The organism is Pantoea sp. SJZ147, from assembly GCF_007828605.1.
In the GTDB taxonomy this organism is placed as follows: Bacteria; Pseudomonadota; Gammaproteobacteria; order Enterobacterales; family Enterobacteriaceae; genus Pantoea; species Pantoea allii.
Genome location: NZ_VIVB01000018.1, coordinates 57,672 through 115,342, shown reverse-complemented (window position 1 = coordinate 115,342; position 57,671 = coordinate 57,672). Strand labels below are relative to the sequence as shown.

Genomic DNA, 57,671 nt, shown 5'->3' with positions numbered 1-57,671 from the left:
TTACTGGTCGAAATCGGTGTCGGAGATAATTGGGAACAAGCGCACTGATACGGCCATAACAGGTGGCGTTAACGCGCCACCTGTTATGCGATGTCCCGTGGGCAGGCAGGGAACAGGCGTCGGCCCTCGCTGAAGCCGCAAAACGGTGCAGTAACTTATTATGGCCTAAGCACTTTTTTTGTAATTTAACTACATCCCACTCTCGTTTTTGTGACGAGTGCGGTAAAAAAAGTGATTAAAAATGAAAGGGAGCAACAAAAAACCCTTTGTCGCTCACAAAAAATCAGGTAAAGTTCGAGGCGTAGGGTACAGAGGTAAGATGTTCTATCTTTCAGACCTTTTACTTCACGTAATCGGATTTGGCTGAATTTAGCCGCCCCAGTCATTCTGTGACTGGGGCGTTTTTTATTGGAAAAACGCTAAAAATACGTAGCACATCGCTTCGCTTATGCCTCAGTGTCCTGATCTTCTACAGCAGGCTCAAGCTCACTAAACCAGCTATCCAGCTTTTGACGCACTTTATCAACGCCAATTTTTTTCAGCGATGAGAAAATCTCTACCTGCACATCACCCATAAACGCCATTGAGGCTTCTTTCACCACATTGAGCTGGGCTTTACGTGCGCCGGAAGCAAGCTTGTCAGCTTTAGTCAGCAGCAGTAAAACAGGGATGCCGCTCTCTACCGCCCATTGAATCATTTGCTGATCCAGATCTTTAAGCGGATGGCGAATATCCATCAGTATCACCAGGCCTTTGAGCGCCTGCCGTTTTTGCAGGTATTCACCTAACGCCCGCTGCCATTTAAGTTTCATCTCTTCTGGCACTTCGGCATAGCCATAACCCGGTAAGTCGACGAGGCGTTTACCTTCTGTGACTTCAAACAGGTTAATCAACTGCGTACGACCGGGCGTTTTACTGGTTCGCGCCAGGCCTTTTTGATTGGTCAACGTATTTAAGGCGCTGGATTTACCCGCGTTTGAACGGCCAGCAAACGCCACTTCGATGCCGGTATCAGAAGGCAAATGGCGGATGTCCGGTGCACTAAGAATGAAGCGGGTGACATGGTAATTCAGTTCAGACAAGGTGATACTCCAGGAACGCATTAGGGCAATGGCGCTGATTATACGCGTTATGGCGTGAAAGTGCTCAATACCATTGGTCAGGTAAGGTTGTGAGACATTTGCCATAAATCTTGCCAGTTATGTCTCTTTTTAATTAAATAATTAAAAAAATAAATGATTAAAATTCAGGGCATTATACTTAAGTATAGGTTTTTACGCTCAAATACCCCGCAAGTGTTACTTGAGGGTTTTACCAGATGGTCTACATTATTCAGCAGTGCAGGACGCACTCATCAGGATGATGCGCTCAGGAACGTCGGGATGACGAAGAGCGGCTGGAGTGGAAATGGTCAGGGATGTCGGACCGGAAAAGGAAAAGGACAGGCTCAAGAGTTGAGCAGGCGCAGGATTAACCGGGATGTTGTGAGCCGAAACGGATTTGAAACATGATTCCTTCTGCCGAAGGTATGAAATAAGGCGACAGCTTGAGCTGTCGCCTTTTTTCTTTGTCTGGTTTCTGCTAGATTTCGCCGCAATTCTATACTGAATAAAAAACACCGGGACCCAATATTATGAAGCAACCTGCAAGCGCTGCGAAAGGTAAGCCTGTCGCCAAAGCTAAACGCAAATCGCGTGACGATATCAATCATGAAGCGCGCGATCGTAAACGCGACAAAAAGCATCGCGGTCATGCGTCTGGCAGCCGTGCTAACCCGCAAACTCAGAGCAACACCAGCAAACAAAGTGACGCCGCGAAAGATCCACGCATTGGCAGCAAAAAGCCGGTGGCATTGATTGCTGGCGAAAACGCCACACCGGCGAAAGTGAAAAAAGTTGCGGCGAAACCGGCCGCAGAGAAAAAAGCCGCGCTTACGCCTGAAGAAGAGCTGGCGCAGCTGGAGAACAGTGAGCGCCTTGATGCGCTGCTGGATCGTCTTGAAAAAGGTGAGACGCTGTCATCTGATGATCAGGGCTGGCTCGACGTCACCCTGGATCGCATTGACGAACTGATGGAACAGCTTGGCATTGAGATGGACGAAGAAGAGGACAAGGAGGCGGAAGAAGATATGTACCGCCTGCTTAAAGGTAATTAAGCATTTTTGATCGGCATGCGTTAATCCGCATGCCCCGCTTAACAGGTAAACGACAATGTTTTGGCCTGGATCAATTTTATGGTTGTTGATGACATGTTATCTGCTGTGGTTAATGTTTAAACTACAACGACTGTCGCGTCTGAAGCAGCGTTTACGTCGGGTTTCCGCCCGCTCTCCTCTCTTTCCTTCTGTATCGCGACCTTTACAACGGCGACGTAAACGGAAGGAGTAAGCATGTCAGCAATGCAGCTTGAGTGGGACCCGGCGTTAATTGAAAAGTATAACTATGCCGGGCCGCGCTACACGTCTTATCCCACCGCATTAGCGTTCAGCGATAACTTTACCGCCGATGACTTCAGACGTGCGACTGAGCGCTATCCACAACGTTCGTTATCGCTGTATATCCACATCCCGTTCTGTCATCGCCTGTGCTATTTCTGTGGCTGCAATAAGATTGTCACGCGTCAGCTGCACAAAGCCGACCGTTATCTGGATGCGCTTGAGCAGGAGATCGTTGCTCGCGCACCGCTGTTTCGTGGTCGTCAGGTCAGCCAGTTGCACTGGGGCGGCGGGACGCCCACGTTTCTCAATAAACAGCAGATCAGCAGGCTGGTGGCGCTGCTGAAACAGCACTTTACCTTTGTCGATGACGCGGAGATGTCGATTGAGGTCGATCCGCGTGAAATTGAACTGGATGTGATCGATCATCTGCGTGCGTGCGGTTTCAATCGCCTGAGCATGGGCGTACAGGATTTTAATAAAGCGGTGCAGGAGCGGGTTAATCGGGTTCAGGATGAAGCGGTTATTTTTGCATTAATGGCGCGGGCACGCGAGCAGGGATTTCGTTCAACCAGCATTGATCTGATTTACGGGCTGCCGCTGCAAACGCCCGAAAGTTTTGCTTATACCTTGCAGCGCGTTATCGCACTCAATCCCGATCGTCTCAGCGTCTTCAATTACGCCCATCTGCCCGCACTGTTCGCCGCACAGCGTAAAATTAAAGACGATGAGCTGCCGTCGCCACAGCAGAAGCTGGACATCCTGCAGCAAACTATCGCAACGCTGACTCAGCATGGCTACCAGTTCATCGGCATGGATCACTTTGCGAAACCCCAGGACGAGCTGGCAGTGGCACAGCGCGAGGGGAAACTGCACCGTAACTTTCAGGGTTATACCACCCAGGGCGACAGCGACTTACTGGGTCTCGGCGTATCTGCCATTAGCATGATTGGCGACAGCTATGCACAAAACCAGAAAGGCCTTAACGACTGGTACAGCCAGGTCGAAAAACAGGGTCATGGGTTGTGGCGGGGTTTAACGCTACGTGATGATGACTGCTTACGTCGTGATGTGATCAAAGCGCTGATCTGCAACTTCTCGCTCGATTTCAGCGCGGTGGAAGCCCAGTGGAACCTTCACTTTGAAACGTATTTTGCGCAAGACCTGGCGCTGTTAAAACCGCTGGTGGCTGACGGGCTGGTGGAGCAGGACGCAACCGGCCTGAGAGTGACGGGGATCGGACGGTTACTGATTCGTAATATTTGTATGTGCTTCGATGCCTGTTTACGACAAAAAGCGCGGCAACAGCCGTTTTCACGCGTGATATAAAAGCCGGAACAGCACAGGCTGTCCCGGCGGGTTAGTTTCTTATTCCATGCCCAGTTCTTTAAGCTTACGCGTCAGGGTATTTCTTCCCCAGCCGAGCAAACGTGCTGCTTCCTGCTTGTGCCCTTGGGTATGACGTAGCGCAGTGGTGAGTAATGTGCGCTCCATCTCCGGCTGAGCTTCAGACAGCAGATTTTGATGACCGGAACGCAGCGCGCGATCCGCCCACTGCGCCAGCAGTGTCGCCCAGTTGTCAGGCAACGACTGCGTCGGGCTTTCTGGCGTGCTGGATTCAAACAGTTCAGGCGGTAAATCCTGGATCAGCACTTCCTGCCCCGCCGCCATAACGGTTAACCAACGGCAGGTGTTCTCCAACTGACGCACGTTACCCGACCAGTGCAGACGCGTTAGCGCCGTTTCGGTTTCCGCGTGCAGAATCTTGGCTTCAACGCCAAGCTCCCGTGCAGCCACCTGGAGGAAATAACGGGCCAGACGGGGAATATCTTCACGGCGCTCACGCAAAGGCGGGAGATGCACGCGAATAACGTTCAGGCGGTGGAACAAATCCTCACGGAACTTGCCTTCCTGCACCCGCAGCTCAAGGTTCTGGTGCGTTGCGGCAATGATACGTACGTCAACTTTGACCGGCGCATAGCCGCCAACACGATAAAATTGTCCATCAGCCAGGACGCGCAGCAGGCGAGTCTGAACATCCAGCGGCATATCGCCGATTTCATCTAAAAACAGCGTGCCGCCATCTGCCTGTTCAAAACGGCCCTGGCGGATTTGATTGGCACCGGTAAACGCCCCTTTTTCATGGCCAAACAGTTCAGATTCAATCAAATCCTTTGGAATCGCAGCCATGTTTAAGGCAATAAAAGGAGCCTTACTACGAGGGCTGTGGCGATGCAGCGCATGTGCAACCAGTTCTTTACCCGTCCCGGATTCACCGTTGATCAGAACGCTGATCGACGAGCGGGAAAGACGGCCAATGATACGAAACACGTCCTGCATGGCGGGTGCTTCACCGATAATATCGGTCGTTGGGCCGCTGACGGGTTGATTGCGTGGCTGCTGCTGTTCCTGATAGTGACTGATGGCGCGCTCAACCAGCGCGACAGCTTCGTCGATATCGAACGGCTTCGGCAGATAATCAAATGCCCCTTGCTGATAGGCACTGACCGCGGCATCCAGATCGGAGTGCGCCGTCATAATGATGACCGGAAGCATAGGATGACGCTGTTTAATCTGTTTTAGCAGCGTCAGACCATCCATACCTGGCATACGAATGTCTGATAATAAAACGTCCGGGGTTTTCGTCGCTAATGCGTTCAGCACGTCATTCGCGCTGTCAAAGGTCGCACAGCTCAAACCGGCTCCAGTGAGCGCGCGTTCAAGCACCCAGCGGATGGAGCTATCGTCATCGACGATCCAGACTATCCCTCGTTGCATAGAAACCTCACTGGCGAATAGGCAGGTAAACCGAAAATTCGGTATGACCCGGCCAACTGTTAAACTCAATTTTTCCTGAATGCTGATCAATCAGGCTACGGGCAATAGAAAGACCTAAACCGGTTCCGCCTTCACGTCCGCTCACCATGGGATAAAACAGCGTATCCTGGAGCAGGGCCGGAATGCCGGGGCCGTCATCTTCAATATCAATACGGGCGACCAGACGATACCGCGTGCCATGCAGCGTTAGCTGAAAGGCCGTACGGGTGCGAATCACGATCGTGCCGCCGTCCTCGCCTAACGCCTGCAGCGCATTACGCACGACATTCAGCAGAACCTGTTCAATCTGGTCGGGATCGTGCGGTAACTCCGGCAGACTGGGATCGTAATCGCGGACCAGAGACACGTTTTCGGGCAGCTCCATCGAGACCAGGTTAACCACCCGTTCAGCGACCTGATGAATGCTCTGGGTAATGTGCATACCCGGTTGTTGAGGCCCTAATAAGCGATCGACCAGATTCCGCAGGCGGTCGGCCTGTTCAATAATAACTTTGGTATATTCGTTCAGCGCGGGATCGGGCAGGGCGCGGGACAGCAGCTGAGCGGCGCCACGCAATCCCCCTAACGGATTTTTAATCTCATGGGCCAGTCCACGCACCAGATCGCGAGCCGCAACCTGCTGAGCATGCTGTAATTGTTCCTGGCTCAAACGACGCTGATTATCCATGGGCGCCATTTCCAGCAAAATTAAGCCATCAGGCAACCGTTGTGCCGTGAGTGACATAATGTGTGCCCGGCCATCGACCACCAGAGTGACTTCACTGTCAGTAAAGCCCTGGCCCGCCTCAAGACTCTCGCGCATTACCTCGACATTCAGCGAAAAATAGCCGGTCAATTCAGGTAACGGCGTACCGAATAATTTACGTGAACTTTGCGCCAGTAATTGCTGTGCCGCAGGATTGGCATAATGAATAACCAAATCGTTATCCACCAACAAAATACTGTTGATTAAGGTATTGAGAATCTGCCCTGCATCGGGCAGTGAGGCAGTTGCCATACAGCGTTCCTCTGCACTAATTTAGTGCATTGTAATCTTTAAGCCGGAATTAAAGCGAATGAACGATGAATTCGCGGAGAAAAAAGCCCATCCGAAGATGGGCTAAAGTTTCCACGGCAACAAAAAAACGTTTCAGACTCTCGGTGCCGCCTTTGCAATGTTTATCTGCGGCACCCATTTGCTTACTCTGAAATTAAACGCTGTAGTACAGTTCGAACTCAACCGGGTGCGGCGTCATGCGAACACGATCGTTTTCTGATTTACGCAGTTCGATGTAGGCATCGATAGCATCATCAGTGAACACGCCGCCACGGGTCAGGAACTCGCGGTCTTCGTTCAGGGCAATCAGCGCTTCTTCCAGTGAACCTGCAACTTTTGGAATCTCAGCTTCTTCTTCCGGTGGCAGGTCATACAGGTTTTTGTCCATCGCGTCACCAGGATGGATTTTGTTGATGATGCCATCAAGGCCAGCCATCAGCAGGGCGGTGAACGCCAGGTATGGGTTAGCAGCCGGGTCCGGGAAGCGGGCTTCAATACGACGCGCTTTCGGGCTGGCAACCACCGGGATACGGATTGAGGCTGAACGGTTACGTGCTGAGTAGGCCAGCATGACCGGGGCTTCATAACCGGGCACCAGACGTTTGTACGAGTTGGTGGTTGGGTTTGCCAGGGCGTTAATGGCTTTAGCGTGTTTGATGATACCGCCGATGTAGAACAGTGCCATTTCAGACAGGCCGCCGTACTTATCGCCAGAGAACAGGTTCTGACCGCCTTTAGACAGCGACATGTGGCAGTGCATACCGGAACCGTTGTCACCAAACATAGGTTTTGGCATAAAGGTCGCGGTTTTGCCGTAGGCATGAGCGACGTTGTGCACGACATATTTGTAGATCTGAATTTCGTCAGCTTTTTTGGTCATGGTATTGAAGCGCGTTGCCACTTCGTTCTGACCTGCTGTTGCGACTTCATGGTGATGGGCTTCAACCACCAGGCCCATTTGCTCCATGGTCAGACACATGGCAGAACGGATGTCCTGTGATGAGTCAACCGGTGGCACCGGGAAGTAACCGCCTTTCAGACCTGGACGGTGACCTTTGTTACCGCCTTCGTATTCTTTACTGGTGTTCCATGCCGCTTCGATATCGTCGATGGCAACATGTGAGCCAGACGTTGAAGAACCAAAACGGATATCGTCGAACAGGAAGAATTCTGGCTCTGGGCCAAACAGAACGGTGTCCGCAATGCCTGAAGCGCGCAGGTAGTCTTCAGCACGCTTAGCGATAGAGCGTGGGTCACGGTCATAGCCCTGCATGGTGCCTGGCTCAAGGATGTCGCAACGAATAATCAGCGTAGAATCTTCAAAGAAAGGGTCCATCACCGCCGTGGTTGCATCAGGCATCAGTACCATGTCTGATTCATTAATCCCTTTCCAGCCGCCGATGGAAGAGCCATCGAACATTTTGCCTTCTTCGAAGAAGTCAGCGTTAACCTGGTGAGCCGGAATAGTAACGTGCTGTTCTTTACCTTTGGTATCGGTAAAACGCAGGTCAACAAACTTAACTTCATGCTCGTTCATCATCGAGAGAACGTGTTCAGCGGACATACTCAACTCTCCTGGAAATGGTCATTGTCTACATAGTGAGAACCGGGTTACGGAATGAACGACTGTTAACGACCATTCCTGAATCTGATCCTGACCAGCTCTGCAACCGTTGTCTTACATCGTTTTCGTCTGGATAATACAAAGCGAATTCTGTGCCAACTTTATTTCTTTGCACAAAATCGCGCTGTCATGCACCTTTTTGTCATATAAGTCATGCACCATGATAGTCGCAACGCACCGTTTGTGTGCATCTGAGTTGAAAGTGAGCACTTTTTTGGTGCAAAACCTCGATGCAGTGCAAATTTTGCACGGCTAATAGTGCGATTTTGCGACAATGCAATAAACTTTCAGTGAAAAGTGTGATCGTGTTCAGTCTCCCGCTTAATCCGTGTACAATACCGCGTTATTTCTAATGCCTGAGGCAAAAAAGCTGTGATCGAAAATTTGCGTAACATCGCCATCATCGCGCACGTTGACCATGGAAAGACCACCCTGGTTGATAAACTGCTGCAACAGTCTGGTACTTTTGATGCCCGTACTGAAGCCACCGAGCGTGTGATGGACTCCAATGATTTGGAGAAAGAGCGTGGGATTACCATCCTCGCAAAAAATACCGCCATTAAATGGAACGACTACCGTATCAACATCGTTGATACCCCAGGACACGCTGACTTCGGTGGTGAAGTTGAACGCGTAATGTCTATGGTGGATTCGGTACTGTTGGTTGTAGATGCGATGGATGGCCCTATGCCGCAAACCCGCTTCGTAACCAAAAAAGCGTTCGCGCATGGTTTGAAGCCGATTGTGGTTATCAACAAAGTCGACCGTCCTGGCGCACGTCCTGACTGGGTTGTTGATCAGGTATTTGACCTGTTCGTTAACCTGGATGCGACTGACGAGCAGTTGGACTTCCCTATCATTTTTGCCTCTGCGCTGAATGGTATTGCCGGTCTTGAGCATACAGACATGGCTGACGATATGACCCCGCTGTATCAGGCTATCGTTGACCACGTATCTCCTCCACAGGTTGAAGCTGACGCGCCGCTGCAGATGCAAATCTCTCAGCTGGACTACAACAACTACCTGGGCGTTATCGGCATCGGCCGCATCAAGCGCGGTAAAGTGAAGCCTAACCAGCAAGTCACTATCATTGATAGCGAAGGTAAAACGCGTAACGGTAAAGTCGGTAAAGTGCTGACTCACCTGGGCCTGGAGCGTATTGACAGCGACATGGCAGAAGCGGGCGATATCATTGCTATCACCGGTCTGGGTGAACTGAACATTTCTGACACCATTTGTGATCCGCAGAATGTGCAGGCCCTGCCAGCACTGAGCGTGGATGAGCCAACGGTCACGATGTTCTTTAACGTCAACACCTCACCGTTCTGCGGTAAAGAAGGTAAGTACGTGACGTCACGTCAGATCCTTGAGCGTCTGAACAAAGAACTGGTTCACAACGTAGCACTGCGTGTTGAAGAAACTGAAGATGCTGACGCGTTCCGTGTATCGGGCCGTGGTGAGCTGCACCTGTCTGTTCTGATCGAGAACATGCGTCGTGAAGGTTTCGAACTGGCGGTATCCCGTCCGAAAGTTATCTTCCGCGAATTCGAAGGCCGTAAGCAAGAGCCGTTCGAGAACGTGACGCTGGATATCGAAGAAACGCATCAGGGTTCCGTTATGCAAGCCATGGGCGAGCGTAAAGGCGACCTGAAAAACATGGACCCAGATGGTAAAGGCCGCGTACGTCTTGACTACGTGATCCCAAGCCGTGGTCTGATCGGTTTCCGTAACGAATTTATGACCATGACATCAGGTACCGGTCTGCTGTACTCCACTTTTAGCCACTACGATGATATTCGTCCGGGCGAAGTGGGCCAGCGTCAGAACGGCGTTCTGATCTCCAACGGCCAGGGTAAAGCGGTTGCTTTCGCCCTGTTCGGTCTGCAGGATCGCGGTAAGCTGTTCCTGGGTCACGGTGCAGAAGTGTATGAAGGCCAGATCATCGGTATTCACAGTCGTTCTAACGACCTGACCGTAAACTGCCTGACCGGTAAGAAGCTGACTAACATGCGTGCTTCCGGTACTGACGAAGCAACGACGCTGGTTCCACCGATCAAAATGACACTTGAGCAGGCTATCGAGTTCATTGATGACGACGAACTGGTCGAAGTTACCCCTCAGTCCGTGCGTATCCGTAAACGTCACCTGACCGAGAACGATCGTAAGCGTGCTTCACGCGGTCCTAAAGACGCGTAAATGCATGTAAGAAGCCCCGTTTAACGGGGCTTTTTTTTGCCTGCGCGATTGTCATACAGAGTTAAATCCAGCCTAAACCAGCCCGTAACTTCTTCTCTATCCCCTTTCAACGTCGTGCCGTCGTGCCTTAACTTAGCGTTTATATTTTTCTCGTCCAGGCTGCCTGTTCAGGCTGCGCTTTTACCGCTAGAGTGAATGATCCAGGGAACCCGAGGAGGCACCATGCTTTATATCTTTGATTTGGGCAATGTGATTATTGATATCGACTTTAACCGCGTGTTAGGTGTCTGGAGTGACCTTAGCCGCGTGCCATTGGCATCGCTTCAAAGTCACTTCCATATGGATGAGGCATTTGAGCAGCATGAGCGCGGTGAAATCAGTGACGAAGCCTTCGCTGAAGCCCTGTGTGAAAAGCTGGATATCGCACTGAGCTATGAACAGTTTGCGGCAGGCTGGCAGGCAATATTCGTTGGCGTCCGCCCGGATACGCTGGCGATAATGCATCAACTGCGGCAGGAGGGACATCGAGTGGTGATTCTCTCCAACACCAACGCGCTGCATTGTAGCTTCTGGCCGACGCAGTATCCTGACGTGCAGCAGGCGGCCGACAAGATCTATTTGTCGCAGGAGCTAGGCATGCGCAAACCCGAAGCGAGAATCTATCAGCATGTTTTGGCCGCTGAAGGCTTTAGCGCCGATCAGGCCGTGTTCTTCGATGACAACGCGCAGAACATTGAGGGTGCACGCGCCTTGGGGATTGAGACAGTGCTGGTGACCGATAGCACCACCGTACCTGACTGGTTCGCGGGTCGGCATTAAGCCATGAAGTTACGTCATTTTCGCCCCGGGTTTCATGCGTTCTGGCTGTGGCTCAAGCTGCTGTGGAAACGCATTGATAATGACGCCATGACGACGCAGGCCGGTAACCTGGCTTTTGTGTCGTTACTGGCGCTGGTTCCGCTGATTGCCGTGGTCTTTGCGCTGTTTGCGGCGTTTCCTGTGTTCTCTGACATCAGCGTCCAGCTTAAGAATTTCATTTTTACCAACTTCATGCCGGCTGCAGGTAATACGCTACAACGTTATCTTGAGCAGTTTGTGGCCAACGTCCATCGTATGACGGCCGTGGGTGCCGTCGGCCTGATCGTGACGGCACTGTTGCTGATGCATTCCGTTGATTCTGCCCTGAATGCTATCTGGCGCAGCGACAAAAAGCGGCCGCTGGTCTATTCCTTTGCGGTGTACTGGATGATATTAACGCTCGGGCCGTTACTGGCGGGTGCCAGTTTAGCCATCAGCTCTTATCTGCTGTCGTTGAAGTGGATAAATGTGACGGGGGTAACCAGTCTGGTCGATCAGATGCTGCGTTTCTTTCCGTTGCTCTTATCATGGCTATCGTTTTGGCTGCTATACAGTATTGTCCCGACACAGCGAGTGCCCGCGCGCGATGCGCTTACGGGGGCGCTGGTCGCCGGGCTGTTATTTGAACTGGGGAAAAAGGGCTTTGCGCTGTATGTTACGATGTTCCCGTCATACCAACTGATCTATGGTGTGCTGGCGGTGATCCCCATTTTATTCCTGTGGGTTTACTGGACCTGGTGTATCGTACTCCTCGGCGCAGAGATTACCGTCACCTTAGATGACTACCGCCAGTTCAAACGGCAGGAAAGAGAAAAAGAACGAGAGGACGGATGATTGCTTTAATTCAACGCGTACAGCGTGCCAGCGTCAGTATCGATAACGCGGTTGTGGGTGAAATCGGACAGGGGTTGTTGATTCTGTTGGGTGTTGAAAAAGGTGATGATGAAAAGCACGCCGAGCGGCTGGCGGAGCGCGTACTGGGCTATCGCATTTTCAGTGATGAACAGGGCAAGATGAACCTGAACGTCAAACAGGCGGGCGGGAGTGCACTGGTGGTGTCGCAGTTTACGCTGGCTGCCGATACGCAAAAGGGCATGCGCCCCTCATTTTCTGGTGGGGCAGAGCCACAAGAAGCGGAACGCCTCTACGACTATTTCAGCGCGTGTTGCCGTCGCCATGATGTGACGACCGCCAATGGCCGCTTTGCTGCTGATATGCAGGTGGCGTTGGTTAACGACGGGCCGGTAACCTTCTGGTTACAGGTATGACGCCGCATACCGCGCGGCTAAACATCCGCAACCCCGCATCAGAACGAGAGAAACACTTTATGTATCATCTTCGTGTGCCACAAACGGCGGAAGAGCTGGATGTGTATTATCAGTTCCGCTGGGAAATGTTACGAAAGCCGCTGCATCAGCCGCAGGGTTCTGAGCGTGATGCCTGGGATGCGTTAGCGCATCATCAAATGGTGGTGGATGAACAAGGTAAACCCGTTGCGGTAGGGCGACTTTACATCAATGCGGATAATGAGGCGGCTATCCGCTTCCTTGCTGTACATCCTACCGTCCAGGGAAAAGGTCTGGGCACGCTGGTGGCGATGACGCTGGAGTCGGTAGCGCGTCAGGAAGGCGTAAAGCGCGTGACGTGCAGCGCGCGTGAGGACGCGGTGGCGTTCTTCGCCAAGCTCGGATACGTCAATCAGGGCGAGATTACCGCACCGCAAACCACGCCGGTGCGTCACTTCCTGATGATTAAACCGGTTGTCACGCTGGATGATATTTTACACCGCGCTGACTGGTGCGGGCAGTTGCAGCAGGCCTGGTATGAGCACATTCCATTGAGTGAGAAAATGGGCGTGCGCATCCTGCAATACACCGGGCAAAAATTTATTACCACCATGCCGGAAACCGGCAACCAAAATCCGCACCATACCCTGTTTGCCGGAAGTCTGTTTTCGCTGGCAACGCTTACCGGCTGGGGACTGATCTGGCTGTTGCTGCGTGAGCGTCACCTGGGCGGCACCATTATTCTGGCTGATGCGCACATACGCTACAGCCGTCCGATTACGGGCAGGCCGGGTGCCATTGCCGACCTCGGATCATTGAGTGGCGATCTCGATCGCCTGGCGCGAGGCCGTAAAGCCCGGGTTCAGCTTGATGTGCAGTTATTTGGTGATGATGAGTGTGGCGCGGTGTTTGAAGCGGTCTACATCGTGTTGCCCGTTGACCCTGACGGGCCGCTGGAAGAAGGCGGCTCAGGGGCACGCATCAATTAAACAACAGGGCCGCGATTGCGGCCCTGTGTGTTTTTACTTCACCTGTCCTGCCTGCATGGTTTGCTGCAGTTGCTGGCTGTCTGTATTCACCGACAGCGTGGCATTAACTGAGGGGGCTAACGGCTGCCCGTCCTTCAGTGAGGCATTGAGTCGCAACTGAAAATTGCTGTCACCTTCCAGTGGAAGCGCGGGCCAGCCCCAGTTTTGCAAGACATTGACCGGTACGCCGCGCCCCGTGAGATTCAGGCTGAGAGGACGGACGGCTTGCTGTCCTACCGTTGCCGTGCCTTCCAGTAAACCTTTACCACTAAACGCGCTCAGTTCCGTCACCTTGATTTGTTGATCGTCAGCCTCCAGCGCAATGGACGGATGGCGCAGATCGGTGCGGTTAAAGGTCGATTCCGCAGCGTTCAGGCTGAGTTTACCTGACCAGATTCCCCATTGATGCTGACGGGCCAGCTGCAGATTCTCCCCGCTGCCATCCAGTGAGGTGAGCTGGAAAGGAAACGCAGGGTTGATATCGATGATCAAATTACGGTTTGAGGTGAAACGGTTCACGATAAGGCCGCCCAGCCAGTCGGGAAGGGGAGCCTGCCATAACGCCCGCCAGTTCTGCGGCAGCGTATATTCCAGGCCCGCGACGGCAAGATTATTCAGCGTCAATTGCTTGTCGTTACGCGACCAGTTTCCGTCGGCACGGATGACGCCGTTGGCCCAGCGCGAGCTGAACTGGGTCAGGGCAATCCCCTGTGGCGAGAAGTCCATGTTGATGATGGGATCGTTAAGCTCGAATTTGCCGTTGATAAAGTTACCGGCGTTCATCGCCAGTGAACCATCCTGACTCTGCCAGTCCCGGCCTTTCCAACTGAGATTTTTCAGTGTCAGATCGAGATCGGTTACCGCCCAGTCAGGGCCCTGCAGCCGGGCATCGGTAATGTCGACGCGGTTTAGCGTCACCGACGGCACTTCTTCAAAGGGTTTCAGGAAATCAACAAGCGTGCTGGCGGTTTGCAAACGGATATCGTTCAGGCGGAGTTGAGTGATCTTCCAGTTTCCCTGCGCATCACGCTCTCCGTTACCGGTCATGGAACCGCGGGCTAAATCAGCACCGATGTTGCTAAACACCATGCGGCCCTGTGACACATTGCCCTGAATCAGCACATTTTCACCCGCAACGCTGTTTAGCGTCATCTTGCCTGCACTCATCTGGAACTGCGCATCCCGTCCCAGCACATCGCCAGTCAACGGGGCCCACGGCACTATACCGCCATTCACCTGCAGGGCTGAAAGCGGTAACGCCGAAGAGGGGCTGTCGATGCGCATATTGTTCAGTTGCAGGCGGTTAGCCTGCACGGGTAATGCGCTATTCGTTGCCAGGTTAGCAAGATTAACCTCACCGTCACGTAATTCTATGCTGGCAAAGTGAAAAGGATCGCTGAACTGCAACAGGGCAATGCCCAAGTCGACGCGCCTGGCGACCAGCACAGCCGGCTGTCCATCATGACCAAAACTGAAATCATCCAGAATAATGTGCGAAGGTGATGAAAAGTTATGTTCGATTTTACTCAGCGACAGATGCCATTCCGTTTTGTCGCTCACCCAACGGCTAAACCAGCCCGCGCCCCACTGTGTCTGCAGCAGTACATACAGCACCACTAACGCAAACAGTAGCAGTAACAATAAGGTGAGGAAAAACTTTCCTATAAATTTCATCGTATCCTTCCCGGGTTCAGTCCGCTGAAAGGTTGTTATGCCTGAATTAGCGTTATAGCTCAACCGCCTGGATGTAAATCAGCATAAATAGCAGGCAGGTCCTGACCTGCCTTAAAAATCACTTTTCCGGTGGGAAGATCAGATTAAGCACAATCGCCGTAATACCGCCTGCGGCAATACCTGAAGAGAGTAAGGTTTTCAGCCAGTCAGGCGCAAACTGCAGAATCAACGGTTGCTGTGACACGCCAAGTCCTGCGGCCAGCGAGAAGGCGATAATCATGATGGCGCGTCGGTTCAGCGGCTCTCTGGAGACAATACGCACGCCGGATGCTGCGATGGTCCCAAACATCACAATAGTGGCACCGCCCAAAACCGGCTCAGGGATATGCTGTACCAGTCCACTGACCGCCGGGAACAGGCCCAGCAGGATAAGCATCAGCGCCACGACAAAACCAACATAGCGGCTGGCAACACCGGTAAGTTGGATAACGCCGTTATTCTGTCCAAAGCAGGAGTTGGGGAAGGTATTAAACAGGGCAGACACAAACGAGTTAAGGCCATTCGCCAGCACGCCGCCTTTCAGGCGCTTCATATACAAAGGACCGCTCACCGGCTGCTCCGACACGTCAGAGGTGGCGGTGATATCACCAATGGTTTCCAGCGAGGTCACCATAAACACCAGCATCAGCGGGATGAGCAGGTTCCAGTCAAAACCCAGGCCGTAATAGAGCGGAGTCGGTAGCGCAATCAGTGGCTGGTTTGCGGGCGTATTGATGGATGGCAGCATATCCAGCGCCCAGGCGAGCAGGTAGCCAACCGCCATGGCAATCACCAGTGAGGCGACGCGCAGGTAAGGATTTTTCTGACGGTTCAGAAGGATAATGACCAACAAAACGGCACCGGCGAGCAGCAGGTTTTTAGGCGCGCCGAAGCTGTGGTCGTTCATGGCGGCGAAACCACCACCGACGGACGTCAGGCCAACCTGAATAAGGGACAATCCAATGATCATCACGACAATACCAGACACCAGAGGCGTGATGATACGGCGTGCCAGATGCAGCACCCGCGACAGTACCATTTCCGTGCAGGATGCCACCATCAAGGTGCCAAACAGCGCCGCCATCATGGTGGGCACATCTGCGCCGCCATTTTTCAGCGCCATGCCGCCCATAATCAGCGGCGTCACAAAGTTAAAGCTGGTGCCCTGAATGGACAGCAAGCCTGAGCCTACCGGCCCCCAGGTTTTGATTTGCAGAACGGATGCCACGCCAGAGGCGAACAGGGACATGCTGATAATGTGCTGCGTGTCCTGTGCCGGTAAACCCAATGCCTGGCAGATCAACAGCGCGGGCGTAATCACGGCGACAAACATGGCCAGCAGATGCTGACCGGCCGCAAACAGGGTTTGCGTAAGTGGCGGACGATCTTCCAGACGGTAAATCAGTTCACTTTTACTGGCGGTAGTGGGGTTAAGCTGCTGATTGGTTGACATCGTAACGGTTCCCAAAAAAAAGTGTGGCGATTGTAATCGTCCACGGATCAAAAGCAAACGTTTGCCTGGTGGTGCAAAAAAAGGCGTCATGCGTTGCTGTAGCGGCCGGTTTCCGGTAGCCAGCGCTCGATCAGTGCCTGTGCCTGTTCGGGATAGTGCTGGTGGATGTGCCGCGCGACGCGTTGTACTTCAGGAATCATAGCCTGATCGCGCAGGAGATCGGCGACCTTAAACTCCGCGTTACCGGTTTGGCGCGTACCCAGCAGTTCGCCCGGCCCGCGGATCTCCAGATCGTGTTGGGCAATCACAAAGCCGTCGTTGCTGTCGCGTAGCACCTGTAAACGCTTCTGTGCCGTTTTGCTCAGCGGCGCTTTATACAGCAGTACGCAGTGAGACGCGACTGCGCCACGGCCTACGCGCCCGCGCAGCTGGTGAAGCTGGGCAAGACCGAGGCGTTCTGGATTTTCAATGATCATCAGGCTGGCGTTTGGCACATCCACGCCGACCTCAATAACGGTCGTGGCGATCAGCAGCTGTATCTCGTTCGCTTTGAAGGCCTGCATCACCGCCAGTTTCTCCGCTGGCTTCATGCGGCCGTGCACCAGCCCTACCTGCAAGTCCGGCAGCGCGATTTTTAACTCTTCCCATGTCGCTTCTGCGGCCTGGGCTTCGAGCAGATCGGACTCTTCAATCAGCGTACAGACCCAGTAAGCCTGACGACCTTCATGGCAAGCGCTTTGCACCCGGGCAATGATCTCACTGCGACGGCTGTCAGGAATGGCCACAGTCGTCACCGGCGTTCTGCCCGGCGGCAGCTCATCAATGGTTGAGGTATCGAGATCGGCATAAGCGGTCATCGCCAGGGTACGCGGAATCGGTGTGGCGGTCATGATCAACTGGTGAGGATGGAAACCCTGCTCTTCCCCTTTTTCCCACAGCGCCAGCCGCTGGTGAACCCCAAAACGGTGTTGTTCATCAATAATCACCAGCGCCAGACCGTTGAACTTCACCTGCTCCTGAAACAGGGCATGCGTACCGACCACCATGGCTACGTTGCCGCTGGCAATAGCATCTTGCTGTGCCTGCCGCGCTTTCCCTTTTTGTTTGCCCGCCAGCCAGCCGACTTCCAGGCCAAGTGGCGCAAGCCACTGACGGAAATTATTGGCATGCTGCTCAGCCAGCAACTCTGTCGGTGCCATCAGCGCCACCTGTTTGCCGTGGGTGATAACGTTCAGGGCCGCAAGGGCCGCGACCAGCGTTTTACCCGATCCCACGTCACCCTGGACAAGCCGCAACATGGGATAATCGTGCGCTAAGTCTTTTTCAATTTCCGCCACGACGCGTTTTTGGGCGGCAGTGGGGGAAAAAGGCAGGGCGGCCAGTAAGCGGTCACTCAACGTATGACGGGCGGGCATCGGCAACGCGTAATGGCGCTGCGCACCGGCCCGAACCGCCAGCATACTGAGATTATGCGCCAGCAGTTCTTCAAGAATCAGCCTGCGCTGAGCGGGATGCTGCCCACTTTCAAGTTCGCTGAGTTTGACATCGGGTGGGGGACGATGCAGCGTGCGTAAGGCGTCGGGCAGGCTGATCAGTCCGCCGCTTAACGCCTGCGGCAACAGTTCCGTAATAGGGCAGTTTTCCAGCAGAGTTAATGCCTGGTCGGTAAGATTGCGCAGTGTTGCCTGACGAATGCCTTCGGTTGTGGGATAGACCGGCGTCAGGGTTTCTTCCAGCGTCACATGGCTGTGCTCGCCCTGTACGCGGTATTCCGGATGGATAATTTCGGCGCCGCGCTGCCCGCGTTTAATTTCGCCCCAGGCGGTTACCCGGCGGCCGGGTGCGAGGCTGTTTTTCATACCGGCATTGAAGTTGAAGAAGCGCATGGTTAACACGCCGCTGCCATCGCCGATCTGGCACACCATCATACGTCGGCGGCCAAAAGTAATGTCGGTATGCAGCACGTCGCCTTCGACCGTTGCCCAAATTCCCGGTAACAGGTCGTTGATAGCATAAAGCTGGGTGCGATCTTCATAACGCAGAGGAAGGTGTAGCAGTAAATCCTGGATAGTATGCAGGCCAATTTTAGCCAGCTTTGCTGCCTGGCTGGCGCCGACGCCGGTCAGGGTACTGAGCGGTATGGCATCCAGCAGACGGCCTTTCATTTCTTACTTCTGCCTGTTGCTTGCATCGTTGCCCACCAACTGTCATCGGCTTCTATCTCGCCCTGCGCGTTGATATGGGGATAGGGCATCCGTTTATGTTTTGCCACGCGCGCCAGAACAGGATAGCCCCCTTCAAACAGCAGGCGCTGTTGTTCTTCGTAATCCAGAAGGCTGGACTGGCGTTGATACATACCGGCATTTTGCCGCTGGCGCTGGGCTTCATAAAGAATCAGCGCGGACGCAACGGAAACGTTGAGTGACTGAACCATTCCCACCATCGGAATAATGATGTGACGATCGGCCAGGGCCAGGGCTTCATCTGTGATACCGGTTTTTTCCTGACCCATCAAAATGCACGTGGGTTTGGTGTAATCAATCTCACGAAAATCCACAGCGTCAGCAGAGAGGTTTGTCGCCAGTATCTGCATCTTTTGCGTTTTAAGATGGCCAATAGCGTCGGTGATTGAACGGTGCGTCACAACCTTTACCCAGCTATTGCTGCCGGCCGAAGCCGAAGCCTGGGTTCGCATGCGTTGGCTTGGCCACACGGCATGGACCTCATGAATCCCCACCGCATCCGCAGTGCGGATCACCGCGGAAACGTTGTGCGGTTTATGCACCTGCTCCATGCAGACGGTAAGGTCATGCTGACGCAGGGCCAGCATTTCCTGAATACGAGAAAAGCGTTGAGGATTCATGCACTAGTTACGGTTGCGGTGAACTTTAATCACATCCGGCATCACACGAATTTTACGCATGATATTCGCCAGGTGGACGCGATCGCGTGCGGTCAGACGGATAAAGGCACTGTAAACGCGGCCATCGCGTTCTTCAGTATTCAGGCTCTGAATATTGGAGCCCGCCGTGTTGATCGCTGCCGTCAGGTTCGCCAGTGCGCCCTGGTGATTAAACATATCGACCTTGATCTCAGCCACAAACTCTTGCTCCGTGACTTTATCCCACTCCACCGGCATGAATTTTTCTGGCTCTTTTTGATAGCCGCGAATATTTCGACAGGATTCATGGTGAACAACCAGGCCTTTACCTGGACTGACGTGTGCAACAATCGGATCGCCGGGAATAGGACGACAGCATTTCGCAAAGGTAATGAGTACGCCGTCCGCGCCTTTGATGGGCAGCTTGCCCTGTTTTTTGTTGCTATTGAGCGCGTTAGTGTCAGTTTGAAGCAGGTTTTTGGCCACTACCACGCTCATTGCATTCCCCAGGCCGATTTCTGCTAACAGATCGTCCAGCGAGGTCAGCTTCATGCGGTCAAGCTCATGCTTGATGTTTTCAGCCGGCACTTCCGCCAGTTTACGACTGCCGCCCATCGCATGGCTGAGCAGGCGACGTCCCAGATTTACCGAGTCTTCACGCTTGAGGTTTTTCAGAAGCTGACGAATCTTAGCGCGCGCTTTGGAACTGACCACAAAGTTGAGCCAGGCGGCGTTAGGACGTGCGCCGGGCGCAGTAATAATCTCAATGGTCTGGCCGCTGGTGAGCGTCTGGGACAGCGGATAAGGCTGACGGTCAACGCGCGCGCCCACACAGGCATGACCAATATCGGTATGAACTGCATAGGCAAAATCGACCGGCGTGGAGCCGGTCGGCAATTCGACGATGCGGCCTTCTGGCGTAAAGACGTAGATCTCATCCGGAAAGAGATCGGACTTCACGCTTTCAATGAATTCAAATGAGCTACCGGCGCTCTGTTGCAGCTCCAGCAGGCTTTGCAGCCAGCGCTGGGCACGAATTTGCGCCGTGGTGCCGCTTTCGCCAGCTTGTTTATAAGCCCAGTGCGCGGCAACCCCCATTTCGGCCATCTGATCCATATCTTCGGTACGGATTTGCACCTCAACCGGTACGCCATGCGGCCCGATCATAGAGGTATGCAGAGATTGATAGCCGTTAGCTTTGGGAATGGCGATATAGTCTTTCACCCGGCCCGGACGTGGCTTGTATAAGCTGTGCATCTGGCCCAGGACGCGGTAGCAGGTATCCAGATCTTTCACGATAACGCGAAAGGCATAAATATCCATGATCGAGTGAAAACGCTGCTCTTTCAGCGTCATTTTGCGGTAAATCGAGTAAAGGTGCTTTTCGCGTCCACTTACCCGGCAGGGAATACCGGCTTCCTGCAGGCGACCGTCGATCTCAGAGAGGATTTTTTGAATCATCTCTTTACGGTTGCCACGGGCCGCTTTCACGACCTCTTTAATCACCCGAAAACGATTGGGGTAGAGCGCTTCAAAACCCAGCTCTTCCAGTTCCGTTTTTAGGTGATGAATCCCCAGGCGATGTGCCAGAGGACTGTATATTTCCAGCGTTTCCAGCGCGATGCGACGGCGTTTATCGGGACGTAACGACCCGAGCGTACGCATGTTGTGGGTGCGGTCAGCCAGCTTGATGAGAATGACGCGGATATCCTGCACCATCGCCATAATCATCTTGCGGAAGTTCTCTGCCTGCGCCTCTTTCTTATCACGGAATTTCAGCTTATCCAGCTTTGAAACGCCTTCAACCAGCTCGGCAACGCTCTTACCAAACAGCTGTTCCATATCCTGATAGGTGGCAGGCGTGTCTTCAATGACGTCATGCAAAAGCGCGGCCATGAGGGTTTCATGGTCGAGCTTCATTTCTGCCAGAATACAGGCTACCGCGACAGGATGCGTGATGTAAGGCTCGCCGCTGGAGCGTGTCTGTCCCTCGTGGGCATCACGTGATACGAGATAGGCTTGCTTGAGGCGCTTAATCTGGTCCTCAGGCAAGTATTGTTCAATCAGTTGATTGAGACTTTCAAACAGATACAAGGTTGACCTGCAGCTAGCTGTTAACGACGACCTTCAGCGATAGCGGTAACGGCCTGTAACTCCGCGGCTTCCTGCTCTTGCTGCTCCTGACGATCACGCACATCTAAAATCTGATTGGTGACCAAACCTTCTTCGATTTCGCGCAATGCGATAACGGTGTGTTTATCGTTCTCTTCGGGAACCAGCGGATCTTTTCCGCCTACCTGCATCTGACGTGCACGACGTGCAGCGACCAACACCAGGTCAAAACGATTACCCACTTTTTCTACTGCGTCCTGAACGGTTACGCGTGCCATAGGTGTGCTACTCCACAGATGAAGAAATGACTCGGCATCATACTGAAACTGGGTTCAGACTGCCAACAGTTTGCTGATCAAAGCGTCATGGCGCGCTTTCTGACGGGCCATGCGCAGACGTTCTGCGCGAATAATGGTTTTCAGATCGGATAACGCCAAATCAAAATCATCATTCACGATTAAATAGTCGTATTCGGCATAGTGGCTCATTTCTGCCACGGCCTGTGCCATACGACGTGCAATGACCTCTTCGCTGTCCTGACCGCGACCACGCAGGCGACGATCCAGCTCTTCTTTAGAAGGAGGCAATACAAATATACTGCGCGCGTCGGGCATTTTAGCGCGAATTTGCTGCGCACCTTGCCAGTCAATATCAAGAAAAACGTCTACGCCGGTCGCCAGAACTTGTTCAATCGTCTTACGCGCGGTGCCGTAATAGTTGTCGAAAACTTTCGCGTGCTCAAGGAAGGCATCTTCCTCGATCATCTTTTCGAACTCATGCTGTTGAACAAAGAAGTAATGTTCACCATGTGCCTCGCCCGGCCGCATGCCGCGCGTGGTATGTGAAACAGACACTTGCGTATCATACAGCGGCTGCGTTTTTAACAGCGCCTGAATCAGACTGGATTTCCCTGCGCCACTGGGAGCAGAAACAATATAGAGCGTACCTTGGGCCATGATTTTCTTGAATTGATTAAGTGCGGAGTCGATTTCCTGCACAGTATACACAGCTTCCCCGCGCCACGCAGCGTTTGCGCCGCCATCACGGTGAAAAGTTTATGCGACCAGGTACGCAAAGCCGCTTTTCGCATCTGAAAACACACCTCAATGTTCACACAAGCCGTCCCAGAATGCGCGAATGCAGCTGGCTCAGCCTGACGTTCAGCGCTTGAATGATAAAAAATCAGGAGGTGACGGATGAAAGGGATGTTAACTGCCGGGCTGATGCTGTTATTCAGCCCAACTTATTCCTTTGGGGCCTTGTGTCCTGCATGGACGCCTGCACGTGCGGTGAGTGAGATCGGTCACCTGCAACAACAGCTTCGGCACTGGGATAACGCGTATTACCAGCAGGGGCATTCGCTGGTTGCGGATGCAGATTACGATAGTTTGCAGCAGCGGCTTAACCACTGGCAGCGCTGTTTTACGCAGACGGCGGACGACTATGTGCCTGCTTTGCCGGGGGACGGTACCTTGTGGCATCCGGTTGCGCATACGGGCGTAAAAAAAGTACAGGATAAACGTGCACTGGGTTACTGGATGCAGACGCGACAAGACCTTTGGGTCCAACCGAAAATCGATGGTGTTGCCGTCTCGCTAATCTATCGACAGGGAAAACTGGTGTCGTTAATTAGCCGTGGAGATGGTTTACACGGTGAGCAGTGGCTGGCGAAAGCCAGACGGATTCCCGCCATTCCGGCGATGATTGACAGTGATGACGCTACCGTTGTCTTACAGGGCGAGCTTTTTTTGCGGATGACCGGTCATCAACAGGCGACCGATGGCGGAAAGAACGCCAGAGCCCGCGTTGCGGGGGCAATGATGAGTCAGGAAGACTCGCCGCTTCTGGAACAACTGGGTATTTTTATCTGGGGCTGGCCTGACGGGCCAGCCAGTATGCATGAACGCCTGAACCGATTGGCCGCATGGGGATTCGATCTTGCCAGTCACTGGACCCAACCCGTTCAGGATGAAGAGGAGGCTGAAAGCTGGCGTGATCGTTGGTTTCATGCACCCTTGCCTTTTGTCACCGATGGCGTTGTCGTGCATCAGGCAACACGTCCGGCGGGAAAATACTGGCAACCAGGTGAGGGGGAATGGGCTATCGCCTGGAAATACCAGCCACCGGCGGTCAGCAGTGAGGTACGCTCCGTTGATTTTTCGATAGGGCGCACGGGAAAAGTCGCAGTGGTACTGAACCTGCAACCTGTGCAGTTGGATGATAAAACCGTCAGGCGAGTCAGTATAGGGTCGCTAAAACGTTGGCGTGAGCAGGATATTATCGCAGGCGATCAGGTGACGATTAGCCTTGCGGGTCAGGGCATTCCACGGCTTGATCGTGTTATCTGGCGCGTGGCGCAGCGGGATTACCCTGAACCGCCTGAACCTGAGCAATTCACGCGACTAAGTTGTTATACCTTAACGCCGGATTGCCATCGCCAGTTACTGGCGCGTTTGAGTTGGCTGAGCCAAAAGTCAGTGCTCGATATTCCTGGTGTGCAACGCAGTACCTGGCAACGGCTACTGGAAACCGGCTGTATTACGCATCTGTTTTCCTGGCTGGCCATTACGCCAGAACAAATCGCCACCGCAGCGGGTATCTCATCCGAGAGAGCACAACACATCTGGCATCGGTTTGATTTGACCCGGAAACAACCTTTGCGTCGCTGGCTCAATGCGTTGGGCATTGAACTGCCGCAAAAGGCACTGCGCGCATTAGACGATAAAGCGTGGGACGCTGTGCTGACTCGGGATGTAAAAGGCTGGCAATCTCTGCCCGGCGTGGGCGCATTGCGTGCAGAACGTATTACCTCACATCTTAAGGATGCCGGGCTGCGAACGTTGATTACCTTTTTACAGCAGCAGGGTATCCCTTCCTCATCAATGATCGGGATGGGGATAATTGAAGATGGGCAAACCGAGGCGAAATCGCAGGGCCAGCAGGCGGGCAAAAAAGCCAAAGAGTAAGGTGATAATAATCACAACCTCATGTGCCAGAGGGGTTTTCAGCAGCAGGATGTACATCCAGCCTGATGCGAACGCGATACCGGCATATAACTCTTTTTGAAACACCAACGGGATACGATTACAAAACATATCGCGCAAAACGCCGCCAAAGACGCCGGTAATAACCGCACTGATCGCGGCAATAATCATGGCATGGCCCGAATCCAGGGCGACCTGCGCACCGATAATAGAAAACACCACCAGACCAAGCGCATCCAGTACCAGAAACACCTTTCGTAGATGGGTCATTAACGGCGCGACAAACGTGGTCACCACGGCAGCAGCGGCTACGATCATGATGTATTCAGGATGCTTTACCCAACCCAGCGGATAATGACCAAGGAGAATATCGCGCACTGAACCCCCGCCTATCGCGGTCACAGAAGCAATGATGATCACACCAAACAGGTCCATTTTACGACGGCCAGCGGCCAGCGCCCCCGTCATTGCCTCAGCGGTGATACCAAGGATATAGAGAACAGTAAGTAACATAGCAGGCTCCAGGAAGACGGCGGCAAGGCTACGCCACTGAAGAGAACGGCGCGACTGAGATTTTCTGTTAATAGCTTTAAAAGTATCAGTAAAAACTCACCCTTTCAGGATAAGCTTTTATTAATCAATAATTTATGGAAAATTAAGGGCCTGTATCAACACAAATTCTATTGGATAAACCGAGTCAGCCTTACTCCCCGTTGACGTATTGCACGGCTCAGGCTCTTTGAGACGACATTATGTTGGTATAAACAGAGAAAGGAAACAGCGTAAGCCGGGAATCTACAGGGCTGATTAATGGCAGCCCGTATGCGGGGTGAGCGCAAGTGAAGTGTGGGTTAAGCGAGCGGAGAAGGCTGTTGATGCAACGTGCCAGGTCTTATAAAAACCGTGCTGATCGACAACACGGCAAGACCGCTTTTCAGGTGTCCGGCATCCAGCTAGCGCATTATATATTCCTGAGGCAGATCTGGAAGAATGTTTTCAGACTAAATTGGTATACCGGTTGAAACCATATACGGCCATAACAGCAGTAAGCCAGCATTCTTACTGACACCATTGCCAGGTAGCCCCATAGTGCGCACAAAACCGAAGGTGTGCTCCATACCGTCAGCAGTGTAATGACCAGGCCCACGAATACGGATGATATTTCGCAAAATGCGATATCGGAAAATTGTTTTTCGCGCTGCAATATCGCGCGATAGTGTTGCCCCTGAGGAATGATGATAAAGATGACGGCAGCCATCTCAAGCATCATGGTTATCTGTGGCTGATTAAACAGCCGATCGACAACAATGCCGGAAATAAAAAAAACAGCAAAAATGATCAGTCCCAGCAGTATGTTGCCCCAGTAAATAACCGATAACCTATTGACTGAGAGTGTCGAATAACGAATCACGCTGTTTGAGAACCCGCGATCCGCCAGTGTGTCAATGACCAGCAATCCCGCAATGACAACAGCCAACAAATTAAAGGCTTCAGCCTGCAGGATTTTACCCAGCAGGGAAAGTTGCAATACGCCAATGCTTAATATTTTAAACGATGAAAGAAGCGGCCAATTAACGTGTATAAGATTTATTTTACGTATCGCCATAATATTCCCGCCGGGTAAATTGTTATGACGGTAAGCAGACAGTGATGCCTGCTTACCCTCGGAGTTATTTATATTTTATTGTGGTTTTTCAGTTAACACGGCCTTGAGCACATCAGCACTGTATAAAAATCACGTGGAGTGCTAAATGCTTTTTTATGTTTAATGCCCAAACCTGTTCTTCTGTTCTTGATTTAACGATGAACATTAAAAACGATCCCTGTTATATCGTTATAAAGGTTTTGCTGTGTGTAGATAATTTATAACGCTTTTTAATGAGGTTAACATCATAAGGAAAATCTGATATGTGATTTGAGAAAGGCGATAATGTTTATTGTCTGGATGATATTTCTCACTTGCTAAATAAACGCTTCATAACGACTTGTGGCAAAGTCACGTATGACTATTCAGTAGTAAACCATACAAAATAAAAAAGGCTTTGAAACGTTATACATAGCGTCGTTTTAAGGCGATGACCCAGGATTTTTCCCGTATGAAACACTTAAGCCGGGGCAAAGAAAGTGCAAGGTGGTTATGTAAGCAATGGTCGTAGCGCTTATCCATTCTGAACGTAAAAATTTCCCAGACGTCAGAATATGTTCATGGTAGAGAGGCACAACGTCATAAGAGGAGGTATGGCAGATGCGGGTGCGGCCGTTTTATGGTCAGGACAGAATATTGATATTTGCACGCTGGATGAGCACGTGCTGTGAGTCGTAACGGGGAAAGAGCGATAGCGGCAGTATGAAAAAATAAAGCAGGCTTGAGCCTGCTTTATCGTTATACGTAGAGAGACGCTTCACCTGGTGGACGCGTTTTAAATCGGCGATGCAGCCAAAGGTACTGGTCAGGCGCTCGCATGATTTGGCTCTCAATCACTTTATTCATATAGGCAGCGGCGGCTGATTCATCCGTATGAGGGTAGTTTTCCAGAATCGGTTCGATAATCAGTTTATAACCATCGTTGCCTGGATTACGAATCAGCATGATCGGCACCATCGCAGGCTTGGCCAGGCGAGATAAAACGTATGTGCCGTTTGTTGTCGCTGCTTTCTCAACGGCGAACAGCGGTGCGAAAGTACTGCCTTTTGGGCCGTAATCCTGGTCCGGTGCAAACCAGACGGACTCGCCCTGCTTAAGCGCCTGTACCATCCCGCGCAGATCGCGACGGTCAATCATCGCTTTATTGGATCGCATGCGGCCTTTGGTCTGAACGTACTCCATCGCGCGGTTATTATGTGGTCGGTACATTGCCATCATCGGCTGACACAACCCGCTGATGCGGCCACCCAGCTCCAGAGACATAAAATGGATGCCGATTAACATCACGCCCCGGCCTTCATTCTGAGCAGAATAGAGGTTTGCAAGCCCTGAGACAGTAAACAGGCGCTTAACGGCGTGGTCCGGCCAGAACCAGGCAATGCCCGTTTCAAGCAGCGCCATACCAAGAGAAGCAAAGTTTCCCGCAATCATGCTTTCTTTGTCTTCATCACTGATGCCAGGAAAACAAAGTTCAATGTTACGACGGGTAATGCGCTCTCGACGCTGAAGGAAATGACGGGAAAGTTTACCGGCACCTGCGCCAAGTCGCATCAGGACAGGATAGGGAAGTTGAACTAAGAGCCAGAGAATGCCAAGACCAAACCATGTAAACCAATAACGGGGATGTAAAAGCGTGCTGCTGAACTGCCTGGTGTTTTTCATCATTGACCTTAAAGGATTGATGGATGTAACGCAAAAAGACCCATTCCTTAAGTTCCCAAGCGGTACGGCTGTACTAACTACGACCAGCACTTTATCAAAAAGTGCCCTCTGTCACAGTGAGCTTTCGTCATCTTCAGGATTAGGATGATCGATTGCATCGGCGCGTCATCGAGCAAGAAATGGTGGTGTGAAAAAATTTTATTGTTATAAAACAATGTCTTATTTTTTCGGTTGTGTGTTGAGGATAGCAAAACAGGCGTCTGGAAATTAAGACAGTTCTGTACTCAACAGCCACCATCTTTTCGATAAATTTACATTCTTAGTGGCAAAAATCTAAAAAATGACTATGCATGAGTATGCACAGGCTTCTTGTGAAAAGCTACATGATGAATGCGTGCGCACTGTTCAGGATGTTTGAGAACTGGAAATTCAGCGGAAATTATCCCCACAAGCGATACACGTTTACCCACATACGTAACGTGTATGGCTTAAGAGAAAAACCGAGTCTGGAAAAGAAAAATCCTAGTTATAGGTAATCGTCATCAGGCGAAAATCACCGACTTTTTTTAACTGCACCTTACCCAGCTTAAGCGGCAAAGATTGTTGGCTGTCATTCATACGCAGGGTTGTGGCTTCAGTTTTACCTCCTCTCGTGCAACTTTGTTTAATCTGAGAATTAACAATAAGTGTGTCACAACCGGGTTCCACAATTGAACCTTTGAAATTGATTTGTCCGCCAGTGGCAAAAGACAATGGCGATAACGTCATTAATACAAACACAAAAGTTAATTTTTTCATGGCTTCAGTCTCTGATTGGTTTCACAAAGAAAGAACGGCATTTAAAAATAAAACTTTAGTAGAACATTCGTTTTTTATTTCTCATCTTTGCTTTTTTAATACGAAAATGTGAGCGAATTGGTGTTTTTTTGTTGTGTTATAATACCGAGCATTAAAAATAAGCAGGCTTATCGTTTCTGAACGTTTTTGCGCATCTGGCTTTTAATTAATGATTTCTTTCGGAATAACGCATTTTGGGTAATGAAAGACAACTTAAAACTAATCGTACTTATCAAAGCGTATAAAATTTCTTACATACGCATTCTGAGTGATAACTCAATGAGGTAGGCACGATTACACGTGCTGACACGTAACGTCATGTACTGATCTTACATACATAAGAATTTTCCTCATTCTTATTTTTTACCTGAGTTGTCGGCTGTCAGGCTTCTATGATTGATGATGACGTTTTTTAACAGGGAGTTTTTCTTTTCGGGAGGTTAACGAGATGAAGCGCATGCGGTTATAATGTGTTAATGCTTGATGATATCAATCTATAGGTTGGCAGGGTTTAAATTCTGCGCTGAAACTTCTTCTTTTCATTGGGGAACCTGTAATGTTCTGAGGTGAGCGTATCACCTCTGTTCAGGTGGCCAAATTCAGTGTGCCACTACATTGTTGATATAAGCGCGGTTTGAATAATGCATAGTGGATAGATAGTCAGATAATATATCATGAGGAGGTATAGTATTTTTTTCACGAGCCCACCCATCATATGTTCGTACTTCAATAAATGGATTTGATAATCCTTTTTGAACCCAACGCTCCTCTCTCCTGTTATTACTTAACCCCGAACCTCTCCCATAGATCAAAATTCCTCTTACAGCAAAAAATGGCGGTAAGTCATTATGAGACTTTAATGGGACTAATATATCTCGAAAGGCATCTTGGTTTCTCGCGTACCAACCCAGCCAATCTTCCACTTGTCCGTATGCGTGATTTAAACTTTGAGTAAATGAATCATCTTTATTAGAAATTGATTTAGAAGGTTTTTCGATTTCAAGCAGATAAACATATGTATGCCCAGAACGAGGATTTACCCATGTAAAATCTGTAACAAAATCGACACCTAATGGAAGTTTAGCTATCAATGAATTCGATAGTGCATAGGCAGTGCCAATGATTGAGGCCGGATGTTTCTCGAAAAATTTCTGCACTGTTGATTCTTCGGGATCAGTATTAATTAAGGTGATCAATTCGTTCATTTTTATACTCATTATTAGTTCAACACAACTTTGTGAATTAATAGCTGTTCTAACAGTACATGAGCCTCAGTGCTCGGATATATTGATATTGGAAATAAGAAGAGTCAAATATCAAAAACCTATCAGAAAAAGTAATATGCTTTTAGTCTGATAAATTTTAACCTCTGTATACGGAATAATAGATGATTTAATTAAGCATCAGTTAACCATTCCATCGGGACCAATTTAATACCGTCGCGCCATTCTGGCAATCCAACGACACCATCAATTCCTCCCCAAACTTCGCTTGGTGCATGATCTAAAACTATTAGTTGAAGTTTCCCCTTTTCCTTAATCACTACGTTACCCATTGTTTCAAATGCCCGTCTAACAGCCTCAACATCTTCATCACGAAGCTTTGGTTCATCTTCATTAGCAACGTTTTGAAGCTGAGTAGATTTAGGAAAATAGACCTGACTTGGTTGATCAAGAATAAGAAAACTAGGTACAGGATTATTTTTTTGACTTAAATAAAATTGATGGAGAGAGAGTAATACTGCCAAATGATAGGAGAGCCAATTTGAGCCGCTTCCTATTTCCGAAAGATAATCATCACGCTCATCCCCTAATACTTTTATTGTTAGGTCATTAATTTCTAAAGAAATAGGTGCATTTGGGTCTTCAACGTCTAAACCTTGAAGGATATTCCCTGCCTTTGCGTTAATAATTCTTAATGCTTGGTTTTTACGCAATTCGATATCTTTTTCACGTAACTCTTTTTCAAAGTTCTGTACTATTTCTTTGAGATTATTTACTTCTTCTACAAGTTCACTATCGCTTCCTAGTTTTCTATGTAACTGTAGCGCAGATTCGATATTGCCGATGAAACGCTCAGCACGCCTGGTGGAAAACTGTTGCTCACGCGCCTCCTTCGATCTGCTCGTTAAGGCTCGCTTACTTAACTGGATGGACCTTAAACGCTCGGTTGCGTTAGACACTTCAGAGGTTACACGTTGTAGCTCTCTATCAAATGCGGCTGGAACTTCCTTATGGGTATCAGCTCCTATCGCAGCCTCAACATCTGATAGTCGTTGGACAAGAACTTGTAGCTTTTGCTTGGCAGAATCAGAATGGCTACCACACATGGGGCAATCTGACTCATCATTTGCGTTAGATAATAACCAGCCAGAAATTTTAAGCCGGTCACGTTGCATTAGAAGGGCATTTTCATATTGATGTACTCCAACTCGTAGACGGTTCATTTCTTCAAGACGGTGACGCATTGTAGTTAGTTCACGAGAAACTAATCGCTCTTCGTTTTCGAGCTTATTTAATTCATCCAAAGCGTCTGAAATTGTTGATACGGTTACTTTCAAAGCTAGATCGGTTTGTGAAATAACTTCTTCAAGGTGCCCAATCATTTGCTCTCGGGATAACTGTTCTTGCGGTTTAGGTACCAAGCCAAGTTCTTGGGCCTCACTGTACTTAGACTTTAAATCAGCAAGCCATTGTGCTGATATAGCTTGGGCATCTTTGAGTTCTCTTTCTTTGCGACGTAACAATAGGCGAGTTCTATTGAGTTCAAACTGTTTAGCCATTAATTCAGATGTTACTGCGCCAAGGACATAGGGAAAAATCTTCCGCAATTTTTCCCTATGTTCATAGGTATTAGTTTTAAAGAATAAAACATCGGGATTAGCAACAACGTTTTGCGGCTGAAATGTGAAAGCAGCTAAATCACGAAAAGCTGGTCGGCCATCAAATCCTGAATTTTCATCACCACCTGAAAAGTCAAGATTCGAAAGGTTAGCCAAATCATCAAGCATTCTCTTTACTGCAATAATATTAGTGTTTTTTTCCAGACGGCTGGGGATGGACGTAATATTTTCAGCCTCTAATACATACATATCAGTGGTACTACGTTGGTTTCCTGGTTCTTTTCGTGCCAACAATTTTTCACCTTGCTCTGTTGCCACGACGATCCCAAACCACTCACAATATCTACGAATAGTATTTACTGGAATTGAACAGCTATTGGAACCAAGACAATAATCAATGATGGGAATTACTGCCGATTTCCCAGTGCGTGAGGCACCACTGATAACATTAACTTTGCCGAGTTCAAAACGAATGGTACGAGGCTTAAAATTTTTATTTCGTGGCCAGAGTATGATGCCTCGAATCTGAAAATACATTAGAGTTTCACCTTTAAAGTTGTCACTACCTCATGAATCGAGAGTTCGCCAAACCAAGAGCCCAGTTTTTCTGCCAAATCCATGAGTGTCTTTACCTCATCCGATAATCCCCTCGCCTTTTTTTTCGATAAAGGGATTACATCACCCTCATCTTGCAATTTGAGTAGATCGCTTGCGGCAGCAAGCTCAATTGATCGTAGGCTAAGCTGTCGCCAACGGATTGAACGTTCATGAATTTGAAACAGCAAATCTTGCTTTGATACCGATGAATCGCCAAACTTTGCAGCAAAAGCCCGCAGCCCTGAACTTTTATAGGTACGCTTAACAAACTCAGAAGTCTCTTGATGCAGAATTATAGGAAGTACCAGAAAGAGAAATGGAAGAGGAGGGGGCGCGCTTACTCGATTAGTTTTGACATAACCACAACAAAACCGCCATACAAGAGCAGCACCTAATGCAGGATTCTGAATATTTTGAGCTTCTCTTGCCAGCATTTATGCGACCTTCTTATTCTTCAACTGCGTCGTATAGTTTGGATGCCATCCTACAGCTAAGCTATCAGCTAAAATATGATAGCAACCGGGAATAAAATGGCTTGGCGGAGACATAGCCTGAAGTGGGGTATTAAACTGCATACATTCAAAGTAAAGTAGCTGCCCTTGATCTTGTTCGGGCTTTTCACTGTGTGTTAAACCACAGATTCTCTGTTTATTCTTCCATGTTCTGTGTAGCACAGTATCCAAATCATCAAATGAGGTTTCGTCAACTTCTCCCCGCGCAGCCCAATCAGTTCGGTCGAATGAGGCCATTAAATAGTCACTTATGGCTCCAAGTATTTCTTCATAAGGCAGGCCGATGATCTCTAATTGTTGGACAAATTTATCAGGAAGATACTCCTGAGCCTTCTCTTTTACTGGGGCCTGAGCGCGGCTAGAAAGAACCATCTGGCGATCTATTTTCTGAACATATGCTTTATACCAGGTGTAAAAATCATCACGGGCAATGACAGCAGGTTTTTCTGCCTCTAGAAGCTTATCGATGTGGCGTTTCACTTTTCCGCAAAGATAATTAGTGATATCGCTAACCTTTGAAGGCGAGACAGGATGGCTTCGCACACATGCTTCAAGATCTGCTTGTGGACTACCACTACCAAGTGTCAGTTGAAAGTTGCAAATAAGTCGTTGTAGAAGGTTTTGGTCTGCGGTAAAGACTTTTTCGACGTATTTGGAAATTTCTTTCGAGATGCCATCCTTCAAAGTGAAGTGTGGTGAATCTCCCCATAATTCTGTTCGGGCATGGGTAATGGCTTCTTGGGCATCCTCTGGTGTTTTAGCTTCATTAAACTTTTTAACAATACTTCCTTCAACTGGACGCGATACATATAGCTCAAAAATGGCTTTTTCCACTTCGAAGCCTGGAGATGTAGCAAGGTCAATCCAATTAGAAAGTGTTTTCCATAATGATTTTGCACGATCAGCTGCAGGATTAGCTGTAAGAGCGCTTTTACTTTGAATTAATTTGATATCACCGGAATTATTCTCTTGGGCAACGTCATCAAGTACCTCCAAACTGCAAAGACTACCCTCAGGCGCTTGAAGCAACAAATGAGTGAGCAGTGTAAATTGAAGGCTGTACCCTAACGCTTGACCAGGAACCTCAGTTTTACGCTTGGGCTTAGATTGACCATTCGTTTTTGAAATTGCCATGTGGTTCCATCCAAAATAGAAGGTGCTGTTTCACCCTTTTGGGCATATTACAAGAAGATAATGGTGAAAATCTAGACTATCATCCAGAATTCTGTTCAAGTTCACATTCGAAACCATTATTTTGAAATATCTAGTCTTTTTAACGAAAAGCTGGGACTGTCTCCTTTATGCGATAACCTTTTTTAGTGGCATCACGTTATAGCCTTCACCTCTTTCCAGAGATACGAGCAAGTCAGCCCACAACTCCAACGCCTGTTTCCTCTCATTGAAATACTGATAACGGTTGTATATCCCCTCAACGCCTTTGATTCTGTAGTTCAGGCAGCGTTCTGCAACTACTGAATCAACTCCTAACGCCGCCAGATGTGATCGTGCGGTACGCCGAAAATCATGAATAGTAAAATTCGGTATATCGGGCAGATTACCCTTCACCTTGCTCAACGCTACAGGGAGTGTGCTTTCCTGAATGTGGGGAATCATCCGGTGCTGCATTTTTCTCGCTGGAAGCACCCACTGGCTATTGCAGGACATTTGATGCAGTTCCTTTAGCCATTCAAGAGCTACTGCCGGGATAGGTATATCGATTGCATCGCCATTCTTAACCCGCTCTGCGGGTAAGCGCCAAACCGCTTCATCAAGATCGAACTCTTCCCAACGTGCACCGCAAAGCTCCATCTTACGGCAGCAGAATACCAGCAGAAGCTTCATCGTAAGCTCGTTCTGACGTGAAGAAACCTTTTGTCATTGGCATTGCCTGTAAGAATCGCACAAGCTCTTCTCGGCTTAGCCAGCGTTCCCTGCTTTTTTCCTGCCCACCCGCATCATCAATTTCAAAAGCACCAGTAGGATTCGTTTCTAGCATATGCCGTCTTATTCCGTAATCGAAGATACGGCGAGTCCATCTGAGCACATCGTTAGCGACTGTTGGTGAGCCACGCTGGACGATTTTTTGAAGCATGTCATCAATATGTCTGGGTTTAACCTCTTCGATTCTGAGTCGACCAATTGCCGGATTAATGTCTTTATCTATGCGACGGCGTAGGATGTCTGGATGCTTCCACCGATTGAGGATCTGACGTTCAAAGTATTCAGCAGCTAGTTCTGAAACACATAGTGCGTGCTTTGCGTCCTCCATCTTCCTCAACGCTTCTGCTTTGCGTTCTTGCTTTTCCCCCGCAACGTCATAGCCCAACGTAACACGGGCTGATAGCTGTTTGGTTGTTTCACGTGCTTTAGCGAGTGACAGTTCAGGATAGAGCCTATGACCATTGCCCGCTGCTTCCCCTAAAACGATAGCGAAAGCGCCAAAATGGAGCTGAGTAAAGCCCGTCTCCATAAGCTCTTCCCTCAAAATGCTCACCCGAATTTTTCCATGCTCTGATCTGTACTTCTGTCAGTTTCGCCATGCTTATCTTGTCTCATTGCTATTTACATAAACTACGTGTCATAAATGCCAGTATGTACACGTCTATGTACACACAAAACACGCGCTGTAGTGATATTCCATGAGACTATATAAAACAAAAAAGGCCATGATTTACAATGGCCTTTTTGTCCTGATGTGACTTTATGAGACTAAGCGAGAACGCGTGAAACTTTACTCGATATTCTGAATCTGCTCACGCATCTGTTCAATCAACACTTTTAACTCAATCGCTGAGTTGGTGATCTCTGCATTGATTGATTTAGAGGCCAACGTATTCGACTCGCGGTTGAATTCCTGCATCATAAAGTCGAGGCGACGTCCTACGGCTTCTTTTTTCTTCAGAATGTTGTACGTCTCTTTGACATGCGCATCCAGACGATCCAGCTCTTCTGCGACATCCACACGCTGCGCCATCATGACCAGTTCCTGCTCCAGACGGTTGTTTTCCAACTGTACTTCGGCATCTTCCAGTTTGGCGATCAGACGTTCACGCTGCCACTTGATCACGTCGGGCAGTTGAGCACGCACTTTACTTACCTCATGCGTCACCGCTTCCAGCCGCTGCTCAATCATCGCTTTTAATGCACTACCTTCGCTTTCGCGTGCGTCGATGAAATCATCCAGCGCGCCATCCAGCGCCTGGATCAGCTGTGTGTTGATCGTATCCAGATCCTGCTCTTGCGCAGACATCACGCCCGGCCAGCGCAAAATATCCAGCGGATTGATCGAGCCTTCGTCGCTCTGCATTTTTACCCAGTTAGCGGCCTGAACCAGCTGTTTAGCCAACGACTCGTTCAGCATCAGCTCGCCTTGCGCGCCCGGGTCAGCATCAAAGCGCAGATTACATTCGATTTTACCGCGCGTCAGACGCTGACGAATGCGTTCCCGAATCATTGGCTCCAGCCCGCGGAACTGCTCCGGCAGACGGATGTAGGTTTCAAGATAACGTTGATTAACGGAACGCAGCTCCCAGGCGGCGCTGCCCCAGTCGCCTTTGACTTCACGGCGGGCATAGGCGGTCATACTGCGGATCATAAGCGTTACTCATTTTCAGAAAGATTAGCGTCAGTATAACGAGGCAAAGCTAACCATAACAGGTGTAAGCGTGAACAGGATGAGATAACAAATTATTTCCGCTTTTAGCAACAGGCACTTATGCTGTTTACTGGTTTACTCATCGAGGATCCCTTTTATGTCTCGTGTATTGTGCTTTCCTGTACTGCTGACCTTGCTGTTGGCTGGCTGCCACTCGCCGCCTCCGCCTCCGCCGTCTGCACTGCAACTTGCGCCCTCTACCCGGCCTGTTCCCATTTGTGCTGGCGGTGAAGTGATGATGCAAACCACATTGTGGTTTGGTCTCAGCAAGCCAAAAGGTGGCAGCGTGAGTTCACAGGACTGGATGCGTTTTATCGATAAAGAAGTGACCCCGCGCTTTAAATCTGGGTTGTCGGTTTATGATGCCCAGGGGCAATGGCTGAGTGAAAACGGTCAACTGGCGCGTGAGAAAAGTAAAGCGTTGGTGCTCATTTATAATTTTGACAGCGATAGCAACAGCCGTGTTGAAGCACTGCGCGAGCAGTATAAAAAAGAGTTTGGCCAGGAATCGGTCATGCGCGTCGATTCGCCTTCCTGCGTGAGTTTCTGATGCCATTAACGGCGGCATTGGCCACCGTGAAAGAATCAGATAAACAGTCCGGCGAACGCCGCCGAAAGCAGGCTTACCAGGGTTGAACCATAAACCAGTTTCCAGCCAAATCGGGAAACGACGTTCCCCTGCCGTTCGTTCAGCCCCTTAATCGCGCCTGCCACAATGCCAATTGACGCAAAGTTAGCAAAAGACACCAGGAACACCGACAGGATGCCTAATCCACGTGGCGTCATGCCTGCCGCGACTTTCTTCAGCTCGATCATAGCGACGAATTCATTGGCGACCAGTTTGGTTGCCATAATGCTGCCAGCCTGGAGGGCGTCGGCGGCAGGAATACCAATTAGCCAGGCAAAGGGATAAAAAACATAGCCTAGAAGCTGCTGGAAACTGTATCCAAACACGGCGGCGAACAGGGCGTTGATGGCCGCGATCAAGGCAATAAAACCAATCAGCATCGCCAGGATGATCATGGCCACTTTAAAGCCTGCCAGGATGTACTCACCCAACATTTCGAAGAAACTCTGTTCTTCATGCAACTTGTCCAGTGCGACAGGCTGCTCATCACTTTCCTTGCCGGGATTAATAATCGACAGGATGATAAAGGTGCTGAACATATTGAGCAGTAACGCAGCCACAACATATCGAGCCTCAATCATCGACATGTAAGCACCGACAATGGACAGCGAAACGGTGGACATGGCGGTTGCGGCCATCGTGTAAAGGCGCTTAGGTGGGATATCGGCCAGTATACCTTTATAAGCAATAAAGTTTTCAGACTGGCCCAGTACCAGCGTACTGACTGCGTTAAAGGACTCCAGCTTTCCCATGCCGTTGATTTTAGACAGGACTGTTCCCACGAGCCGGATCAGCAATGGCAGAATGCGCCAGTGCTGCAAAATACCAATCAGTGCGGAAATAAAAACGATCGGGCAGAGTACGCCAAGAAAGATAAAGGCCAGGCCTTGTTGACTCATGCCGCCAAAAACAAACTCCGTGCCTTGCGCTGCAAAACCAAGCAGCGTTTCAAAAAAGCGGCCCACCGCACCCACGAGTGCCAGTCCACCGGCAGAATGAAGAAAGAACCAGCCCAGTGCGGCTTCAACGACAATAAGTTGAATAATATAGCGTGGGCGAATGTGTTTACGGTCATGACTGACCAGTAACGCAAGGGCGAAAATCACCACCAGCGCCAGCAGGAAATGAAAAATAGCGGCCATAGTTTTATCAGTTAGCAAATATGCGGCAAAAGGTAAGGCATTTAGCCATACTCCAACATGAATTTCATCATGAGCCTGACGGGCCAGGGCAAGAGACAGCAGGCCAGGAAGTCCGTATAATACGCAGCCAACCATTTGCAAGCCGGAGATAACCATGCGTCCAGCAGGCCGTAGCGCACATCAGGTGCGTCCCGTCACATTGACCCGCAATTACACCAAACACGCAGAGGGTTCCGTTCTGGTGGAGTTCGGTGAAACCAAAGTGCTCTGCACTGCAACGGTGGATGAAGGTGTTCCGCGTTTCCTCAAAGGGCAGGGCCAGGGCTGGGTCACCGCCGAATATGGCATGTTACCGCGTTCAACGCACAGCCGTATGGCGCGTGAAGCCGCAAAAGGGAAACAAGGCGGGCGCACACTTGAGATTCAACGTCTTATTGCCCGGTCATTGCGTGCCGCTGTCGATCTCAAGGTGCTGGGTGAATACACCATCACGCTTGATTGCGACGTGATTCAGGCCGATGGCGGTACCCGGACAGCCTCGATTACCGGCGCATGTGTGGCACTGGCCGACGCGCTAAACAAGCTGGTGGCCAGCGGTAAGCTGAAAGCGAACCCGATGAAAGGGATGGTCGCGGCCGTATCCGTGGGCATCGTTAACGGTGAAGCCCTGTGCGACCTTGAATATGTCGAAGACTCCGCCGCTGAAACCGATATGAATGTGGTAATGATGGAAGATGGGCGCATGATCGAAGTGCAGGGCACTGCCGAAGGCGAACCTTTCAGTCATGAAGAGTTACTGGCACTGCTGGCGTTAGCGCGCGGCGGTATCGAAGAATTAATTCAGGCGCAAAAAGCAGCGCTGGAAAAGTAAAGTAACAGGCGACCACAGAGTCGCCTTTTTTATCTGAGGAGTAAGACATGAAAGCCTGGCAACGGCAGTTTATTGAATTCGCACTGAATAAGCAGGTGCTTAAATTTGGTGAGTTTACGTTAAAGTCGGGTCGTAAAAGTCCCTATTTCTTTAATGCCGGTCTGTTTAACAGTGGGCGGGATTTAGCGTTGCTGGGGCGTTTCTATGCGCAGGCATTAGTCGACAGCGGTGTGGATTTCGATTTGCTGTTTGGGCCGGCCTATAAAGGGATTCCTATCGCGACCACAACGGCTGTTGCCTTAGCCGATCATCATGACCGGGATGTGCCTTACTGCTTTAACCGGAAAGAGGCCAAAGATCACGGTGAGGGCGGTCTGCTGGTGGGAAGCCCGCTGCAGGGTAAAATTATGCTGGTCGACGACGTCATCACGGCAGGAACCGCGATTCGTGAATCCATGGATATCATTAATGCACATGATGCGAGTCTGGCTGGGGTGCTGATTTCACTGGATCGCCAGGAGCGTGGCCGTGGTGAACTTTCCGCCATTCAGGAAGTGGAACGTGACTACGGCTGCAAGGTGACCGCCATTATTACGCTCAACGACCTGATTGACTACCTGGCTGAAAAAACGCACATGGCTGACCACTTAGCCCAGGTGCGTGCGTATCAAAAAGCGTACGGCGTCTGATCGCCGGCGGGCCAGAGCCCGCCAGCGTATTACACCAGTTGTGCCGCGATCAGCGGCCAGCGGGTGTCGAACTCGGCAGTAGGACTAAAGCGGAACTCGGAACGAACGTAACGCGATAATAATCCTTCGCACAGCGCCAGTAACTGACTGGCTAATAATGCTTCATCAGTGTGAAAGCCTTCACCTTCTCGCATTTTTCGTTCACGCATCACCTGACGTAGCTGGACTTCAATCCGCTCAAACAGCTGATTAATACGCCCCTGAAGGCGGTCCTGTTCAAACATCAGCGCATGACCCGTTAAAATACGCGTCAACCCCGGATTACGCTCACCAAACCCCAGAATCAGCTGCACGATAAGACGCAGGCGCGCCATCGTTTCTTTTTCATCTTTAAGGATGAGATTGATGCGGGTAATCAGACTGTCTTCAATAAATTCGATCAGGCTGTCGAACATGCGTGTTTTGCTGGGAAAATGGCGATAAAGCGCCGCTTCCGAAACACCGACGTTAGCCGCGAGTTTTGCGGTAGTAATACGTTGGCTGCCATCGCTGGATTCGAGCATCTGTGCCAGCGCCTGCAAAATCTCTTCGCGACGATTCCGCTTTACGACTTTTTTTTCTGCCATGCCCTTAAAAACCCCTGAATTTCACCATAAACAGGCAACACCTACGCATCAGCCACAAGAGAAAGACTTATGGCGATGAGAAATAAAATGATTGGCGTAAGTGAAAATCGGTAGTGCTGGTTACTGACGGCCTGAGTGACCGAAGCCACCTTCGCCGCGCAAGCTGGCGTCAAACGTTTCCACCAGATTGAATTCGGCCTGGACGACAGGTACAAAAACCAGCTGGGCCATGCGGTCGCCCGGCTGTAGCGTAAAGCTTTCCTGCCCGCGATTCCATACCGATACCATCAGTTGACCCTGATAATCGGCATCAATAAGGCCGACCAGGTTACCCAGTACGATGCCATGTTTATGACCCAGGCCTGAGCGCGGGAGAATAACAGCAGCAAGGCTCGGATCGGCAATGTGAATAGCCAGTCCGGTAGGGACCAGTGTTGTGGTGCCCGGTGCGATTTCCATCGCATCATCAATACAGGCACGCAGATCTAACCCAGCGGAACCCGGTGTCGCATAAGTCGGCAATGGGAAATCCTTGCCGACGCGCGCATCGAGAATTTTAACGTCTATTTTTTTCATCATAACGGCTGACAATCTCGTCTATTAAAAGTTGACCAAGGAGTGACTTATCGCTGAGCGGTAAGGTCTTTTCTCCTTCCTGCCAAAAAAGGTGAAGAGCATTGGTGTCGCTATTGAACCCTTGTCCTGCTTTTGACACGTCGTTAGCACAGATCAGGTCCAGCTTTTTACGCGCGCGTTTTTTCCGGGCGTATTCTTCCACATTCTGGGTTTCAGCCGCAAATCCAACCACAAACGGTCGGCCCTGCGGTAACGCGGCAACGCCCGCGACAATATCGGGATTTTTGATGAGTTGCAGGGTGACATTATCATCATTATCGTCATCCTGTTTCTTGATTTTCTCATCCGCAATGTTGGCTGCCCGGTAGTCTGCCACGGCAGCGCTTGCAATGAAAATATGTTGTTTGTTTATCTCGCCCATCACTGCCGCCTGCATGTCCAGTGCCGATGTCACATCAACCCGCTTAACTCCGGTGGGCGTAGGTAAGGTCACCGGGCCACAAACCAGCGTGACATTTGCACCACGGTTGGCGGCGGCTGTCGCGATGGCAAAGCCCATTTTTCCGGAACTGTGATTGCTGATATAACGCACAGGGTCGATGGCTTCACGGGTAGGACCGGCGGTAATCATAATGTTGAGATGTTGCAGATCGTTGACGGGGCTTGCCCACTGCACTGCGTAGTCCACGATAGCCAGCGGGTCGAGCATACGACCCGGCCCGACATCGCCGCATGCCTGGCTGCCGCTGTCAGGCCCCCAGATCAACACGCCACGCGACTGAAGTGTCGCGAGGTTTGCTTGCGTGACGGCTGCGCGGTACATCTGCTGATTCATTGCGGGCACAATCGCGACAGGTGACGCGGTAGCCAGCACGGCGGTCGTCACTAAATCATTCGCCATACCGGCCGTCATTCGCGCAATTAAATCTGCTGATGCCGGTGCCAGTAGAATCAGATCGGCCCATTTGGCCAACTCAATATGGCCCATTGCTGCCTCGGCTGCTGGGTCGAGCAGATCGTCCATTACCGGATAGCCCGATACGGCCTGGAGGCTGAGCGGCGTAATAAACGCTTTTGCTGCATGGGTCATCATCACGCGCACATCGGCACCGCGATCGCGAAGACGGCGCACCAGCTCGGGTGTTTTATAGGCTGCAATACCACCACTTACGCCTAACAGCACTTTTTTACCGGCTAATCCCATCATGCAGCTAACCTCATTTTCAATTGCCGTTTCGGGACGGCGGAATGGTCGAATTTTATCACAAAACCTCTCAGGCACCTTTTCAATGACTGCGTTTGCGAGATGTGCCGAAGAATCACGTTTGCTCACTGGTGGCGTTTTCACTGACAGGGGATGATACAGGGGGCGACAGGGAGAGCAGCAATGAATCATTTTCTACCACGGGAAAAACTTAAGCTACTGGGCGCAGATGCATTAAGTGATGCAGAACTGTTAGCCATCTTTTTGCGCACCGGTTCAAGAGGCGTACCGGTGATGAAGCTGGCACAGCAGATGTTGCAAGAGTTGGGCTCGCTATACAACATCGTGAACGCCAGTGCCGAGGATTTTAAAGGCATTAAAGGGGCGGGCGAAATTAAGTTAATCCAGCTCCGGGCCGTTGCTGAGCTGGCTAAACGCTTTTTTGCCAGCCAGCTGGCCCGTGAAAATACGCTCGATAGCCCCATTGCAACACGCCAGTATCTGCAAATGCTGTTGGCGGAGCAGGAACGTGAGATTTTTATCGTGATGTTTTTAGATAATCAACATCGGGTGATAACCGCCCGGCAAATGTTCTCTGGCTCCATTAATAGTGTGGAGGTTCATCCACGAGAGATTGTGCGCGAGGCGCTTAAAATTAACGCTGCAGCGTTGATCATCGCGCATAACCATCCGTCGGGAAAAGCCGAGCCCAGTAAGGCTGACCGCGACATTACGGTGAAAATCTGCGAAGCTTGTCGCCTGGTAAACATTCGCGTGCTCGATCATCTGGTGATTGGACATGGTGAATCTGTCTCATTTACCGAACGGGGATGGCTCTGAGCCTGAAAATCTGGTCCAGATGACGGCTTTTTACACGATCATTCGGGATCTTTATCTGTTCGGGACTTGAGCACTTGGGCCGAGCGGCGTATACTACGCCACCTTTGAGAATCTCGGGTTTGGCGGTTAGGCCAGCTTAGCGGGTTCCATGGAACTCGCCTGGCGGGCTGTAAGCCTGACGAGGCGGCCAAAACCTAATTTTTAAAGCTCGAGCTGATTTGATTTTTGGAGAATAGACATGTCACGAGTCTGCCAGGTAACTGGAAAGCGTCCGGTGACCGGTAACAACCGTTCCCACGCAATGAACGCGACGAAACGCCGTTTCCTTCCGAACCTGCACTCACACCGTTTTTGGGTTGAGAGCGAGAAGCGCTTCGTTACTCTGCGTGTATCTGTAAAAGGTATGCGTATTATTGATAAAAAGGGCATTGATACGGTGTTAGCCGACATGCGTGCCCGTGGTGAGAAGTACTAATAGTACTAAGGAACTGAATCATGGCTAAAGGTATTCGTGAGAAGATCAAGCTGGTTTCCTCTGCTGGTACAGGTCACTTCTATACCACCACGAAGAACAAACGTACTAAACCAGAGAAACTTGAACTGAAAAAGTTCGATCCGGTTGTACGTCAGCATGTGATCTACAAAGAAGCCAAAATTAAGTAATTTTGGTTTTCTGCAAAAAACCCGGCTCAGGCCGGGTTTTTTGTTTGTGTAATGCGCAGGGGAGAGGTTATGCCTGAGTTGCCAGAGGTAGAAACCAGCCGACGCGGCATTGAGCCACATCTGGTTGGTCAAACAATTCTTCACGCGGTTGTGCGTAACGCGCGATTGCGTTGGCCGGTCTCACAAGAAATTTTGGCGCTAAGCGATCAGCCTGTGCTGAGTGTTCAACGTCGCGCCAAATACCTTTTGCTGGAGTTGCCGCACGGCTGGATCATTATCCATCTGGGGATGTCTGGCAGTTTGCGCGTGCTTTCAGAAGAGTTGCCTGCCGCCAAACACGATCATGTCGATCTGGTGATGAGCAACGGTAAAGTGCTGCGCTATACCGATCCCCGGCGTTTTGGGGCCTGGCTGTGGAGCAGTGACCTGGCCGGCAGTAGCGTACTGGCACACCTCGGCCCAGAGCCGCTGAGTGAACTGTTCAATGGCGACTATCTGTTCGAAAAATCCCGTGGTAAGCGAACGGTGATTAAGCAGTGGCTGATGGACAATAAAGTTGTGGTTGGCGTGGGTAACATTTATGCCAGTGAGTCGCTGTTTACCGCCGGGATCGTTCCTGATCGCCCTGCAATGAGCCTGTCCCACGAAGACGCCGCGCTTTTGGCTAATACCATCAAAGCGGTGTTGCTACGCTCAATCGAGCAGGGTGGGACGACATTACGCGACTTTTTGCAAAGTGATGGTAAGCCCGGCTATTTTGCACAAGAGCTACAGGTTTATGGTCGTGCGGGTGAGCCGTGCCGGGCATGTGGCACGCCCATTGTCAGCGGTAAGCATGGGCAACGCAGTACTTACTGGTGCCCAAACTGTCAGCGCTAAGGTAGCTTAGCCAGTAACGCCTGGTGAACAGGCGCGGGGAGGAAGGCCGAAACATCGCCGCCATGCCGCGCCACTTCTTTTACCAGCGTAGAAGAGATAAAAGAAAAGTCTTCTGACGGCATCAAAAACACGCTTTCCAGCGTCGGCAACAAATGCCGGTTCATACGCGCCAGCTGCATCTCATACTCGAAATCCGATATCGCACGTAATCCGCGTACTAAGACATTTGCCTGCTGCGCGCGGGCAAAATTGGCCATCAGATCGCTAAAACCCACCACCTCAACATTCGATAAATGGGCGGTTGCCTGACGCGCCAACGCAACCCTTTCATCCAGCGTAAACAAGGGTTTTTTGCCTGGGCTGGCCGCAATCGCCACGACAAGCCAGTCAAACATCTGTGCAGCACGCGTCACAATATCAATATGGCCTAATGTGATGGGATCGAAGGTGCCTGGATAGATAGCTTTAGTGGTCATGTGCGCCCTTTCGCCGAAGCATTATTCAGCGCCCATAGCGCCGCATATTTGTTGAACGTGTACTGGGCATTAACGACCGCCAGCAGCCAACCCTGTTTGCCATCAAGGAACCCGGCACGCAGCAGTAGCGTTTTAATGAAGGCACCCAGCGTATGCGTGAAGACAGAAAACAGACTGCACGCTTTTCCGCGCAGGAATCTTTCCTGTGCCCAGGCTTCCGCATAGGCCAGCTGTTTGCGTTGAAATGCCATCAGGTCGCGGCAGGTCAGGTGCTGCAAATCCCCGTCAAGGACCTTGACTGGTGCGCCTTCGGTGTTCAGCGACTCATGCACCAGATTGTCGTTATAGCGTAACGTATGCGGATACAGACGCATTACCCGGTCAGGGTACCAGCCGCTGTGGCGCATGAAACGCCCTAAAAAAAGATTACTTCGGCTGAGGCTGTAAACGGTGCGGCCCGGCGGCGCGTCCAGTACCTGCTCAATCGCCCGACGTAACGCTGGCGTTACACGCTCGTCGGCATCGATCATCAAAATCATGTCGCAACGGGCAAAACTCTGCGCCCGCTGACGCTGCTTGCCATAGCCCTGCCATTCTGTCGCCTGAAAAACCTGAGCACCTGCTTCACGGGCCAGCGCTATGGTGTTATCCGTACTGCCGGAATCCAGCACGATGATTTCATCGGCCCAATGCACGGATGCAAGACAGTCAGGCAGCAGCTCTGCTTCATTTTTGGCAATCATCACCACTGACAGACGTTGGCGCGTTGAAGTCATCAATGAGCTCGTGGCGGTAAATGAGGTTCAAGTAACTGTAGCAGACGCTGTATGGCTCCCTGATTTTGGTGGAGCACTTCTACGGCATGGCGTCCGTAGTAGCGACGATAATCATCGTCCTGCAGCAGATTCGTCACTTCTTTTTCAAGTGACGCAGCATCGGTGACGGTGATCAGTCCCTGTGCCTGCTGCAACTTGCTGCAAATATCTTTGAAGTTCCAGGTGTGCGGGCCCATCAGCACCGGAATAGCATGGGCTGCAGGTTCAAGCGGATTATGACCGCCGCGCTCAACCAGACTGCCGCCCACAAATGCCAGATCGGCAATGCCATACAGCAGCATCAGTTCCCCCATCGAGTCGCCAATGACGACCTGCGTTGAACTGGATGGGATTTCACCGCTGCTGCGCAAGGTAAAACTGAACTGGCGTTTTTGCGTCAGCTCGCGGGCATCGTTGAAACGCTCCGGATGACGTGGCACCAGAATAAGCAGCAGATCCGGAAAGGTTTGTAATAAACGGCGGTGCGTATCCAGCAGAATCGCCTCTTCGCCTTCATGAGTGCTGGTGGCAATCCAAACCGGGCGGCGCGGCGCCCACTGACGCCGCAGCGTTATCGCTCTTGCGGCCAGCTCTGGCGTAACAGAAATATCAAACTTCAGGCTACCGGTAATCGACAGGTGAGAACGTTTCAGGCCGAGCTGAAGAAAGCGCTCCCCGTCCTCGGCGTTCTGAGCGGCAATCAGCGTGATGCTCTGTAACAGGTTACGCATAAACTTGCCCAGCTTGCGGTAGCCTTTTGCAGAACGTTCCGACAGCCGGGCGTTGGCGATCACCAGCGGAATATGGCGCTCATGCAGAATGCGGATGATGTTTGGCCACAACTCCGTTTCCATAATGATCACCAGGCGCGGATTAACCGTATCAAGAAAGCGATTGATGGAGCCTGGCAGATCGTAGGGCAAATAGACGTGATGCACATCTTTGCCAAACGCAGACTGCGCGCGTTCAGAGCCGGTTGGCGTCATGGTTGTTACGGTAATAGGCAGCGTAGGATAACGATGACGTAGTGCGCGCACCAGAGGCACCGCCGCCAGGGTTTCACCCACGGAGACGGAATGCAAAACTATGCCTTCAGGTTTTACTTTTCCGGCGCAATAGCCATAACGCTCTGCCCAGCGTTTACGGTAGGCAGGGGCTTTACGACCACGCAGCCACAGGCGCAGCCAAATCAGTGGCTGAATAAAATAGAGCAATGCGGTGTAAATGGTCGTCATAGTTACCGTTATGACACGTTGGCGTCAAAAAAACAGATTAAAGTCAGATTACTGCATCTTATCAGAAACAGCATAATCACTCATCCCACATCATGAGTGGCTATTCAGCACCTGCTGATAAAGCGTATTCAGTGAATTCGCCAGGTTCTGTGGACTGTAGGGTTCGATCCTGCGCCGCGCCGCTTCTCCCATCCTCATATCGACGGTCAGCATAGAAAGGGCGTTAATAGCCTGGTTAAGGCCTGTGATGTCTAGCGCATCGCGTACAAAGCCTTCCTGGCCTTCGCGAATAAATTCCGCGCCGCCACAGCCCGTGCTGGTAATCACGGGCAAACCACATGCCATCGCTTCCAGCACAACATTGGGAAAAGGATCATAGAGCGTTGGCAGTAGCAAACCATCAGCAGCATGGTAAAAGGGCTGCACATCCTGCTGTACGCCGACAAAACGTAACCGTTCAAGGCAGTTGAGCTGGTTGGCTAACTGCTGATAACGTTTCACCTGTTTATCCTGACCAACCACAATCAGATAGCGATTACTTTTGGCCAGCGCTTCAATGGCGGCTTTCAGGCCTTTACGTTCAAATCCAGAACCCACATAAATCAGTACGGTTGCGTTAGTGGGCAGGTTCAGCTGTGTACGCACAGCATGACGAGAGGCCTCAGTGGCCGGCTGAAAGCGCGTTGAATCGATAGCGTTGTAAATGACATGTATTTTCTCTGCCTGCAGCGTAAAGCAGCGCAGGATGTCTTTTTTCACCATCTCAGAATTACATATCACCGCTTTCAGCGAGGGGGAATGAAACATATCCGTTTCCGCTTGCAGGACGTAGCGATGATAAGGACTTATTGCGGCACTCAAGCGCTGCAGCGGAGAAACAATGCGTGCCCGTTGCTCAAGCCAGACACGATGTACACCGTCGCCGGCCCGAAATATGTCACAGCCCGCTATACGCTCATGGCTCTGGACAATATCAAACTTCTCCCGTTCCCAGCAGGCCCGTGCCGCATGGGCAAAACCCCGTTCACGCGAAACCCGTCCCAGTTTAGCAGGATTGCAGATATGCAGATGCCAGTCCGGATTGGGTTTTCCTTGCCAGCTTCGGGTGATGATATTGAGATCTAACTGTTCGCTACCCAGGGCTTCCAGTGCGCGTGAAATAAAACGCTCGGCCCCGCCATCGGGGCGGTATTTTTGCCGGACAATCGCCAGACGTAACTTACTCATTTAAATAGCTCCTTGCGGCGGTCACCACGTCCTCAACCGGAATAACGGATAAATACCGTTGCCCGGTGCGCGTATCAATGGAGTCTGGTGGAGGAAGGGGAGCATAATCGCCAGCCCAGATGACCCGATTGTTGTCACCCCATGGACGCCAGTGTTGCAACTTAGTGGGACCAAACAGCGCAATGCACGGTGTGTCCAGCGCGGCGGCCATATGCATGGGGGCCGAGTCCACGCCAATAAAAAGCCTGGCGCGAGCGATAAGCGCGGCCAACTGAGGCAGCGTCAGCTGGCCTGCCAGGGAGATAACATGCGGAGAATGGCACTGCGCAAGAATCCGCTCAACCATCGCCAGCTCGCTATCATCCGGTCCTGCTGTCAGGATGACTTTTCGGTCGGCTTGAGCCAGTTGGTCGATAGTGGCTGCAACCTTATCTTCTTCCCAACATTTAAACTGCCAGCGCGACGTAGGTTGCAGTACGATAAAAGGGCTATTTATCTGTTGCTGGAGCAGCATATCCTGCACTTTCCGATCGTCGTTCGGGCTGAAATGCATAGAGGCATTGGCGCCCTCGGTTGAAATCTGCAGCGGTGCCAGGGCTGACAGGTTCTGCTCCACCGTGTGCAACCGATCGTGATTTTCTGTGGTGACCAAATGATTGTGGCACCAGCCCCAGAAGGCGTTATCGCGTTTCTTAAACGCAAAGCCAATGCGCACCGGCGCGCCAGACAGCCGGGTAATAATCGCACTGCGCCACTGATCGGCAAGGTTAATCACCACATCGTAATGACGGGATCGCACTGCTGAGAGCAGGGCCATTTCATGGCGCAACTTCTGCCAACCGCCTTCCTTTTTCCAGTTGCGATCGATGATATGCAGATGATGTATGGAAGGATGCGCCTCCAGCATGGGGCGTGTTTCTTTATAAAGCAGGACATCAAGGGTGGCCTGCGGATAATGCTGATGCAAAGCATTGATGACAGGCGTAGTCAGCAGCATGTCGCCGTGATGACGCAGTTTGATTAACAGAATTTTTTTCGGTGCAAACTGGGCTGGAATCGGGCTTGTCATACTCAAATGCTCTCAGAATTCAGTGAGCTGATTGTAGGGCAAACCCTGAAGGGGTTAAAGCAAGTGACGTCGCTTATTTCCTGCGCCAGTAATAAATACGGCTCAGCCAGAGCAGCAGCTGATACCACTGTTTTACACCACGCGCATTACGCAGCATGCGTTTGTGTGTCTGGGTAGCGAAGAGATCCGCAATCATCGCCTGACGGGCTGATTCCTCAGGTTCGCGTCGGATACTGTGACATACGCTGAGTGCTTCGTAAGTGATCTGATAGTGGAATGCCGGGTAGATTTTGACTTTATGGCGATAGCGCGCATTGATCGCTTCCAGCATTTGGGCAATTTTCAGGTAATGACGTTGATATTCAACATTGCGCAGGCCGGTACGCTTACGGTTACTGATAGAAGCATCGTGCAGATAGTAGCGATAGAGCTGTTTATCGGTATAGCGTACGCGCTCTACATTCAGCATGAACTCGGTGGTCCACGGAATATCCTGATGGTGCAGGCCGGGTTCAAAATTCAGCTTCAGTTTTTCAATCAGTTCGCGTCGGTAAATACCGAGCCAGACAACATGTTTATAGCGGTGAGTCTTCAGCGCCGTGTTGAGCCATTCTGGTCCGCTCAACACGGCTGTGCTGGTGAGCCTGTCCAGGGGAATAAGTGGCTGAACGTTCCCATCCGCCTGGAAAAACCACTCGGCGTTACATTGTGCCGCATCCAGATTGTCTGACTCTGCCATATCTACCAGCGTCTGGTACATCTCGGGCTTCATGGTGTCGTCAGCGTCTGGAAAGGTCACATACTTGCCGCGAGCGACCGCCAGCCCTGCATTGCGCGCACGTGAGACGCCACCGTTGGGCTGGTGGATGACCTGAATGTGGGGGTAGCACTGTGCATAGCCGTCTGCCTTCTCACCTGAGCCGTCTGTGGAGCCATCATCGACGAGGATGATTTCCAGGGATGTCAGCGTCTGAGCCAGCAAAGACTGGATAAATGTGTCAAACATGGCACCAGCGTTAAACATTGGTGTGATTATTGATAATAAAGGCAAATTCTGTGACACGGCATCATGAGTTCAAATGAAAATGGAGCAAGTTTTTAACAAAATTATTACTCAAGCGGTCAGAACTTTTTTTACATTACGGGTCAAATACTCTGTGTAGCAGAAATTTATTTTTTCGCCACTCTCAATGCCGGGTGCTTTACAGCCAGGACAGGTATCCCTAAACCGAGTATTGTATGAAAAATATCCTCGTCATCAGGCGCGACAACATTGGTGATATGGTTTGTACCACGCCGTTGCTCGAAGGCATCAAAACGGCCTTTCCCGAAGCTAAACTGACGCTGTTGGTAAATAAAGTGGCGCAGGATGTGATACTGCATAACCCCCATGTTGATGCGCTTCATGTCTATAAGAAAGCCAAGCACCGTGGCAAGAATGAGACCGCAATTGGCGTTTACTGGCACCGTTTAAAAATTTTTTGGGCTTTACGTAAAACGAAGTTTGATGCGGCGGTACTGGCGAACCCGGTCCCCTGTAAATACAGCTTACGTCTGGCGCGTATGGCGGGAGCCACCCATATTATTGGCGCGGGTGAAGCCAGTAACGGGCTGACAAGAATCTTTGGCAGAGACGATTTTTCTGGCAACCACCAGGTCGAACACACTTACTCGTATCTCTCAGCGCTGACCGATCATTTGCCTGCAGTTCCGCCGGTGAGAGTTTATTTAACTCATAAAGAGCGAGACCAGGCGAAAAAACGTATCAATTCCATGTTTTCCGTATCCGGCCAAACTTACGGTATACACATCAGCAGCCGTAGCCCGAAGCGACGTTGGGACCTGGAAAGCTATGCGGCTTTTATCCATTATCTGTTAGAGGATGAGCAAGCGCGTGTGCTGATCTTTTGGTCTCCGCAGGGTGCACTGGGGCCGGATGACAGGGGGGATGATGCCCGTGCAGAGAGCCTCCTTGAGTTAATCAATTCCTCTCGTGTCGCCGCCTACTCGACAACGTCGGTGCGTGATTTAATGGCGGGCTTTAGTTGCTGTGACCAAATTCTGTGTAGCGATGGTGGCCAAATGCATATCGCTGCAGGTTTACATAAAAAGCAGGTGGTGTTTTTTGGCGATACTGATGCCCCCGGATGGCACCCATGGTCAGGTGAATATAAAATCCTGCAGACGCCTTCCGGGGAATGTAATGACGTGACGCTGGAAAGCGTTATTGATGCGTGGCAACAGCTCAAAGGCAGTCCGGAAGCCGTTGTCGCGTAGCAATCTTATCATTAACTGAACGTCTGAGACTAAAGGCGTCTTTCGTTGCGCAAACAACGGTCAAACCTGCCGTTCCCTTAATCTGTTCGGTGATTTAAGGAACGGCTGGTTAACAGGATGTGTGCTCAACGGCAGAAATGTGGGCGTTCAGATCAGGTGTCAGCCAGATGCAAATATTGCTGGCAAATAACCGACAGGCTATAGATGTTCAAATCAAGTTGATGCAAATCAGGGGGATTATCGTGGATTTCACGCATTTTTTCCGCTAAAGAGGCTGCATTCATCTCAGACAGTCCGCGTCCCAGGTCACCTGTTAAAATACTTGCTGGTCCGCCAGGACAACGCGTACTCACCACCGGTGTTCCACAACTCATCGCTTCAATCAAAACGTTGCCAAACCCTTCACTGTCTGAGCTCAGAATCAACATCCTGGCATGACGAATCCAGGGATAGGGATTACGCTGAAAACCTTCAAAGCGCACGCGATCTGAAATGCCCAGTTGTTCAGTCAATCGATGTAACTTCTCTTTCGTTGCAGGGCTGCCTTGCCCCAGTAAGACCAGAGGAGCCTGGATGCCACTTTGTGCGTAAGCTTCCAGCAGGCGATCATGCCGTTTTGTTTCATGAAAACGACCAACATGTACCAGAAAATCTGTGCCTGCGAGCGGACAAGGTTCCTGAGAAAGCTGGCGGATTTCATCAAAATCAAAAGGGTTAAAAATCACGTTGGTTCGCGAGGGTTTCACGCCGACACAACGGATCAAATCATCCAGTACATATTGAGAAACCGCGACCACCTGACGATTACGGTAGACGTGACGGATTTTCTGGCGCTTAAGCCAAAACGCAAAACCTGATTTGCGCGCCAGATAAGAGGCCGAAAAAACGCCATGGATGCAGTACCAGGTTTTTAACGGATCGAGCGCACGCGAGGAAGATACAATGCGGTCAGTTTTATGCAGATGGGACAGTACCAAATCAAATTTGCCATACCGGGTCTCACTGGCACGGACGGCCTTATCCAGGAGTGTGGCACGACGAGATGTTTCAGTGAGCTTACGCCATGGGCTACGGCTAGCGTCGTTAATTATCTGGTAATCGAGTTCTGCAGGTAGGGGATAATCGCAGACGTTACGCAAAGAAAAAAGTGCTACCTGGTGCCCGTCATTTATCAGGCCCTGTGCCAGCGTCAGCACGACCTTTTCAGCACCGCCGCCTGGCAGCCCGTCAATTATCATCAAAATACGCTTGGACAAATTTTCACCTCAAAGACTCGCCTGCGCTGTGCGTGGTCTTAATTATGTGACTCACAGGCATTAAACAAGTCGTAACAGAGTAAAATAGTGAGTGCAGTTTCAAATAATTTTTCAAATATAAAAAACATTACAACGCTCTGTTATTCAATGGCTTATAAACGAAATGCCCCTTGGATTAAGGTAATGATTTTAGGTTATCGGCGCATAGATGACTACGAATAAAAACCAAACTCACCGCAATTATATTTTTGCGCGGATTGCGCACCCTGCGTAACATGGTAAAGAGAATCTCTACTGATTGTTGGATAAATCATGGATAAACCAGCATTTTTAATCACCCTTGATACAGAAGGTGACAACCTCTGGCGCAATCGCAGCGGCAATGTCACCACGCATAATGTTCGCTTTTTACCGCGTTTTCAGTCGTTGTGCGAAAAATATGCGTTCAAACCCACCTGGCTCACTAACTATGAGATGGTCAGCGATCCTGCCTATGTGGAGTTTGGCCGCGACCTTCTTGATCGTAATCAGGGTGAAATAGGCATGCATTTACATGCCTGGTACAGCCCTCCTGATTTCGCACTTACGGAGGATGACTGGCGTTACCAGCCTTATCTGATTGAGTACCCAGAGGCGGTCCTGCGCGATAAAGTCGCCTACATGACTGATCTGCTTGAAACGGCTTTTGATACCAAAATGCGCAGTCATCGTGCTGGTCGCTGGGCCTTTAATGAAGTTTATGCGCGCGCATTGATCGATAATGGTTATATGGTTGACTGCTCCGTTACGCCGCGTGTCGACTGGCGTGGCTCACCTGGTGCACCCCAGGGTAAAGGTGGTACAGATTACAGCCGGTTTCCGGACTGTGCCTATTACGTCGATATCAACGATATTTCAAAACCTGGCCACTCAACCTTACTGGAATTGCCGATGAGCATTCAGTATCGACATGGCCGATTGAAAAATCAGTTTAAAAAAGCCTGGGACACTGTTCGGGGTAAATCGAGAGGGGCTCGGGTCAACTGGTTACGACCCATAGGCGGAAATCTGGCGCAAATGAAGCAGGTCGTTGAACAAACACTGTCGCAGGGAAACGATTATGTTGAATTTATGCTGCACTCTTCTGAGTTTATGCCTGATGGCAGTCCAACGTTTAAAAATGACGCAGATATTGACCGTCTTTATGATGATTTAGAGCAGCTGTTTAGCTGGCTTCAGGTGCGCACTCAGGGCATGACATTAACCGAATATGCCCTGAAGAAAAAAACGGCACTCGGAGCCGTCACCGATTCACACCAGTAGCCGGTTTACGGGTTTTAAATCGCAACCACGAAAAAAGCGTGTCGACTTCGGGATAGCGCATTTGCCAAAACTTTTTCGTTTTGCAATGGCCCTTACAAAGGCGTGCTGCTGACTTAAGCGCCAGTTTTGTTTGTTTATCGTAATGGTAATAGCCAAAAACCGCTTTCGACATGCTTTTTACTTCATTAAAACAGTTCACTATCATGCCTGCCGCCAACCGACGCCGTTCACTGTTTGTCTGCGCGATGGCACACATTTTATTCATGGCGAACAGCATGTCCTGAATATCGCTCTCACGAACATTACGCGTAATACCTTGCTGATTATCGCGGTAATAGTAGAGCGTATTCTCAAGATGAGCGATCTTTTGCGTCTTAAGATATTGAAAAGGCGTAAAGATAACGTCTTCATAGCGCCTTCCCACCTCAAACGCGTCTCCTTCCAGTAAGCTATTTCTGTATACCCGGTTCCACAGATGCCACATCGATCGGATAAAAAGAGGATGAAGACAATCCAGTCCCCGCCCTGAAAAATCATAAGCAACACGCTGAGGCGATTCGTTTTCTGACGCTTCAGGCACCGTATGTTCAAATCGGGCATAATTAAAATCAATCAGATCGTCCTGATCGGATAATAATAATGGCTTGATAATCGACAGATAGTTTTTACTGAGGAGATCGTCAGCGTCCAGGAAGGTAATGAATTTTCCTCTGGCTTTGAGCAGTCCGGCATTCCGGGCTGCGGCAACGCCCTGGTTAGCCTGTTGGATAAATTCGACTGAAGCTGAGGGATAACCGCTCAGAAAATCTTTTACGCGCTGTGCAGAAAGATCTGTCGAACCATCGTCGATAATGATGACCTGAATATCGTCATCGATCTGCGTAAATAGTGAATTCAGGCAGGGGATAATATAACGTTCACTATTGTACAAAGGGATAATTACGCTTAGCAGCCAGTCGCGGGTTTGCATTATGCTGCGTCCTGTAATGTAACGGAGGTATTGACCAACAAGCCGCTAATAATCACAGCCAGACAATAGGCTAGTGTGCCCTCAGTGCTAAAAAAGATCACGTCGCTCAAGCCATATGTTATTAATGATACAGTCACGGCCAGGAGTGCAGGATTATGGCAAGGTGTGAATGCATTACGCACTAAGCAGAGATATAAACCGACCATCGCCAACAGCCCCACAATACCTTTAATTGAGAAATTTTCCATCAGTTCATTGTGCATGTGAACGGTAAGATAGGTTAACGCCCCATAAAGCGAAGGCTCTTTTGCCACGATTGCCTTTGCCTCTTCCGCGCGTTGCTCAGCGGACTCTCCCCATGGGGCCTCTGAGCCGGTACGAAATGCAATGATTTGCATGCTTAAGCGAGAAGCTATTGAATTCTCACCAGTTTTCTCATGCATGTGAGCAATGTCCTGATTGAACTGCTGTATACGTGTCGCAATGAGGTTATGAAATAGCGCGGCGCTCAGCAAAATCATCACCGGCACCAAAGTGAACAGCGTCATTTTATGTCGACGACTAATGACATGTGTACTCATCAGTACAATCATTAAGGTCAACACAGGATAAGCCAGCATCGCTGCACGCGTTCCGGTCAGCACAATGGAAGCATAGGTAAAGGCGAAAGCGGCTAAAAAAAGCAGCACTCTATGTCGGTTCTTTAAGAGTAAAACGGCTTTAATAAAAATTAGATTAACCGAGGTAATAATATAGGCGGCAACCGTCGCCCGATCAAAATTAAGCTCTACACGGTCTATATGTAAGAAAACACCCTGGTAAATGGCATAGCAATTTACCGCAAGTCCGCAAATAATGGCGGTCAACACGGTGTGTTTTTGCAGTGCGATTTTAATATTGAGCATTGTCAGTAAGATAAACGCTGCGGCGATCTGCAATCTTCCGGTTGACTGATACTGTCGGTAAAGGCTGATGAAATCGCCAGGCTGTTTATATATGGCTGTCCAGATAATACTGATGATACCGACAACCAAAAGAGCACCGGGAAGAATCAAATTTTTTTTATTGGTGGTGTAAAATCTGAAATGGAAAATGACGACCAGAAAGGCCAGATAGCTCGATAGATAAAAAACATTCTTGCCAAAATCTCCCCCAAATGGCGATGTAATAAAGGCTATCGCACATCCAATAAAAATCAGCTGGTTAAGAACGTTGGCAGGTGCATCTTTTTTTAAGATTAAATGATTAAGTTTCATTTTTTACTGATTACGTCCATCAAAGCATCATTGAATTCTGTCTTAAACAGCGCATAGTCGAAATGCTCTGCTGTCCAGGCTTTGGCGGTTTCACTAAATCGTTGGTAGGTTTCATGTCCGGATAAGATTTCAACCGCGTTGACGCAATCAATATGAGAAACCAGTTTGGCCTCTTCCATAACATCGTGGACAGGATCGTAGATCTGATAAGGGAAATCAACGCGTATGCCAGTTAATTTCTCATGTTCATCAATCGTCACTGAGGGCATTAAACCTATTCCACACTGTTGATGGCTGACGACTTCGGGTTGGCCATCGATCATTGGAAAAATGACCGGTACACCAAAATAAAGCGCTTCCATACAAGAAAGACCAAATGGCTCAGTGACGGGCGTACTGAGATAGAGATCAATACGGTTGAAAAAGGTGCTTATGTCATGCTGAAAACCGCTAAAGGTGACAAACTCACTAATATTTAAACGCTCTGCGAGCCCCACAAAGGCGTCGTGGTCAGGTCCTTTACCCGCGATTTCCAGCACAACATTGTGCCCACGTTGACGTAATTCTTTTAACGTCAGTAGCGCTACGCTAATACCTTTAAGGCTAACCTGGCGTGATGCGGTTCCCAGTCTGATCGGATTTTTCAGCGTTCTGGTTGCGGGATTAATTCCCTGTGGCACCATGATTCGGTTAATAACGACATGATGTGGGCAAGGCAAATTAAAACGATGCTGCATCACGCGGTTTGAAGCATAAGAGGCTGAAATAACGCCATCCAGCATCGCCATAAAGTTAAGCGTTTTTTTATTCTTGGGATAGCGCCATGAGCAGCCGTGGTCGTAATAGACCAGAGCAGCACGCCTGGGTTTGGCTGCCAGCCCCGGAATCAAATCCCAAACTACAATCACATCGGCATCGCTGGCTTCTATCCGTTTTTGTAGTACATATTTCCGAAGAAATTGTGGGACTTTTAATTTCAGGCCATTAACCCAACGATTGGCAAAGGTGATTTTTTGTTGAGGAATATGGCGACGAATGTCGTCGTCTATCTCATTGCTGATGCAAATCACATCGTCATGCCCGTCAGAAAAGTCATTGATGTACTGCAAGAACAGACGCTCAACGCCACCCATTTTGCCAAGATTAATTATGTGGAGTTTCTTCATGCAAGAATCTCAAAGACCATATCTGCGACGTCCTTCGCGCTGATGTCTGCTAATTTGCTGCCCTCAACAGGGCGCAAAATATGCTGATTTTGCCCGTAACCGCCAATCAAACCCGGGTCGGTCGGACCATATAAAGTGATATTAGGCCTGTCCAGCGCGGCTGTAAGATGACTCAGGCCCGTGTCCACTGACACCACGGCATCCGCACCTGCCAACTGCTGTGCCACAGCTTCAAGAGAAAGCCTAGGCAAGACTTCTACGTGCTCAAAACCTTCAGCCAGACGTAGCGCACGCTGGTGCTCATGTTCGGC

Annotated in this window: 53 protein-coding genes and 1 pseudogene (2 of these 54 cut by a window edge); 18 read left to right on the top strand and 36 right to left on the bottom strand. The window is 50.3% G+C overall.

What is annotated here, in order from left to right; translation table 11 throughout:
• Positions 1–48, top strand: the end of a protein-coding gene (polA, locus tag FBY13_RS22140) for a DNA polymerase I (protein WP_096011132.1). It extends 2,739 nt beyond the left edge of the window; 48 of the gene's 2,787 nt are visible here — the last part of the coding sequence; the start codon falls outside the window, past its left edge; the stop codon is at positions 46–48.
• Positions 49–446: 398 nt separating this feature from the next.
• Here the strand turns inward: polA and yihA are convergent, their stop codons facing one another.
• Positions 447–1,082 carry a ribosome biogenesis GTP-binding protein YihA/YsxC gene (gene yihA, locus FBY13_RS22130; RefSeq protein WP_145395153.1) on the bottom strand — a complete coding sequence of 212 codons (636 nt, stop codon included), beginning with the start codon at positions 1,080–1,082 and terminating at the stop codon, positions 447–449.
• Between the two features lie 551 nt (positions 1,083–1,633).
• Between yihA and yihI the strand changes: the two genes are divergently transcribed.
• Together yihI and hemN are read left to right on the top strand one after the other, a co-directional pair.
• A complete protein-coding gene (yihI, locus tag FBY13_RS22120; protein ID WP_063877745.1) occupies positions 1,634–2,155 on the top strand; it encodes a Der GTPase-activating protein YihI in 522 nt (173 codons plus the stop codon).
• 234 nt (positions 2,156–2,389) lie between these two features.
• A complete protein-coding gene (gene hemN / locus FBY13_RS22115; RefSeq protein ID WP_145395149.1) occupies positions 2,390–3,763 on the top strand; it encodes an oxygen-independent coproporphyrinogen III oxidase in 1,374 nt (457 codons plus the stop codon).
• A 39-nt stretch (positions 3,764–3,802) separates the two neighbouring features.
• On the opposite strand, the gene glnG is transcribed toward hemN, so the two are convergent.
• The 3 genes from glnG to glnA form a co-directional block, all read right to left on the bottom strand.
• The gene (gene glnG, locus FBY13_RS22110) at positions 3,803–5,212 is read right to left on the bottom strand and encodes a nitrogen regulation protein NR(I) (RefSeq protein WP_014332989.1); all 1,410 of its coding nucleotides are present in this window, start codon (positions 5,210–5,212) and stop codon (positions 3,803–3,805) included.
• 7 nt (positions 5,213–5,219) lie between these two features.
• Positions 5,220–6,269 (bottom strand): nitrogen regulation protein NR(II), encoded by a 1,050-nt coding sequence (glnL, locus tag FBY13_RS22105; protein WP_063877743.1) that lies wholly within the window; start codon positions 6,267–6,269, stop codon positions 5,220–5,222.
• A 193-nt stretch (positions 6,270–6,462) separates the two neighbouring features.
• A complete protein-coding gene (gene glnA, locus FBY13_RS22100; protein WP_063877742.1) occupies positions 6,463–7,872 on the bottom strand; it encodes a glutamate--ammonia ligase in 1,410 nt (469 codons plus the stop codon).
• 432 nt (positions 7,873–8,304) lie between these two features.
• Between glnA and typA the strand changes: the two genes are divergently transcribed.
• The 5 genes from typA to fabY all read left to right on the top strand — a co-directional run bounded on the left by typA (position 8,305) and on the right by fabY (position 13,261).
• Positions 8,305–10,128 carry a ribosome-dependent GTPase TypA gene (typA, locus tag FBY13_RS22095; protein ID WP_063877741.1) on the top strand — a complete coding sequence of 608 codons (1,824 nt, stop codon included), beginning with the start codon at positions 8,305–8,307 and terminating at the stop codon, positions 10,126–10,128.
• A gap of 222 nt (positions 10,129–10,350) precedes the next feature.
• Positions 10,351–10,947, top strand: a complete 597-nt coding sequence (yihX, locus tag FBY13_RS22090) for a glucose-1-phosphatase (protein ID WP_109718217.1) — start codon at positions 10,351–10,353, stop codon at positions 10,945–10,947.
• A gap of 3 nt (positions 10,948–10,950) precedes the next feature.
• Positions 10,951–11,820: a virulence factor BrkB family protein gene (locus FBY13_RS22085; protein WP_096011127.1), complete on the top strand. Its 870-nt coding sequence runs from the start codon at positions 10,951–10,953 to the stop codon at positions 11,818–11,820.
• Positions 11,817–12,254, top strand: a complete 438-nt coding sequence (gene dtd / locus FBY13_RS22080; RefSeq protein ID WP_063877738.1) for a D-aminoacyl-tRNA deacylase — start codon at positions 11,817–11,819, stop codon at positions 12,252–12,254. Before FBY13_RS22085 ends, dtd begins: the two co-directional genes overlap by 4 nt.
• Positions 12,255–12,313: 59 nt before the next feature.
• Positions 12,314–13,261, top strand: a complete 948-nt coding sequence (fabY, locus tag FBY13_RS22075; protein WP_026020958.1) for a fatty acid biosynthesis protein FabY — start codon at positions 12,314–12,316, stop codon at positions 13,259–13,261.
• Positions 13,262–13,294: 33 nt separating this feature from the next.
• Here fabY and FBY13_RS22070 read toward each other — a convergent pair whose 3' ends face one another.
• From FBY13_RS22070 to gmk, 7 genes are all read right to left on the bottom strand, one after another.
• On the bottom strand, positions 13,295–14,974 hold the full coding sequence (locus FBY13_RS22070; RefSeq protein WP_145395148.1) for an AsmA family protein: 1,680 nt from the start codon (positions 14,972–14,974) through the stop codon (positions 13,295–13,297).
• 118 nt (positions 14,975–15,092) lie between these two features.
• Positions 15,093–16,466 carry an NCS2 family protein gene (locus FBY13_RS22065; protein WP_145395147.1) on the bottom strand — a complete coding sequence of 458 codons (1,374 nt, stop codon included), beginning with the start codon at positions 16,464–16,466 and terminating at the stop codon, positions 15,093–15,095.
• Between the two features lie 86 nt (positions 16,467–16,552).
• Positions 16,553–18,631 carry an ATP-dependent DNA helicase RecG gene (gene recG / locus FBY13_RS22060; RefSeq protein ID WP_145395146.1) on the bottom strand — a complete coding sequence of 693 codons (2,079 nt, stop codon included), beginning with the start codon at positions 18,629–18,631 and terminating at the stop codon, positions 16,553–16,555.
• Entirely contained in the window at positions 18,628–19,329 is a 702-nt protein-coding gene (gene trmH, locus FBY13_RS22055) for a tRNA (guanosine(18)-2'-O)-methyltransferase TrmH (RefSeq protein WP_063877735.1), read from the bottom strand. The genes recG and trmH overlap by 4 nt, the downstream gene beginning before the upstream one ends.
• A 3-nt stretch (positions 19,330–19,332) precedes the next feature.
• A complete protein-coding gene (gene spoT, locus FBY13_RS22050; RefSeq protein WP_145395145.1) occupies positions 19,333–21,441 on the bottom strand; it encodes a bifunctional GTP diphosphokinase/guanosine-3',5'-bis pyrophosphate 3'-pyrophosphohydrolase in 2,109 nt (702 codons plus the stop codon).
• A 20-nt stretch (positions 21,442–21,461) separates the two neighbouring features.
• The gene (rpoZ, locus tag FBY13_RS22045) at positions 21,462–21,737 is read right to left on the bottom strand and encodes a DNA-directed RNA polymerase subunit omega (protein ID WP_063877733.1); all 276 of its coding nucleotides are present in this window, start codon (positions 21,735–21,737) and stop codon (positions 21,462–21,464) included.
• A gap of 54 nt (positions 21,738–21,791) precedes the next feature.
• A complete protein-coding gene (gene gmk / locus FBY13_RS22040; RefSeq protein ID WP_063877732.1) occupies positions 21,792–22,415 on the bottom strand; it encodes a guanylate kinase in 624 nt (207 codons plus the stop codon).
• A gap of 240 nt (positions 22,416–22,655) precedes the next feature.
• On the opposite strand from gmk, the gene ligB reads away from it, so the two are divergent.
• A complete protein-coding gene (ligB, locus tag FBY13_RS22035; RefSeq protein WP_145395144.1) occupies positions 22,656–24,425 on the top strand; it encodes an NAD-dependent DNA ligase LigB in 1,770 nt (589 codons plus the stop codon).
• Here the strand turns inward: ligB and FBY13_RS22030 are convergent.
• The 10 genes and pseudogenes from FBY13_RS22030 to FBY13_RS21985 all read right to left on the bottom strand — a co-directional run bounded on the left by FBY13_RS22030 (position 24,339) and on the right by FBY13_RS21985 (position 36,133).
• Entirely contained in the window at positions 24,339–24,956 is a 618-nt protein-coding gene (locus FBY13_RS22030; RefSeq protein WP_063877730.1) for a trimeric intracellular cation channel family protein, read from the bottom strand. The genes ligB and FBY13_RS22030 overlap by 87 nt on opposite strands.
• 448 nt (positions 24,957–25,404) lie before the next feature.
• Positions 25,405–26,049, bottom strand: coding sequence for an oligosaccharide flippase family protein (locus FBY13_RS22025; RefSeq protein WP_063877729.1), 645 nt, complete (start codon positions 26,047–26,049; stop codon positions 25,405–25,407).
• 777 nt (positions 26,050–26,826) lie between these two features.
• Positions 26,827–27,750, bottom strand: coding sequence for a kdo(2)-lipid IV(A) palmitoleoyltransferase (lpxP, locus tag FBY13_RS22020; protein ID WP_063877728.1), 924 nt, complete (start codon positions 27,748–27,750; stop codon positions 26,827–26,829).
• A gap of 522 nt (positions 27,751–28,272) precedes the next feature.
• Positions 28,273–28,548 carry a hypothetical protein gene (locus FBY13_RS22015; protein WP_063877727.1) on the bottom strand — a complete coding sequence of 92 codons (276 nt, stop codon included), beginning with the start codon at positions 28,546–28,548 and terminating at the stop codon, positions 28,273–28,275.
• A gap of 638 nt (positions 28,549–29,186) precedes the next feature.
• Positions 29,187–29,792, bottom strand: a complete 606-nt coding sequence (locus tag FBY13_RS22010; protein ID WP_186440845.1) for a Shedu immune nuclease family protein — start codon at positions 29,790–29,792, stop codon at positions 29,187–29,189.
• Positions 29,793–29,983: 191 nt separating this feature from the next.
• Positions 29,984–31,966, bottom strand: a complete 1,983-nt coding sequence (locus tag FBY13_RS22005; protein ID WP_145395142.1) for a DUF3732 domain-containing protein — start codon at positions 31,964–31,966, stop codon at positions 29,984–29,986.
• Entirely contained in the window at positions 31,966–32,460 is a 495-nt protein-coding gene (locus FBY13_RS22000) for a three component ABC system middle component (protein ID WP_145395141.1), read from the bottom strand. Before FBY13_RS22000 ends, FBY13_RS22005 begins: the two co-directional genes overlap by 1 nt.
• Positions 32,461–33,672 (bottom strand): ABC-three component system protein, encoded by a 1,212-nt coding sequence (locus tag FBY13_RS21995; RefSeq protein ID WP_145395140.1) that lies wholly within the window; start codon positions 33,670–33,672, stop codon positions 32,461–32,463. It abuts the gene before it with no gap.
• Positions 33,673–33,837: 165 nt separating this feature from the next.
• Positions 33,838–35,078, bottom strand: a pseudogene (locus FBY13_RS21990) (tyrosine-type recombinase/integrase).
• Between the two features lie 191 nt (positions 35,079–35,269).
• Positions 35,270–36,133 (bottom strand): YicC/YloC family endoribonuclease, encoded by an 864-nt coding sequence (locus FBY13_RS21985; RefSeq protein WP_063877724.1) that lies wholly within the window; start codon positions 36,131–36,133, stop codon positions 35,270–35,272.
• Between the two features lie 157 nt (positions 36,134–36,290).
• Between FBY13_RS21985 and FBY13_RS21980 the strand changes: the two genes are divergently transcribed.
• Positions 36,291–36,743: a DUF3574 domain-containing protein gene (locus FBY13_RS21980; RefSeq protein ID WP_096011121.1), complete on the top strand. Its 453-nt coding sequence runs from the start codon at positions 36,291–36,293 to the stop codon at positions 36,741–36,743.
• A gap of 35 nt (positions 36,744–36,778) precedes the next feature.
• On the opposite strand, the gene FBY13_RS21975 is transcribed toward FBY13_RS21980, so the two are convergent.
• The gene (locus tag FBY13_RS21975; RefSeq protein ID WP_063881061.1) at positions 36,779–37,963 is read right to left on the bottom strand and encodes a NupC/NupG family nucleoside CNT transporter; all 1,185 of its coding nucleotides are present in this window, start codon (positions 37,961–37,963) and stop codon (positions 36,779–36,781) included.
• A gap of 154 nt (positions 37,964–38,117) precedes the next feature.
• Between FBY13_RS21975 and rph the strand changes: the two genes are divergently transcribed.
• Both rph and pyrE read left to right on the top strand, forming a co-directional pair.
• Entirely contained in the window at positions 38,118–38,834 is a 717-nt protein-coding gene (rph, locus tag FBY13_RS21970; protein ID WP_013027743.1) for a ribonuclease PH, read from the top strand.
• A 47-nt stretch (positions 38,835–38,881) separates the two neighbouring features.
• Positions 38,882–39,523 carry an orotate phosphoribosyltransferase gene (gene pyrE / locus FBY13_RS21965; protein ID WP_063877722.1) on the top strand — a complete coding sequence of 214 codons (642 nt, stop codon included), beginning with the start codon at positions 38,882–38,884 and terminating at the stop codon, positions 39,521–39,523.
• A 29-nt stretch (positions 39,524–39,552) separates the two neighbouring features.
• Here pyrE and slmA read toward each other — a convergent pair whose 3' ends face one another.
• The 3 genes from slmA to coaBC all read right to left on the bottom strand — a co-directional run bounded on the left by slmA (position 39,553) and on the right by coaBC (position 41,932).
• Positions 39,553–40,149 carry a nucleoid occlusion factor SlmA gene (gene slmA, locus FBY13_RS21960; RefSeq protein ID WP_063877721.1) on the bottom strand — a complete coding sequence of 199 codons (597 nt, stop codon included), beginning with the start codon at positions 40,147–40,149 and terminating at the stop codon, positions 39,553–39,555.
• Between the two features lie 120 nt (positions 40,150–40,269).
• Positions 40,270–40,728 (bottom strand): dUTP diphosphatase, encoded by a 459-nt coding sequence (gene dut / locus FBY13_RS21955; protein ID WP_063877720.1) that lies wholly within the window; start codon positions 40,726–40,728, stop codon positions 40,270–40,272.
• Positions 40,706–41,932 carry a bifunctional phosphopantothenoylcysteine decarboxylase/phosphopantothenate--cysteine ligase CoaBC gene (gene coaBC / locus FBY13_RS21950; protein WP_145395139.1) on the bottom strand — a complete coding sequence of 409 codons (1,227 nt, stop codon included), beginning with the start codon at positions 41,930–41,932 and terminating at the stop codon, positions 40,706–40,708. Before coaBC ends, dut begins: the two co-directional genes overlap by 23 nt.
• A 150-nt stretch (positions 41,933–42,082) precedes the next feature.
• Between coaBC and radC the strand changes: the two genes are divergently transcribed.
• From radC to mutM, 4 genes are all read left to right on the top strand, one after another.
• Positions 42,083–42,769, top strand: a complete 687-nt coding sequence (radC, locus tag FBY13_RS21945) for a DNA repair protein RadC (protein WP_082875154.1) — start codon at positions 42,083–42,085, stop codon at positions 42,767–42,769.
• 238 nt (positions 42,770–43,007) lie between these two features.
• Positions 43,008–43,244 carry a 50S ribosomal protein L28 gene (rpmB, locus tag FBY13_RS21940; protein WP_006121249.1) on the top strand — a complete coding sequence of 79 codons (237 nt, stop codon included), beginning with the start codon at positions 43,008–43,010 and terminating at the stop codon, positions 43,242–43,244.
• 20 nt (positions 43,245–43,264) lie between these two features.
• Positions 43,265–43,432 carry a 50S ribosomal protein L33 gene (rpmG, locus tag FBY13_RS21935; RefSeq protein ID WP_001051798.1) on the top strand — a complete coding sequence of 56 codons (168 nt, stop codon included), beginning with the start codon at positions 43,265–43,267 and terminating at the stop codon, positions 43,430–43,432.
• Between the two features lie 69 nt (positions 43,433–43,501).
• Positions 43,502–44,311 carry a bifunctional DNA-formamidopyrimidine glycosylase/DNA-(apurinic or apyrimidinic site) lyase gene (mutM, locus tag FBY13_RS21930; protein ID WP_096011118.1) on the top strand — a complete coding sequence of 270 codons (810 nt, stop codon included), beginning with the start codon at positions 43,502–43,504 and terminating at the stop codon, positions 44,309–44,311.
• Here mutM and coaD read toward each other — a convergent pair.
• The 6 genes from coaD to FBY13_RS21900 all read right to left on the bottom strand — a co-directional run bounded on the left by coaD (position 44,308) and on the right by FBY13_RS21900 (position 50,196).
• The gene (gene coaD, locus FBY13_RS21925; RefSeq protein ID WP_063877716.1) at positions 44,308–44,787 is read right to left on the bottom strand and encodes a pantetheine-phosphate adenylyltransferase; all 480 of its coding nucleotides are present in this window, start codon (positions 44,785–44,787) and stop codon (positions 44,308–44,310) included. The genes mutM and coaD overlap by 4 nt on opposite strands.
• Positions 44,784–45,563, bottom strand: a complete 780-nt coding sequence (locus FBY13_RS21920) for a glycosyltransferase family 2 protein (RefSeq protein ID WP_145395138.1) — start codon at positions 45,561–45,563, stop codon at positions 44,784–44,786. Before FBY13_RS21920 ends, coaD begins: the two co-directional genes overlap by 4 nt.
• Complete coding sequence (waaA, locus tag FBY13_RS21915; protein ID WP_063877714.1) at positions 45,563–46,837, bottom strand: lipid IV(A) 3-deoxy-D-manno-octulosonic acid transferase; 1,275 nt, start codon at positions 46,835–46,837, stop codon at positions 45,563–45,565. The genes FBY13_RS21920 and waaA overlap by 1 nt, the downstream gene beginning before the upstream one ends.
• Before the next feature lie 90 nt (positions 46,838–46,927).
• A complete protein-coding gene (locus tag FBY13_RS21910; protein ID WP_145395137.1) occupies positions 46,928–48,064 on the bottom strand; it encodes a glycosyltransferase family 4 protein in 1,137 nt (378 codons plus the stop codon).
• Positions 48,057–49,133 carry a putative lipopolysaccharide heptosyltransferase III gene (gene rfaQ, locus FBY13_RS21905; RefSeq protein ID WP_145395136.1) on the bottom strand — a complete coding sequence of 359 codons (1,077 nt, stop codon included), beginning with the start codon at positions 49,131–49,133 and terminating at the stop codon, positions 48,057–48,059. The genes FBY13_RS21910 and rfaQ overlap by 8 nt, the downstream gene beginning before the upstream one ends.
• A gap of 73 nt (positions 49,134–49,206) precedes the next feature.
• A complete protein-coding gene (locus FBY13_RS21900) occupies positions 49,207–50,196 on the bottom strand; it encodes a glycosyltransferase (RefSeq protein WP_145395135.1) in 990 nt (329 codons plus the stop codon).
• Between the two features lie 176 nt (positions 50,197–50,372).
• On the opposite strand from FBY13_RS21900, the gene FBY13_RS21895 reads away from it, so the two are divergent.
• Entirely contained in the window at positions 50,373–51,410 is a 1,038-nt protein-coding gene (locus FBY13_RS21895; protein ID WP_145395134.1) for a glycosyltransferase family 9 protein, read from the top strand.
• Positions 51,411–51,562: 152 nt separating this feature from the next.
• Here FBY13_RS21895 and FBY13_RS21890 read toward each other — a convergent pair whose 3' ends face one another.
• A complete protein-coding gene (locus FBY13_RS21890; RefSeq protein ID WP_145395151.1) occupies positions 51,563–52,648 on the bottom strand; it encodes a glycosyltransferase in 1,086 nt (361 codons plus the stop codon).
• Between the two features lie 330 nt (positions 52,649–52,978).
• Between FBY13_RS21890 and FBY13_RS21885 the strand changes: the two genes are divergently transcribed.
• Complete coding sequence (locus FBY13_RS21885) at positions 52,979–53,968, top strand: deacetylase (RefSeq protein ID WP_145395133.1); 990 nt, start codon at positions 52,979–52,981, stop codon at positions 53,966–53,968.
• Here the strand turns inward: FBY13_RS21885 and FBY13_RS21880 are convergent.
• The 4 genes in view from FBY13_RS21880 to rfaC are tightly spaced (each overlapping or abutting the next) and all read right to left on the bottom strand, a layout consistent with a single transcriptional unit that may run on beyond the window.
• Positions 53,949–54,938 (bottom strand): glycosyltransferase, encoded by a 990-nt coding sequence (locus FBY13_RS21880; RefSeq protein ID WP_096011111.1) that lies wholly within the window; start codon positions 54,936–54,938, stop codon positions 53,949–53,951. The two genes, FBY13_RS21885 and FBY13_RS21880, sit on opposite strands and share 20 nt — an antisense overlap.
• Complete coding sequence (locus tag FBY13_RS21875; protein WP_145395132.1) at positions 54,938–56,194, bottom strand: O-antigen ligase; 1,257 nt, start codon at positions 56,192–56,194, stop codon at positions 54,938–54,940. Before FBY13_RS21875 ends, FBY13_RS21880 begins: the two co-directional genes overlap by 1 nt.
• Entirely contained in the window at positions 56,191–57,360 is a 1,170-nt protein-coding gene (locus FBY13_RS21870) for a glycosyltransferase family 4 protein (RefSeq protein ID WP_145395131.1), read from the bottom strand. Before FBY13_RS21870 ends, FBY13_RS21875 begins: the two co-directional genes overlap by 4 nt.
• A protein-coding gene (rfaC, locus tag FBY13_RS21865) for a lipopolysaccharide heptosyltransferase RfaC (RefSeq protein ID WP_145395130.1) crosses the window boundary here: on the bottom strand, positions 57,357–57,671 show its final stretch. 654 nt of this gene lie beyond the right edge of the window; 315 of the gene's 969 nt are visible here — the last part of the coding sequence; its start codon lies beyond the right edge, outside the window; its stop codon occupies positions 57,357–57,359. Before rfaC ends, FBY13_RS21870 begins: the two co-directional genes overlap by 4 nt.

Excerpts from the sequence above, each read along its gene's own strand:
- yihI (WP_063877745.1), top strand. The coding sequence starts at position 1,634 with ATGAAGCAACCTGCAAGCGCTGCGAAAGGTAAGCCTGTCGCCAAAGCT.
- hemN (WP_145395149.1), top strand. The coding sequence starts at position 2,390 with ATGTCAGCAATGCAGCTTGAGTGGGACCCGGCGTTAATTGAAAAGTAT.
- glnG (WP_014332989.1), bottom strand. The coding sequence starts at position 5,212 with ATGCAACGAGGGATAGTCTGGATCGTCGATGACGATAGCTCCATCCGC.
- glnL (WP_063877743.1), bottom strand. The coding sequence starts at position 6,269 with ATGGCAACTGCCTCACTGCCCGATGCAGGGCAGATTCTCAATACCTTA.
- glnA (WP_063877742.1), bottom strand. The coding sequence starts at position 7,872 with ATGTCCGCTGAACACGTTCTCTCGATGATGAACGAGCATGAAGTTAAG.
- yihX (WP_109718217.1), top strand. The coding sequence starts at position 10,351 with ATGCTTTATATCTTTGATTTGGGCAATGTGATTATTGATATCGACTTT.
- FBY13_RS22085 (WP_096011127.1), top strand. The coding sequence starts at position 10,951 with ATGAAGTTACGTCATTTTCGCCCCGGGTTTCATGCGTTCTGGCTGTGG.
- dtd (WP_063877738.1), top strand. The coding sequence starts at position 11,817 with ATGATTGCTTTAATTCAACGCGTACAGCGTGCCAGCGTCAGTATCGAT.
- fabY (WP_026020958.1), top strand. The coding sequence starts at position 12,314 with ATGTATCATCTTCGTGTGCCACAAACGGCGGAAGAGCTGGATGTGTAT.
- FBY13_RS22070 (WP_145395148.1), bottom strand. The coding sequence starts at position 14,974 with ATGAAATTTATAGGAAAGTTTTTCCTCACCTTATTGTTACTGCTACTG.
- FBY13_RS22065 (WP_145395147.1), bottom strand. The coding sequence starts at position 16,466 with ATGTCAACCAATCAGCAGCTTAACCCCACTACCGCCAGTAAAAGTGAA.
- recG (WP_145395146.1), bottom strand. The coding sequence starts at position 18,631 with ATGAAAGGCCGTCTGCTGGATGCCATACCGCTCAGTACCCTGACCGGC.
- trmH (WP_063877735.1), bottom strand. The coding sequence starts at position 19,329 with ATGAATCCTCAACGCTTTTCTCGTATTCAGGAAATGCTGGCCCTGCGT.
- rpoZ (WP_063877733.1), bottom strand. The coding sequence starts at position 21,737 with ATGGCACGCGTAACCGTTCAGGACGCAGTAGAAAAAGTGGGTAATCGT.
- gmk (WP_063877732.1), bottom strand. The coding sequence starts at position 22,415 with ATGGCCCAAGGTACGCTCTATATTGTTTCTGCTCCCAGTGGCGCAGGG.
- ligB (WP_145395144.1), top strand. The coding sequence starts at position 22,656 with ATGAAAGGGATGTTAACTGCCGGGCTGATGCTGTTATTCAGCCCAACT.
- FBY13_RS22030 (WP_063877730.1), bottom strand. The coding sequence starts at position 24,956 with ATGTTACTTACTGTTCTCTATATCCTTGGTATCACCGCTGAGGCAATG.
- FBY13_RS22025 (WP_063877729.1), bottom strand. The coding sequence starts at position 26,049 with ATGGCGATACGTAAAATAAATCTTATACACGTTAATTGGCCGCTTCTT.
- lpxP (WP_063877728.1), bottom strand. The coding sequence starts at position 27,750 with ATGAAAAACACCAGGCAGTTCAGCAGCACGCTTTTACATCCCCGTTAT.
- FBY13_RS22015 (WP_063877727.1), bottom strand. The coding sequence starts at position 28,548 with ATGAAAAAATTAACTTTTGTGTTTGTATTAATGACGTTATCGCCATTG.
- FBY13_RS22010 (WP_186440845.1), bottom strand. The coding sequence starts at position 29,792 with ATGAACGAATTGATCACCTTAATTAATACTGATCCCGAAGAATCAACA.
- FBY13_RS22005 (WP_145395142.1), bottom strand. The coding sequence starts at position 31,966 with ATGTATTTTCAGATTCGAGGCATCATACTCTGGCCACGAAATAAAAAT.
- FBY13_RS22000 (WP_145395141.1), bottom strand. The coding sequence starts at position 32,460 with ATGCTGGCAAGAGAAGCTCAAAATATTCAGAATCCTGCATTAGGTGCT.
- FBY13_RS21995 (WP_145395140.1), bottom strand. The coding sequence starts at position 33,672 with ATGGCAATTTCAAAAACGAATGGTCAATCTAAGCCCAAGCGTAAAACT.
- FBY13_RS21985 (WP_063877724.1), bottom strand. The coding sequence starts at position 36,133 with ATGATCCGCAGTATGACCGCCTATGCCCGCCGTGAAGTCAAAGGCGAC.
- FBY13_RS21980 (WP_096011121.1), top strand. The coding sequence starts at position 36,291 with ATGTCTCGTGTATTGTGCTTTCCTGTACTGCTGACCTTGCTGTTGGCT.
- FBY13_RS21975 (WP_063881061.1), bottom strand. The coding sequence starts at position 37,963 with ATGGCCGCTATTTTTCATTTCCTGCTGGCGCTGGTGGTGATTTTCGCC.
- rph (WP_013027743.1), top strand. The coding sequence starts at position 38,118 with ATGCGTCCAGCAGGCCGTAGCGCACATCAGGTGCGTCCCGTCACATTG.
- pyrE (WP_063877722.1), top strand. The coding sequence starts at position 38,882 with ATGAAAGCCTGGCAACGGCAGTTTATTGAATTCGCACTGAATAAGCAG.
- slmA (WP_063877721.1), bottom strand. The coding sequence starts at position 40,149 with ATGGCAGAAAAAAAAGTCGTAAAGCGGAATCGTCGCGAAGAGATTTTG.
- dut (WP_063877720.1), bottom strand. The coding sequence starts at position 40,728 with ATGATGAAAAAAATAGACGTTAAAATTCTCGATGCGCGCGTCGGCAAG.
- coaBC (WP_145395139.1), bottom strand. The coding sequence starts at position 41,932 with ATGATGGGATTAGCCGGTAAAAAAGTGCTGTTAGGCGTAAGTGGTGGT.
- radC (WP_082875154.1), top strand. The coding sequence starts at position 42,083 with ATGATACAGGGGGCGACAGGGAGAGCAGCAATGAATCATTTTCTACCA.
- rpmB (WP_006121249.1), top strand. The coding sequence starts at position 43,008 with ATGTCACGAGTCTGCCAGGTAACTGGAAAGCGTCCGGTGACCGGTAAC.
- rpmG (WP_001051798.1), top strand. The coding sequence starts at position 43,265 with ATGGCTAAAGGTATTCGTGAGAAGATCAAGCTGGTTTCCTCTGCTGGT.
- mutM (WP_096011118.1), top strand. The coding sequence starts at position 43,502 with ATGCCTGAGTTGCCAGAGGTAGAAACCAGCCGACGCGGCATTGAGCCA.
- coaD (WP_063877716.1), bottom strand. The coding sequence starts at position 44,787 with ATGACCACTAAAGCTATCTATCCAGGCACCTTCGATCCCATCACATTA.
- FBY13_RS21920 (WP_145395138.1), bottom strand. The coding sequence starts at position 45,563 with ATGACTTCAACGCGCCAACGTCTGTCAGTGGTGATGATTGCCAAAAAT.
- waaA (WP_063877714.1), bottom strand. The coding sequence starts at position 46,837 with ATGACGACCATTTACACCGCATTGCTCTATTTTATTCAGCCACTGATT.
- FBY13_RS21910 (WP_145395137.1), bottom strand. The coding sequence starts at position 48,064 with ATGAGTAAGTTACGTCTGGCGATTGTCCGGCAAAAATACCGCCCCGAT.
- rfaQ (WP_145395136.1), bottom strand. The coding sequence starts at position 49,133 with ATGACAAGCCCGATTCCAGCCCAGTTTGCACCGAAAAAAATTCTGTTA.
- FBY13_RS21895 (WP_145395134.1), top strand. The coding sequence starts at position 50,373 with ATGAAAAATATCCTCGTCATCAGGCGCGACAACATTGGTGATATGGTT.
- FBY13_RS21890 (WP_145395151.1), bottom strand. The coding sequence starts at position 52,648 with ATGATAATTGACGGGCTGCCAGGCGGCGGTGCTGAAAAGGTCGTGCTG.
- FBY13_RS21885 (WP_145395133.1), top strand. The coding sequence starts at position 52,979 with ATGGATAAACCAGCATTTTTAATCACCCTTGATACAGAAGGTGACAAC.
- FBY13_RS21880 (WP_096011111.1), bottom strand. The coding sequence starts at position 54,938 with ATGCAAACCCGCGACTGGCTGCTAAGCGTAATTATCCCTTTGTACAAT.
- FBY13_RS21875 (WP_145395132.1), bottom strand. The coding sequence starts at position 56,194 with ATGAAACTTAATCATTTAATCTTAAAAAAAGATGCACCTGCCAACGTT.
- FBY13_RS21870 (WP_145395131.1), bottom strand. The coding sequence starts at position 57,360 with ATGAAGAAACTCCACATAATTAATCTTGGCAAAATGGGTGGCGTTGAG.